The following is a 52,259-nucleotide window of genomic DNA, read 5'->3' as shown; positions in this document are numbered from 1 at the left end:
AACTCCGGCGGATAGTTGTTCGGCACAGTGGACTCCTTCTTCCGGGAACCAGGGTTCCCCAGAGGTCAGGTGTCCACCAAACCGGGTCAACTCCACCCAAGCCCGAGCCGCGTGATCAGACAATCCGGTGAACGTTCGTGGTCACCTCACCAAAGAGGGCTATGCGGCCTGTCCGCATCCGGCCGAGCGTGTCCGCGCAGCCCAGGGCGGTGATCACTCATCGTGATCACCCGAAGGGATGGAACGTCCCGGCGAGGTGACCAACACTGTCCTTCGGGCTGCGATCCGGCCGCCCGAACCTACCTTCGAGCCGGAAACCGATCCAGGAGAGGCCAATGGAGACACGGGAAGGGCAGCGGGCCATCTGGGCCGCAGGAGACTACCGGACGGTGGGGGCGCAGTTCCTCCTCGCCAGCGAACTGCTCACCGAGGCGCTTGACCTGCGGGCGAACGAACGGCTGCTCGACGTGGCCACCGGCACCGGCAACCTGGCGCTCGCCGCCGCCCGCCGGGCCGCCGCCGTGACCGCCCTGGACCTCGTCCCGGACCTGCTCGGCCACGCGCGGCGCCGGGCCGACGCGGAAGGGCTCGCCGTCGCCTTCCACGAGGGCGACGCCGAGGACTTGCCTTTCCCTGACTCCTCCTTCGACGTGGTGACCTCCGCGTTCGGTGTGATGTTCGCCCGCAACCAGGAACGGGCCGCCGCCGAACTGATGCGCGTCTGCCGTCCCGGAGGCCGGATCGGCCTGGCGACCTGGACCCCCGACAGCTACATGGGCCGCATGCTGGAGCTGAACACCCGGTACGTCCCCGTCCCGGAGGGCACGCACCCGCCCACCCGGTGGGGCACCCGAGAAGGGCTGACGGAGCTGTTCGGCTCCGGGACCGGGATCCACGCCACCCCCCGCACCCTGCGCTGGCGCTTCCCCTCTCCCGCCGAGCACGCCCAGGTCTGGGCGGAGGTGTACGGTCCGACCGCAACGGCCATGGACGCCCTCGGCGAGGAAGGACGGGCCGCGCTGGTCGGGGACCTACTGGCGCTGGCCGAGGAGCTCAACGCCGACACCACCGGAGCCCTGTTGCTGCCCTTGGACTATCTGGAGGTCGTGGTCTCTCTGTAGTGCGGTGACCACGAACGTTCACCGGGTTTGCCGATCACGCGGCTCGGGTCCGGGGACGGTCCCAGACGCTTCGGCCCCGCGTCGGGCACTCGTCGCCCGGTCAGTCGATGCGGCCATGCCAGCCCGTTCCTCCCGCCTGGGTCAGGTGAATCGTCCCGGCGGGATCGACGCGCGCCTTGGCACCGTACAGCGGGATGCGGCCGGTCAGTAGCCAGTCGCGGCGCACCTCCTCCAACAGGTCCCACAGCCGGCGCGGACCGGCCTGGTGGACGAGCGGCAACTCGCCGCCGCAGGCGCGGGCCCGCGCCCAGGACCCGTCGGCGTGCGCCATCCACGCGGTGCGCATGCCGTCGTCCTCCTCGTAGTGGTGCGCGATGCCGGGCACCGCGACCTCGAGCATCGAGGCGACCTCACCGAAGGGCGCCACCCGCCCGAGCGGGTAGCGGCCTCGGGTGATCTCCTCGCCGTCCTGGTCGCCGATGGCGGCGATCAGCGCCTGCTGGTCCGGTGGCAGCGCATCGCCGGGCAGGGCGGGCATGAACGTGATCCGTTCCCACTCGATCCGGCCCTCGGTGCCGCCGTCACCGCTCGCGGTCGCCGTCAGCAGCAAGCTGGTGCCGGAGATGACGGTGACGAGCCGGCCGCCGGGCCGCAGCGCGGCCAGCCAGGTCGGCGGGATCGGCCGGACCGCGGTCATGGAGACGATCCGGTCGTAGGTGCCCGGCAGCGGGCCGGTGCCATCAGCGCACAGCACCGGCGGGTGCAGGCCGATCGCGGCCAGGCGCGCGGCGGCGGCCGCGGTCAGGTAGGGGCCGACGTCGACGCTGGTGAGGTGGTCGTCGCCGAGCAGCTGGGCGGCCAGGGCGGTGCTGTAGCCGGAGCCGGTGGCGATGAGCAGCAGGTCGTCGCCGGCGTAGACCTGGCCGTGACGCAGCATCCGCATGACCAGACGCGGCATGGCCGACGACGAGGTCGGGGTGCCCGACAGGATCTCACCGGGCCGGGCGTGGTCGGCGTGCTGCCGGTCGATCTCGGTGACCAGCGAGGCGTCGCGGTAGGCCGCAGCCATCCAGGCCGTTTTGTCGTCGGCGCCCGTGCGGGCCTGCCAGGTGCCCCAGGTCGCGCCGTCGGGGACGGCCCACCAGCACGGCAGGAACACATGGCGCGGCACGGTGGCGAGGGGCTGATGCCACCGGGATCCGGCGGGAACGATTGCGGCGGCGAGATGTTCAGCGTGCTGACGCCAGGCCAACGGCTCCTCCCTCAGATGATGGTCACCGCGCCGACCATGAACTCAGCGGGGAGGCTCTGGGGCCCCGCTGAGCTCCACCGCCTCCTCACCACAGAGGATCAGCGTGCGTGGATCGCGGCAAGAGGAGAGGTATCAGTTTTCGCCGTCCAGCAGGTGCCGGTTGGCGGACTTCCCCTGGAGGGCCAGGTCCTCGATCTCGGTGACCGCGATCCCGGCCTGGGCGAGTTCCCCATGATCGTCGCCTGTGCCGTCAGTGACGGCCTCGCCACCGCCGCCGCCATCACCCGGATGTACGGCACCGCGACCGCGGACCTCACGCTCCGTCGGCGGACGCAGTCGTGCGCCCTGTTCGACCAGGAGTGGACCTGGCGGGAGCCCGGACTGGTGCGGTCGGCCAATGGCGGCCCGGCCCGGATGCTCCGCACGAGCCCCGGCAGGTCACCTTCGTCGGCGGAGTGGCGCAGCTGGGCACCACAGCCGGAGCGGCGTCGTGATCCCCATAGGCGGGCCCGCCGCCGACCGGCTCCGGGCGGCGATGTCCCTGCCCCGGACGTGACCGCCATGCGGCGCCTGGAACACCTCCTGCGGGAACTCCTGCTCCACCCGCAGACGGTCTACGACCACGACGTGAACCGCCTCGGCTTTTGCGGAGGTGATGTGCCCTGTCTTCCATGGAATCTGGCGTGGTCCAACCAGTCACCACCAGCCGATCGGCCATCACTGCCGATGAGGCCCTTCATCCCGAGCTCTATCGGCTGGGTTGTCGTTCAACGGATCATGCGGTCGAAAGCGTTCGGGGTGACGATGGGATGCCGTAGGCGCGGGTTTTGCGGGCCTTGCCGGAGAGCGTGTCGGGGTCGGCGGCGACCAGGAGGCGGACTTTTTGGTGACGCCGGGGTGGGGGACGTAGCCGGCCCGGCGCGCGCGGTTCTCCCAGGTTTCCCGGCCGTCGTCCATCTCGCCGGTGAAGACCACCAGGTCGCCTGGGTTCAGCTGGAAGCGGGAGAGCGCGGGGGAGGGCTTCTGGGAGGCGCGGTCGAGTGCCTCGTCGGCGGCGTCACCGGGCAGGCCGAGCAGGGAGGCGACGAGGTCGATCTCCTGTCGCTCGGCGTCGGTGACGACGCCGTCGGCCAGGGCGGCGTGCGCCAGGGCGGTCAGGTAGTCGCGGTGCAGCCGTTCGGCGTCGGCGCGGGTCAGGCCGAGGTCGGCGGTCAGTCGGACGAGGGCGTCGGCTTCGGAGGCGGAGACGTGCCGGTCGAGCAGGGCCTGGTAGAGCAGGGCCTGGTCGAGCAGGGCGAGGTAGGAGTCGGCGGCCGCGGGTTCGGGGACGCGGGGGAGCCGGTCGAGGATGCGGGTCAGGAAGTGGCTGTCGCGTTCGGCGGAGACGCCGCGCCGTACCCAGGGTGTTCCGGTGTCGGGCAGGCCGGGCCAGGAGGCTCGCGCCGCATCTGCGAGCAGGGAGCGCCACGGGGGAGTGGGGCCTGTCAGGGTGAGGTAGTGGCGCAGCAGGCCGGCGGCGGCGTGGGCGTCGACGAGCGCGTCGTGGTGGCCGTCCAGGGGGATGTCGGCCACGGCACAGCAGCCGGCGAGGTTGCGCGGAGCGTCGGGGAGGAAACGCGTGGCCTCGGTCATGGTGCACACGCCGAGATCGTGGTGGAGTGGCGTGCTCACGCCGAGGCGCTGGAACTCGTGGGACAGGAAGCCGAGGTCGAAGGGGAGGTTGTGGGCGACGGGGACGCGCCCGCGCAGCAGGGTGGTCAGGGTGGCAGCCGGATCCGTCCTGGCCCGCGCCGCCGCCTGGCTGGCAGTTCTGGGTGCCGGCGCACGCTCCGGCACCTTCCGCCGTGGTCCGCCGCAGCCTGTCCCTGCACCTGTGCCGGCTCCTGCACCGCCGTCTTCGCCGTGGAGCGGTCCGGCCAGGGCGCTGCGGCGGTGGGCGGTGGTCAGCGGGAGCCAGCCGAGGAGGTGGCCGTATCCGCCGCACAGGGACTCTCCGCCGCCGCACACGACGTGCTCGTCCGCGGTCGGTTCCACCTGGTAGGAGTCGTAGGCGACGTGCAGGCCGTACAGGTTGGGCGGTCGGGCTCCGGCGCGGGCGAGTTCGGCACCGATCTCACCGGGCGCCAGGTCGGTGAAGGCCATGTGGTCGATCGCGGCAAGCAGGGCCGGCAGGTGGACGGTCCGGCGGGGGCTGGTGGCCTCGGCGAGAAGATCACGGATGTCGGGCGGGAAACCGGAGTCGCGGAGGCTGCAGGCGTAGTCGCGTTCCTACTCGGCAGTGGGGGTGAAGCGGGCGGGGGCGAAGCCGACCTGGGCCTCGCCGCCGGGGACCAGGGTGCAGGTGGTGTCGTCGCGGTGGAACAGAGCGCGGCGGAAGCGCCGTCCGGCGTAGTCGGCCTGCTCCAGGCGGAGCAGGTCGGACGAGAGCTCCTGCGCTGGGCGTTCGACGTGGTGGAGGGCCTGGTGGTCGTCGAGGCCGTTCCAGTGGGTGGTGGTCAGGTCTGCCGGGGACATGCCGGACAGTCTGTCGAATCGCCTGTCGGCGCAGGTCGCGTGTTGAGCCGGGGGTGTGGCCCTGCGACGGCCATCGGGCGCACTGGATCTTCGGCAGTGACTTTTCGGACAGCGGTTCAGGAAGTGTCTGCAGGGTCGATGTCCGTGGAAGTTCCGGGTGGTTCTGCCTGCGACCCACGACGGCATCGACCACAATATGCACACAGACAGTGACTCTGTGTATGAGAAACGTGCGGTTTGCGTAGGTCACGTGAGAGTCGCGTGCCCCGTACTCCCGCGCGCCCCCCGGCAATGAAGGATGTTGAGGTTCGTGGCCCATCCCTGGATTGTTTACCTGCAGGCCTGCTTGGCCGTTCGCATTCATCGTGCGCGTACGGCTCCGACGCGCGGTGCCTCGGCCGTCGAGTGGGTGATCATCACCGCCATCATCGCGGGAGTTGCGCTGGGCCTGGCCACTCTGATCAAAACCGTGGTGGAGCAGAAGCAGGGCGAGATCCAGAGCAATCTCGGCGGTGGCGGCCGGCCCTGAAGCGAGCATGCCGGCGGCCCGGGCCGTTCGCCACGGGGGCCGCCGGCGTGTTCCCCGTCCCGCCTGCCGGGACGGCGTGCGGTCGGTCAGCGGTCGCCCGGCCGGCCGGACGCTTTGCAGCCGTCCCAGGTGACGCGGTTGTTCGCACCGGTCCGCCCGTGGCAGAGCTTGAAGACCTTGACCGAACCGAGGAAGGAACTGCCGGTGGCGCAGCTGCCCTACGGCGCCTGGACGACGAAGGAGTCCCTGGCGTCGACGGGGTTGTCGTTGTGCCACACCGCCTTGTAGGCGAGGTCGTCCACCTTGGCGTCGCAGACCTCGATCGTCGAACGGTCGGCGGGTTCCGGAGATTCACCGCCGCTCGAACGCCGTGGCGGCCGGCTGATCACGCAGGTAGTCGTAGTCGCTGAGCACGGGCCGACGCTCACCGTCCAGGATCACGACGGCCGGGCGGTCACGGGCGACGATGCTCTTCTCCAGTCGGCCGACCACGTCGGAGAGGAGGGCTGTCGTCTCGCCGTTCATGCCGCTCCCTCCGCTCCTGAACATCCGCTGCCGACATCGAACCATCATCCGGCGGGATACGTGACGAGAGCATGAGATCCGGATTATCCGCTGCTCGCCTGTTCACGGATGCCGTTCGAATGCGGCGGCCCCGTGCTTTCCCCGCCCGTGTTCCAGGAGCCGCCGTGCGCGCAGTGATCTGGCCTCTTTTGCTGGTGCTGCTGCTGGCCGGCTGCGGCGGCGGCCGCATGTCGGAGGGAGAGTTCGAGGACCGGGCCCGCGAGGTGGCCGAGCGCTGGCACGGCTCGGCGGCCGGCCGCACGTGGCGCGAGGGCTTCGTGCCGCTGGAGCACCTGGAGGCGGCGTCGGGCTGGAAACGGCTGCCCGCCTGGGCGAACCGGAGCGACCACAACGGCGCCTGGACCCTCGATACCGACCTGCCTGCGGAGACCCCGCCCGCCCGGCGGCTGGAATGGCCGGACGGTTCCACCCTGACGGTTCCGCTGGTCACGGCGGCGCAAGCGTACGAGGAGATCAGCAAGCCGGCCGGCCTCATCGAGGACGAGTGCCCGCCCGCCGGGTGCCGGAAACTGCACGTGACCGGCGTGAAGCTCGGCGACGTGCCGATGCGCACCAACCGGGGGACGATCCAGGTACCCGCCTGGCACTTCACGCTGAAGGGCCTCAGCGCGAGGTTCGTCCGCGTCGCCGTCCACCCGTCGGCGATCACTTCGCGTCCGGCGGCTCAGGGCGGCGGCGAGCACGCGGAGGTGATGGCGTTCGACCCCGTCCCGGGTAAGGAGCGGGACCTGCTACTGCGCTACCTGCACGGCGCCTGCGACCAGGCTCGCGGTGTCCGTGCCTACGAGACCCGTGACCTGGTGGTGGTCGACGTGGACGTCGAATCCACCGGCGACGGGGTATGCCCTGCGATAGGCAAGATCGACCGGATCACCGTCACGCTCGACGCGCCCCTGGGGGGTCGGCTCCTGCTCGACGCCGGGGACGGACTGCCGGTGCTGCCCAGCGCGTTGGCATCACGCTGAGAGCCTCGCCGTACCGGCCTGCTCGGGAGCGGGGGTGAAGCGGGCGGGGCCGAAGCCGGCCCGGACCTCGCCGCCGGGGACCGGGGCGTAGGTGGTGCCATCGCGGTGGAACAGGGCGCGGCGGACGCCTCTCTGCTGGTGCTCGGGGTTTCCCACCGGCGCAGAAGCGGTACGGGCCCAGGTATCTCAGGTCTCCGGCCGCCGCGACAGGCGCTCGTAGGGGCTGGTGAGGACCTGATCGTCTGGTGGGGGACACGACGTGGGCCGCATGATCGAACTGATGCGTTCGGCGATGACGCTGGCGGTGCTGGCCGCGCTCGGGGTGGCCGTGGCCGGGGCCGGGGCGACGGCCGTGGTCGCCGATGCCCTGCGCGAGAGCCAGTTGCGCCTGGCCGATGAGACGGTGCAGCGGCGCGTCTCGTTGATACGCGAGGTGATCGAGACCGAGACCGGCCGCTACGCCGATGCGTTGCGCCTGGTGGCCGCTGCCGCCGGTGCCGCCGACCCGCTGACCGGTACGGCGTTCGCCCGCATGGTGGAACCGCTGCGCCAGCGGCGCCTGCCCGGCGCCACCTCGATCACCTTCCTGGTGCCCGCCACCGACGCGCAGCTGCCCGCCGTGCAGGCACGCTGGCGGACGCGCGGGCAACCGGCGTTGCGGCTGAGGCCCGAAGGACACGTCGATGAGCACATCTTCTTCGTGCTGGCGCAGGAGATGGCGCCGGGCGCGGTCCCCGTGCTCGGTACCGATCTGACCGCGAGTGCCGCACCGGCCCGGGCGGCGGCCGAGGCCCGCCGCAGCGGCCAGGTCGCCGTCTCCGACGCCTTCCATCTGCTCGGTGATCGTGATCTGCCCGATGATCGGCGGCAGCTGTCGTTCGTGCTGACCGCCCCGGTCTACGGGTCCGCCGCCGGTGGCGGCCGCGGACGGCCGCTGGCGGGCTGGGTGATGCTGGGCCTGCGCGGTCAGGACTTTCTGGGCGCTGTGCTCTCGCGCATCGCCCAGGGGGCTGACGTGCACCTGCGCGCCCGCCAGAGCGACGCCACCTCGGCCACCGTCGCCTCGCTGGTCACCGCCGGTGGAAAGGAGTTGCACCGCAGCGTGCGCATCCCTGTCGCCCAGCAGTCCTGGCAGCTGGATGTGTCCATCGCGCGGACGCAGGTGCCGGGGGCCCGCGGCCTGGCCGGCACCGCCGTGATGATCGTCGGCGGCACGCTCAGCCTGCTGCTGACGATCTTGGTTTTCACCCTGGGCGGCGGCCGGGCCCGGGCCCGCGCACGGATCAAAGCGGCCACCGCCGACCTGCGTGCGGCCGAGACGGCCGCACGCGGCCAGGCGGAGCTCATGAGTGCGATCCTGGACAGCATCAGCGACGGGGTCGGCGTGATCGACGAGCACGGGACGTTCCTGCTGCACAACCCGGCCGCCACGACCATGCTCGGCACCGGAGCCGATACCGGTGAGATCGCCGCCTGGCAGCGCCACTACGGCCTCTTCACCCCTGACGGCACGGCTCCGTTCCCGACCGAGCAGCTGCCGCTGGTGCGGGCGCTGGCCGGTGAGCACGTCGAGCAGGTGCCGATGATGATCCGCAACGATGCCCGCCCCGGCGGGGCCGTCATCTCGGTGTCGGCCCGGCCGCTGGAAGCCGCTGGGCGAGCCGGTGCGGTGGCGGTCTTCCACGACATCACCGATCGCGCCCGCGCCGAGGAGGAACTGGCCCGCACGGCCGCCAGGTTGCGGGCCGCCCACGACGAGCTGACCGCCCAGAAGGCGTATTTGACCCAGGTCCTGGACGCCATCAACGTCACCGTGATCACCTGCGACGCCGACGGAGTGATCGTGCACGCCAACCGGGTCGCCCGCAGCGCCCTGCCCAGGGACGGCCGGACGCTGGTCATCGCCGATGCCACCCCGCTGCTGGCCGTGGCCTACCCCGACGGCCGCCCCGTCCCGCCTGAGGAGAACCCGCTGACGCGGGCCCTGGCGGGTGAGGACATCGACGGTATGGAGCTGATCATGACCCTGCCCGGCGGCGATCGGCACATCCTCATGGCCCACGCCCGGCCCCTGCGCGACGCCGACGGCCGCATCATCGGCGCGGTCGCCTCCTCCTTCACCATCACCGCCCTGCGCGAGCGTGAAGCCGAACTGGCCGCCTTCGCCGGCATCGTCGCCCACGACCTCAAGCGCCCCCTGGCCACGGTGCGCGGATTCGCCGAACTCCTGCACGAGGAGCTGACCGACCCCGCCGGACCGGCCGGTTCGCGTGCACCGGCGGCCGGCGCGGACGGCTCCAGCGGCATCGTGGCCGGTGACCATGCCCGGCACCTGGAGCGGATCCTGGCCGCGGTCACCGGCATGAGCCGCCTGATCGATGACCTGCTCGCCTACGCCACCGCTCGCGACGCCACACTGACCCTCACCAGCGTCGACCTGAAGACGCTGGTGCAGGAGGCCGTCGCCGAGCACCTGGCCGCCGCGGCCGCCGACCCGAACCTCCCGCCGCCGCGGGTGTATGTCGGGCCGCTGCCGGTGGTGTGCGCCGACGCCCCGCTGACCCGCCAGCTGATCAACAACCTGATCGGCAACGCGATCAAGTACACCCCGCCCGGCCAGGCCGCCCACGTCGACGTCACCGCCGTCCCGGCCGAGCCGGGCTGGGCCCGCATCGAGGTCGCCGACCGCGGCATCGGCATCCCTCCCGGCGAGCACGCCGCGATCTTCACCGGGTTCCACCGCGCGGCCACCGGCTACACCGGCACCGGCCTGGGCCTGGCCATCTGCAAACGCGTGGTCGAACGCCACGGCGGCACCATCACCGCACACGACAACCCCGGCGGCGGTGCCCGCTTCGTCTTCACCCTGCCCGCTCCGGACGGCCCCCAGCCCGGGGAGTGACGCCCACCGGTCGCCTGGGCTCCGGCCTCGGGGGCGCGGTAGAAGCCGCCGAAGACCCGCGCCGGATCGCCGGAACCGACATCCGTCCTCAGATCGTCAAAATCCGCGAGCAGATGACGTTGTCCGCGCAGGGTCCTGATCCGCCGGGGTGACCAGGACCCAGGGGAACCTCTCAAAGGGATCTCAGGGGTCGGCGGGCTTCCAGTCGTCGACGTTCTCCCGCAGCCAGTCGTGGGTGGCGTCGTCGATGTCGGCGTAGGTGATCCCCATCTCCTCGATGGGCCGTCCGACGGCATCCTCCCCGGCGCTGCCCTTCACCACGCTCAAGGTGGGCGGAGATCGCGGCGATCACCAGTTTCTCGTCATCGCCGCTGGCCGGGCGTGCCCATGCGTTGCTGGTGGCCGGAGGCCCGGACCTGGGCTTCCAGATGGCCGCCTCCAGCAGCCGGCTCGCCCACCTGGCCGTCGTCGACATCCTGCATGCCGCCATCGGCCTGTCGGCCCCGGCCCGCTCGCACGTCGCGATGCGGGCGGCCGCCGACCTCACCGGCGCCAACAGCATCCACGGCTGATTCCGTCCCTGGTCGCAGGTCGACCCGCCGTTGCGGCCCTTGGCGCAGAAGCGGCGCTGATGGCGCGGGGATCCGGGCCCGCCCCGGGAGGTCCGGCGGCGCTCCGATCCCCCGTTGACTGTCTTGTCCACCGTACAATACGATCTTCTTGGTCACTGTACAGGAAGTTCGCGGGGGATGCGGGGACCAGCGGATGCCGAATCCGGGACAGGTACCGAACCGTGCCCCTGCAGGGCGCGTGAGGGACGCGCGCCGAGGACGGCGGTCGCCAGGCCGCCGGCAACCGAAGGAGAGCAGGATGTCCGTACTGAACCGGGCCGGGAAGGCCGCGTCGGCAGCACCTACCGGGCGGCGAACGGCGTCGGCCGCCGTGCTGGCGGCGGCACTCGTGCTGGGGGCTGCGGCGGCTCCGGCCGGCGCGGCGGCACTGTCGCACTCGGCCACGGCGGCGGCCGCCCCCTCGGCCTCGGCCGGAAAATTCGGGCCGTTCGGATTCGGAGGTGTGCGACTCGGGATGAGCGTCAAGAAGGCCAGGGCCACCAAGAAGATCGTGTCCACCTTCGGCTCCGGCCCGTGCACGGCATGGGACCTGAAGGCATACCCGAGCGGCGGCGACGGTGTGGGCCTGTACATCTCCAAGAGGCACGGCGTGGCCGTGATCGCCGCGCCCAAGGGAGTGAAGACCCCCCGGGGAATCACGATCGGCTCCACCGGCAGGCAACTGAAGAAGGCCTACCCCGGGATACGGAAGGCGGTCAACGGATACGCCGTCATCACCGTTCCGGGCAATGCGAAGGCCGACTACCTCTTCCAGCTGTCGCGCGGCAGGGTCAGCGAAATGATCCTGGCCCTGAAGAGCCAGGACTGCACCAACTGACAGCGTTCTGAACCAACCGGCAGCGTTCTGACCACTCCGGGCGGCCCGGCGGGAATTCCCGCCGGGCCGGTCGGCTCCTGCTCACCCGGCCGCTCGTGCGCTCAAGCCGTCCAGGATCGCCTCGATCCCGGCCTCGAAACTCGCCTCCAGATCCAGGTCGCGGATCTGCCCGGCCAGCCGGTGGGTGCTGGGGAACTCGGCGGCGGGCAGCGCCGACAACTGGTCGAACTCGCTCTCGTCCGGCGGGCCGATGGTGGCGTTGACCTCGGCGAGCGTGAAGCCGGTGGCGTAGGAGAAGATCAGGGTGCCCGCCTGCACGATGCGCACCGGAGCAAGGCCGGCCTCCTCCAGTGCGCGGTACAGCTCCTCGTAGATCCTGTACTCCTGCACGGTGCTCTCCGGATAGGAGACCAGGTAGGGGAACAGCCGCGGATGGGCGTGCGCGACCTGCCGCAGGGCCAGGCACAGCGCCCGCACCCGGTCCCGCCAGGTGCCGGTGCGGGCCCGGGTGAAGTCCATCTCCTCCAGGACGGTCTCCACCACGCCGCGCAGCACCGCGTTGCGGGTCGGCAGGTAGTAGTACAGCGCGGTGGGGAACACGCCGAGGTCGGCGGCCAGCCGCCGGATGCTCAGTGCCTCCACGCCGGCTTCGTCGATCATTTCCAGGGCCCGTCGCAGGATCAGTTCCCGGGACAGCGGCTCTCGCTCCGGATCGGCCGCTTGGCGGGCGTGCGCTCCGGCTATCTCCTTGACCATGTTGTCCACCGTACAATAAATTCCCTATTGTTCACCGTACAGTGAGATCTACCAGGGATGATGTGAAACAGCATGCGCCTGAGCAGGAGAGGACTGCTGGCGGGGATAGCCGGGCTGTCCGCTGCCGCCGCCGGGACCGCCGCCGCCTACCAGGCCGGTGCCTCGTCGGCCCGGTACCGGACCGGGAACCGATGGGAGGTCGGCCGCGACGGCGGCCCCCCGCCGGGCGGCGTCGCGGGCGACGTCACCCGCGTCATCGTGATCGGGGCGGGGTTCGCCGGTCTCGCCGCGGCCAACGCTCTGACCTCGGCGGGGGTGGAGGTGCTGGTCCTGGAGGCGAGAGATCGCCTGGGCGGGCGGATCCGCACCGCCGAGATCGGTGGGACCGACATCGACCTGGGCGCCGCGTGGATCCACACCCCCCAGGGCAACCCACTGGCACAGCTGTGCGAGCGGACGGGCATCCGGCGGCTGCCGTACGCCCTGGACGACCTGACCGCCGGAGTCGCACTGGTGGACGGAGGAGGCGCGCAGGTGCGCGGATCCGGCCGATCGAGCCTGATCCGCAGCGCGGCCGGCTTCGAGGGCGCCGCGGCGAAACTCGCCGCCCGGTCCACGCCCTCCGGCGCTCCCACCGGCCCGGGGCGGGCCGCGGGGGGAGGGCGGGAGACGACTCTCGGCGGCCTCATCGACGCCTACTGCGCCGCAGAGCCCGACACCGGCCGCCGCGAGTGGATGCGGTTCATCCTCCAGACGGTCGTCGAGACGGAACTCGCCGCTCCGGCCGCCGAGCTGTCGGCTGCGGTGCTGGAGGTTCCCGAGCCGTACGGCGGCGGCGATGACGTCCCGGAAGGCGGATACCGCCGTCTGATCGCGGCGCTCACCCCCGATGCGGCCGTCCGGACGGGTGCGGCCGTGCGGACGGTCCGTGCCGACGGCGCCGGCGTGACCGTCGAGACGACCGACGGCCGCACCGAGCGCGGCTCGCACGTGCTGGTCACCGTTCCCCTCGGCGTCCTCAAAGCGGGGACGATCGGATTCCAGCCGGCCCTGCCCGCGTCGAAGGCGCGGGCCGTTGCGGCGCTCGGCTTCGGCGACTTCGAGAAGGTGGTTCTGCGCTACGGCTCCCGGCACTGGGACGAGGCCGCCACCGGGTTCCTGGTCCGGCACGGGGGCACCCCGCTGCGCGCCTGGATCGACGCCACCGGCCCGGCCGGCGCGCCCACCCTGGTCGCGCTGGCCGGCGGCCCGGCAGGGCGCGCGCTGTCCGCCCTGGCGGCGGAGGAGGTGCTGCGGCGCGCCCAGGACGTGCTCGTCACCGCGACCGGCGCGCGGCTCCCGGCTCCGGCGGCCTGGGCCGTCACCGGCTGGCGCAACGACCCGTTCGCCCGCGGCGCCTACACCCACCTCACCCCCGGCGCCGGCGTCGCCGCGATCGAGGAACTGGCGGTCCCCCTGGCCGGTCGCGTGCTGTTCGCCGGTGAGGCGACCTGCCCGGTGCGGTTCGGCCACGCCGACGGCGCCTTCGTCTCCGGCATCCGCGAAGCCAAGCGCCTGCTGGGGGCCCCGTCGGTGGAGCTGAGGCTCCAGGCCTGAGCTTCCCGCCGCCCGCAGCCCCGACCCGCGGGCCACGCCGGGAGTCGGCCGCGGCCCCGGGTCACCACCATCGCAGGTCTGCGCCGGTGGACGATGACGGAACGGGAAGGACGGGCACCATGCTGGACTCCGAGGGCATGATCGGCTGGTTGCCGGTGGAGATGGACCGGCCGCAGCCGCTGGGCGCGGTGGTATGGCAGGTCGCCGCCACGGTGGTGGCCGGTCGTCCGGTCGCCCTGGCCCTGCGGGAGGACCTGCTGGGCAGGTGGGACCTGGCCACGGGGGCGGACGGGCTGATCGGGAGGAGCGACGAGCCGCGCACGGCATGCGTGAGCGAGGACTCCTACGGCACCGGCGGCACCGTCACGACCTCGATCCATCCGTCGTCGATGCCCGTCACGTAACCGGGAACCTGCCCTGCCTCGCCCATCCCGATCGCCGGCTCCGCCTCCGCGGCGACGGCCCGCAGGAACACCGTCGTCTGTTCGGAGGCGACGGCCCGCCAGCGGCCGTAGGTGCGGAAGTTGTCCACCGTCGAATCCTCGATGAACCCGACCAGCCGCTTGCGGTAGTGCACGGGAACGTCCATGCCGTCCTTTCGAAGGTGACAGCGGGCTCGCCGTGGCGAGTCCTCACTGTCTCGAACCACGTTCTTCGGCCGGCCCCGGGGCGCCATGCCTTTCAGCAGGGATCCAGCACCGCGACGTCGGACCCGAAGCCGACCACCAGGCGATCCTGCGACGGTGCGGCCAACGCGGTGATGCGAGCCGGAAACACCAGCGCCGGGCCCGCCTGACGGCCGGTGGCCAGATCCCACGCTCGGAGTCGTCCGTACCCGTCGTGCCATTCGCCGCTGACGGCAAGCGGCCTGCCGGCCGCGGTCACCGTTGCCAACGCATGGGCTCTGACGTCATCGGCCACGGGTGCACCGACCTGCCGACCGGCTGCCGGATCCCAGAGCCGCACCGTGTGATCCCAGCCCTTGGTGACGACCACCGGCCGCCCGCCGACCGACGCCACCGCCGCCAGGGACACCTCGTACTCCTCCCCGAACGGCACCCCGATCCGACGGCAGGTGCTCAGATCCCACACCTGCACCGTCCCGCAGCCGTTGTCACCGTCGGCATCGGTCACGGTGACGGCGACCGGCCGGTCGTGGAGCGAGGCCGTGGCCACCGACACCAGGCGGCCCTCCTCGGCGAGCGGCGCCCCGACCTCGTGGCCGGTGGCCGGATCCCACAGCCGCACCGTGTCGTCCAGGCATCCGGCGATCAGCACCGGCCGTCCGTCCAGCACCGCGACGGCCATCGCCGGGGCGTAACCCGCGTCGGTGAGGATCTCCCCGACCTGCTCGCCGGTGGCCGGGTCCCAGACGCGCACCGTCCCCTCCGGGCCGCTGCCGGTGATCACCCGTGGACGATCACCGATCACGGTCACGGCCACCTGTCCGGCTCCGCCCTCGTCACGAACGGGCCTGCCGATCTGCTGCCCGGCGGCAGGCTCGCGCAGCCGTACCTCGCCGGCCTCGTCGGCGGTGACCATGAAACGGCCGTCCGCCGTCACCGACACCGCGCGTATCGCGGCATCGTGGCCTGGCCGGGCCTGCGGCGCCGCACCGGCCGTCCGGGACCCGGCAACCCAGGTCGGGCTCCATCGTGGCGGAGGATGGCCGTCCAGCCGGGTCGCGGTGATCCTGGACGCCAGCTCATCTCCGCCCAGCCGGGCCGCATCCAGTGCCAGGATCTGCCGACGGGCGGCCTCGGACATGCCGCGGTGCAGATGCGCCGAAGCGCGATACACCGCCGCGATCAGGCTGTCGTGCGCATCGGCAGTCTGCTCCAGCAGCGCGTCGACCTGTCCGGGAGCCGCAGTGATGAGGAACCGCATATCATCCAGCAGCCCGTTTCGCGCCTGCGGTCCGGGATGAGAACACTGGTCGGACATGACCGGCAGCATACCCGGATCGATCAAGGACGCCGCGGTGCTGGGGCCGGGCACCCAGGCGGCCAAGCGCGAAGGCGTGCGCTCCGAGCTCAAGCGGCTGACCGCGCGCTGAAGGCCCAGGTCGTCGCGTTCGCGGCGCGTCACATCGCGGCCGGCCAGGGTTCCCGTTGCCCCGCCAGGACGTTGCCGTAGTGCAGGTCCCAGTGCAGCAGGCGGTCGCCGGGCTCGACGACCAGCTCAGCCACGGCGGACGCGCGGGTGCGCAGCTTCGATCATTGATCGCCCCGGCCACTGCTGGTGGCCACGCGGGCCCACACGCCGGCGAACGTCGATCTTCCCAGGTCAACCGGTCTCCGAGGAGGAACCGCACCCGAACGGTTCACCCGTCCGGCTCCCGACCGGCCGATTCCTCTACCCGGCCACCGCGGTGGACTTGCGCTCGCGCCGGCCGGCGGCGCCACCGCCTCCCGGGCGGGTGTGAGACGATGCCCGGAAAGGCGACGGCGGAACGAGGAAACCGGTGCGACTCCGGTGCGGTCCCGCCACTGTGATCGGTGAGCGACTCCCGAGCGAGCCACTGCCCTGCGGGGTGGGAAGGCCGGGACGAGCGTCGACCCGAGAGCCAGGAGACTCACGCGGTCGCCTCCTCACCAGCCGGGGCGGATCTCCCCGAGAGAGGACGGGCGCCTGTGCCTGCGTGCGCGCACGTGCGTGACCTGGCCGCGATGGGAGACTACTTCGCCGTCGAGGCAGGACCTGCGGGGGAGGGATGGCGACCCGTCGGCGAGCTGATCCAGGACGCCGATCTGCTCGCCGCCCGCGTCGCCGGCGCCGCCGGGCGCCTCGGCACCGGTGAGCGCCGGGTGGCGGCGTCCATCCTGTTCCAGGGACTGGCGGCACGGTTCCTGTCCCCGCCGGTCGGGCTGCTGGTGCTGTACGGCGCGGCCGGCGGCTTCGATCCACAGAGGGTGCACTGGCGCCCGGTGCCGCACGGGCCCCTGCCGCTGCGGCTGGAGGAATGGCCCTTCCTGCCGGTAGCGCAGGGCGACGGCGCCGCCCTGCTCTACCGGGCGATCGTGGCGGGCTTTCTGGAGCCGCTGGCGGACACGGTCGGCCGCATCGTCCCGGTCGCGCCGGCGATCCTGTGGGGCAATGCCGCCTCGGCACTGGCCGGGAGCGTGCAAACACTGGCCCGGCATCGGCCGCAGCACGCCTCGGCCGCCCTGTCACTGGGGCGCGAGCTGCTGGCCATGGGACGTCTGCGCGGCCAGGGGACGTTCGCCACGCGGCCGTTCTTCACCCGGCGCACCTGCTGTCTCTACTACCGGGTGCCCGGCGGTGGCACGTGCGGCGACTGCGTGCTGCGCCACCGGCCCGTCCGGGGAAGGAATACGTGAAAAGGATCACCGTGTGCCGGGACTGCTGCTGCGGGAGTGCCCGGAAAGTGCCCGCCCTCGACCACGACGAGCAGATCCGCCGGTTGGCCGGGGTCGCCGAGGTCCGGGTGACCGGCTGTCTCGACGTGTGCGACCAGGCCAACGTCCTGATCGTGCAGCCGACGCCGGAAGGGCGGGCGGCCGGTGGCCGTCCGGTCTGGCTGGCCTTCGTCAACGACGAGAACGCCACCGCCGACGTCGCCGAATGGGTCCGCGCCGGTGGTCCCGGTCTGGTTCCGCTGCCGCCGGTCCTCGAACTGCACCGTTTCACCTCGCCCCGCCGCCGCCGTACCTCTCGCGACGGTGATCCTCCGGCAGCAGGCACCTCGATCCCGCGCCGGTGACACCGGTCCACCCCTGCCGGAGACGCGGTGCTCAGTTTTCGCGGCGCCGACCGTCATACCGGTGTGAGGTCCGGCGATCGGCGCCGGCGAGCGGTATCGGTGACAGGGAGCAGCTCGCATGACATCAGCAAGTCCGGGCGGTACGGAGGATCTGGTACCCGAGGCGCACGCGCCAGGAGGCGGTCGGCCGTACGGTGCCACCGCCGACCGGTACCGCGGCCTGGCCGCGGCCTTCACCGCGAAACTGGAAGGCGTCGGCGCGGACGAGTGGGACGGTCCGACGCCGTGTACCGACTGGTCGGTGAGCGACCTCGTGGGTCACGTGGTGGCGATGCACGAAGTCCACCTGTTCCAGGTGAACCGCCGGCCGCCTGCCCGCCCGGGCGTCGACCGGGATCCGCTCGGCGCCTTCGCGGTGATCCGGGATCAGGTGCAGGCCGACCTCGACGACCAGGAGCGGGCGGAGGAGAGGTACACCGGCCGGTTCGGCCGGTGGACCTTCGCCGAGGGAATCGATCGATCGATATGCACCGAGCTCGTCGTCCATGGATGGGATCTGGCCCGAGCCACCGGCCAAGACGACCGGATCGACCCGGTGGAGATCCAGCAGGTCCGGGCCTCGCTCATGATCGTCGGGCATGACGTCGTGCGGGGCATGATGGCGGGCCCCGAGATGGAGGTCGGCCCGGACGCCGACGAGCAGGCACGCCTGCTGGCCTACCTCGGGCGGCGGCAGTGACCGCCTTCGACGCGCCGGCCGCCGCGCCGGCGGTACCGGATCGCCCGCACCGGGCCACCGTGCGGGAGTGGCTCGGCCTGGCCGTGCTGTGCCTGCCGACCATGTTCGCGGCGGTCGACGTCAACATCACCTTCCTGGCGCTGCCGCACCTGAGCGCGGACCTCGGCGCGAACGGCACCGAGCAGCTCTGGATATCGGACATCTACGGCTTTCTCATCGCCGGCCTGCTGATCACGGCGGGAAACCTCGGCGACCGGATCGGACGGCGGACGGTGCTGCTCGGCGGTGCGGCGCTGTTCCTCGTCGCGTCGATCATGGCGGCGTACGCCGTCTCACCGGGCATGCTGGTGGGCGCGCGGGCGGTGCTCGGTATCGCGGGTGCCACCCTGATCCCGTCGGTCCTGGCGCTGCTGCGCGAGATGTTCAAGGACCCGAAGCAGATGGGCGCGGCCATGGGCGCGTGGGGCACCTCGCTGATGGCCGGCATGGTCCTCGGCCCGGTGCTCGGCGGCCTGCTGCTCAGGTCGTTCTGGTGGGGGTCGATCTTCCTCATGGCGGTGCCGGTCATGGCGCTGCTGCTGCTGGCGGCGCCGTTCCTGGTACCGGATTCCCGCGACCCGGACGCGCGGAGGCTGGATCTCGTCAGCGTGGTGCTGTCGGTGGCGGCGGTGCTGCCGTTCATCTACGGGCTCAAGACCCTGGCGCGCGGCGGTTGGGAGGCGGCGCCGGTGGCGGCGTTGGCCGCCGGTCTTCTGTTCGGGGTGGTGTTCGTCCTGCGGCAGCGCCGCGTCACCAACCCGCTGCTGGACCTCGGCCTGTTTGGCGATCGGGCGCTGTCCGCCACGCTGGTGCTCGCGCTGCTCATCGCGTTCGTGATGGGCGGGGTCGGCCTGATGGGGACGCTGTACCTGCAACTGGTCGCCGGCCTCTCGCCGTTCGAGACAGGGTTGTGGCTGCTGCTGCCGTCGGCGGTCATGATCATCGTCGGGAACGCGGCACCCGCGCTCGCGCGCAAGGTGCGCCCCGCGTACATTCTCATGGCCGGGTCGATCACCGCCGCGGCCGGCATGGTCGTGCTCACCCGGGTGCCCGACGCTTCCGGCCTCGCGGTCCTGCTCTCCGGGATCACGGTCGTGTACGTCGGCGGCGCGTCGGTCGGTCCGATGGCGCCGTTCCTGGTGATGTCGTCGGCGCCACCGCAGAAGGCGGGCGCCGCCGGCTCGCTGGCGTCGACCGCCGGCGAACTGGGTGTCGCGCTCGGCGTGGCGATCCTCGGCATCATCGGCACCGCCACCTACCGGACCCGGATCGACGTCCCCGACGGCGTGCCGCGAGACGTCGCGGCCGCGGCCCAGGACAGCATCGCCGGCGCGGTCGCGGCCGTGCCGGCGCTGCCGGCCGATGCCGGTACCGCCCTGCTGACCTCGGCACGTGCGGCGTTCACCGATGGACTGCATATCATCGCGATCGTGTCGGTCGTCATCTTCCTGGCGCTCGCGGCGGTCGCGCGGATCGGTCTCGGGCACCTGCCGTCCCTCGGCGACATGCCGATGCCGGGCACGCCGGCGGAGTCCGGCCAGACGGCGGAGGACCGCCGGTGAGCCCGGGGCAGGTGCTCGACGAGTCCGCGTTCAGCGGTCTGGTGCAGGCGCACCGGCACGAGTTGCGGGTGCACTGCTACCGGATGGTCGGGTCGTTCTCGGACTCCGAGGACCTGGTGCAGGAGGCCCTGCTGCGGGCATGGCGTAAGCGGGACACCTTCCAGGGGCGGTCGACCGCGCGGGCCTGGCTCTACCGCATCGCGACCAACGTGTGCCTCGATTTCCTCGACGGTGCCCGGCGCCGGCCGCGCGCCGAAGGAGGGGCCGGCGCGCCGGAAGCCGGATCGGTGGCGCGGTCACCGGATCTGATCCCCTGGCTCGAGCCGTATCCGGACCTGCTGCTCGACCGGGCCGCGCCGCACGACGCCGAGCCCGACGCCGCGGTCATCGAGAAGGAGACGATCGAGCTGGCGTTCCTGATCGCCGTCCAGCACCTGCCGCCGAGGCAGCGGGCCGTGCTCATCGTGCGCGACATCCTGGGCTGGCCGGCCGCGGACACCGCGGACATGCTCGGCCTCAGCGTCGCGTCGGTGAACAGCGCGCTACCCCGGGCCCGCGCCGCCCTGCGCTCCCACCTCCCGCCACGGCGGCTGGAGTGGGCGCCCGCCACGGATCCGACGGAGGCCGAACGCACGCTGGTGCAGCGCTACCTGGTGCTGCTGGAGCGGGCGGACACCGGTGCCATGGCGGAACTGCTCCACGAGGACATCCGCGTGACCATGCCGATGCCGCAGCCGTGCGAGTCCGGCACGAGGGAGACGCTGTGGGTCGGGCGTGAGGCGTTCGCCGCGGCACTCGCCGAGATCCTGGACCCGGCCGCACCGGGCTACCTGGGGCACTGGCGCCGGTTGCCGACCCGGGCCAACCGGCAGCCGGCGGTCGCGCACTACCTCCGCCGGCCGGGCGACACGCTGTACCGGGCACAGGTGCTGGAGGTGCTGCGGGTGGCCGAGGGCCGGATCGTGGAGATCACCTCGTTCGCTCCCGGCCTGCTCCCCGCGTTCGGCCTCCCCACCACCTGCTGAACCCCGCTCAGGGCCCGGCGGACTCCTGCGGCTACGGGGTCGGCCAGAGGATGAAGAGAGGGTGGGCGCGCCGGTCGGGCCGGTCGCCGATCTCCTTGATCGCCGCGCGGATCTCGTGCAGGTGCCCGGTGGTCATCTGCAGCGGGGGCTCGTCGGGCTGGTAGGTGGTGCGGATCGGGTAGTCCACGCCCGGTCGCCCGGTCATCTCGATGTGGCAGCCGAGAACGTGGGTGACCGGGCGGCGGTCGGAGAAGTCGATCAGGCGGTCGATGGTCCGGGCGAAGGCCGCCCAGTCCTGGATGTAGAGACGGCCCGGGTAGACCGTGTCGCCGGTGAGCAGGAACCCGGTCCACCGGTCGTAGAACGCAACCGCCGCCTCGTGGTGGCCCGGGGCGGCCAGGCACTCCAGCACACGGCCTCCCAGGTCGACCTGGGCCACGGCGTCGGGATCCTCACCGAACCCGAAGTACTCCCAGGCGGTGGCCAGGTCCGCGCCGACCACCGTGGTATCGGGGCGGTCGGCGAACTGGCCGTCGCCCGCGACGTGGTCGCCATGCGGGTGGGTGTGCAGCACCAGCAGGTGGTACTCCTCCCGGGGGTGGCGGGCGAGCCAGCCGGCGACGAGCCCGTCGACCACCCGGCGCAAGGGGAAGAACTCGGCGGACGCCGTGGCGCCGGTGTCGATCAGCACCGCCCGTGCGTTTCCGAACAGCAGGAACAGGAACGGCGCCTCGTAGTCGATCGCCATGTTCTGCCGCAGGATGAACGTGTGCTCGTCGTACGTGTGGACCTGGATGTCCGGATCGGTGTTGTGCTTGGCCGACGGTGAACCGTGAATCCACCGGACGTCCAGCGCACCAGGCCGTGGAGTCACCCCGGTGAAATCGATCAGGGGCATGCCCGCATCCATGACGTCTCCTCCGAGTGCGTCGTCTTTGCAGGCCGGGTACGGCGCACATCTCGTCCGGGGCAAGCACGTGCGGGCTTCCACGGCGACGGTACCACGACGGCGATCAAGCTGCGCTCCGCCGCCGCGGACCGCCCCGGGGCGCCCGGCGCCGCGGCGGAGCCACGTCGGAGGGGCACGGTCACCGACCGGCTGGAGCAGCGGCCCGGGCGCGGAGCCTGCGCAGCGTCCGGGCGTCTTCGAATCCCACCTCGCGCGCGGCGACCTCGGCCGTGGCGCCCGTCCCGAGAAGGTGCTCGGCACGCTCCAGCCGCAGGGCGGTCTGATAGGCCAGGGGAGTGAGGCCGGTCGCCCGGCTGAACAGCCGGGTCACGGTCCGTTCGCTGCAACTGGTGGCCTCGGCCAGCAGGCTCAGCGGCAGCCGCTCGGTGAAGCGGGTCTCGATCAGGTCCTGGAGGCGATGAACCGTCTCGTCCGCGTGCGAACGCCACCGGAACAGAGGACTGATCTGCTCCGCCGTACCGCCGCGGTGGAGGTGGACGAGCATGGCACGGGCCACCTGCCCCGCGGCGCGGGGGCCGTGGCGTGTGGTCACCAGGTGCAGCGCGACGTCGATTCCGCTGGCCACGCCCGCTGAGGTGACGATCCGGTCGTCCTCGATGTACAACGCGTCTCTGACGACCTCCGCTCGCGGGTGGAGGCGGGCGAGCTCGTCCTGGACGGTGTGGTGGGTCGTGCAGCGGCGGCCGTCGAGCAGTCCGGCGCGGCCCAGCGCGTCGGCGCCCGCGCACACGCCGGCGACCGTGCCACCTGATGCGTGGTGGTCGCGCAGGTGCCGCAACGTCGCGGTGCTCGCCGGGCGGGTCGGGCCGCGCCAGCCGGGCACGATGATCAGATCGTCGGGTGCCAGCGGCGGCCAGGCGGTCTCCGCCCGCAGGACGAGCCCCTGGACGGCGGCGGCCTCGCCGTCCTCGGCGACGTAGGTGAGGGTGTAGGGGTGGCCGAGGTCGTCGGCGGTGGAGAAGACCTGGGCGGGTCCGGCCACGTCGAGGAGGTGCACCCGCGGGATGAGCAGGAAGACGACTCGGGACATGGCCGGTACCTCCTAGTTTCCGGTGAGCTCGTCCACGGTCTTGACGGTGGCGAAACGGCCCGACAGAGCGTATGCGGTGCGGTCGATGATCTCTTCCACGCCGAGCGTTCGCGGGTCCTGGACGAGTTCGTCGAAGGGCACGTCGTCCGGGGCGTCGCGGTGCGGGATGGGCGTGGTCGCGGTGGCGTCGATGGCGAAGTCGACCTCGAAGCCCAGGTCGGAGGCGAGGCGCGTGGTGGTTTCGCAGCACTGCTCGGTTCGGATGCCGCAGACGGTCAGCTTCCTGATGCCGCGCTGGGTGAGGAACCGGTGGAGGCCGGTGGTGGTGAAGGCGTTGTGCGCGGACTTGGTGAGGACCGGCTCGCCGTCGAGAGGCCGGATGCCGTCCATCAGGCGGACGAACCCGCGGGCGGGGTCGAAGACGGAGCCCGACCCGGGGCGCGAGCCGAGCACCCACACGACCGCGTCTCCCGCGGTCCTGGCGGCGGCGGCCAGGCGGTTGACCTGGGGGACGATGTCCGGCCGCGAGGTGTGCCGCCAGTCGGGGAGCTGGAGGAAGGAGTTCTGGACGTCGATGACGACGAGGGCGCTGGTCATGCCTTTCAGCCTGGCCAGAGGGGGCCGCGAGCTGAAGGCGTCACCCGGTCAGACTCCGGACCGATCCGGACAGCCCGCTGCGCCGCGGCCGAAGTCGTCCGGATCGAGGGCGACCCGGACTGCGACACCCCGGAATTCCGCGCCCAGGTGATCGCCGAACTGCGGGCGGGAGCCGTACGGGGTGGCCTACCGGCCCGTCCAGGCGGGGGAGTCGTCCTCGTCCCACCGGATCTCGTCGACGACGTCGACCACGCCGTTGACCCGCAGCGCCATCCGTGCGGCGATCAGCGCCTCGCTGCGCCGCTCCATCCGGCCGGTCAGGGTCACCACGCCCCGGTGCACCGAGACCTCCACCTGGGAGGTGTCGGTCCACAGGGAGTGGTCCAGGATGTCCTTCCGGATCTCCTCGGTGATCGCCGCGTCCGGGCGGAGGAAGACCTTGAGCAGGTCCTGGCGGCTGACGATGCCCTGCAGGACCCCGTGTTCGTCGACGACCGGCAGGCGCTTGACGCCGCGCTCGTCCATCAGCCGCATCGCGTAGACGATCGCGGACTGGGGGCGGACGGTGACGGCGGGGGAGGTCATCAGCCCGGCGGCGGTGTCGCCGCGGGCCTTGCCGCGCCCGGAGGCGCCTTCCTGGGCGAGCCGGTGGCGCAGCCGGGTGCGCAGCGGGGGCCGGTAGCCCTCGCGGTGGTACTGCTCCTTGAACTCCTCCTTGTGCAGGAGATCCGCCTCGGAGACGACACCGATGACATGGTTGCCGGCGTCGAGGACGGGGACCGCGCTCACACCGTGGGAGACGAGCACCTCGGCGATGTCCTTGAACGGAGTGGCGCCGTCGACGGACACCACCTTGTGGGTCATGACCTCGCTGACCTTGACGCGCATCGTGTCCTCCTTGAGGGGTGGGGGTGCTCTCTCATTCCACCGCGCTCGCGGTCGCGCGGGCAGAGCCGGAAGTCCTCCGTCGCCGGGACATCGCGCCGCACCGGGGGGTCCTTGGTCCCTACGGCTTCCTGCACCGCTTTGCGGCAATGGTGGTGCCGACGATGGAGCCGATCACGCTGATGCCGCCCAGGACGGTTTCGAAGATCGGCAGGTTCATCGCGTTGTCCTTGGGCAGGGAGACCAGGACCAGGCGGCCGCCGCGCCGCAGGCAGGCGTGGGCCTGCTCCAGCACGCGCGGGCTGGCGGCCGGCACGATCGCCACGTCGGCCCCGCCCAGCGCCTGGATCGCGGTGACCGGGTCGTCGGTGGCGGCGTCGACGGTGTGGGTGGCGCCGAGTTCCTCGGCCAGGCGGAGCTTGTCGGCGGTGATGTCGACGGCGACGGTCTCGGCGCCGAAGATCTGTGCGTACTGCTGGGCCAGGTGGCCCAGGCCGCCGATGCCGAAGATCGCGGCGCGTTCGGACGGGAGCAGGCCCGAGACCTTGACGGCTTTGCAGGTGGTCACGTCTGCGAGGTCAGCGGGGCGGCTTCGGCCTCGCAGACGCCGCGGGGCTCCGGTCCGGTCAGGGGTGGGTTTCGACCCGGCGGCCGGAGATCTGCTCCACCGGGAGCACGATGTAGTGGTCCCGGCCGTCCGGCCGTTGCCCGTCCCGGGGCGTCCAGGGCGCCAGCGGCAGGTGGGCCAGGCGGCTGGACTCGCGGCCCTGCGGTACGGCGTGCGCGTGCCCGACCACGGTCACCGACCATCCCGTCCGGCCGGCCGGGTCGAACGCGTCGGCCTCCAGCGCCACGACCGCGTCGCGCACCGCGAGCGCCAGCTTGGACCCGGCCCTGGCGCGGACCACCAGCCGTTCGCCGTCCAGCATGTAGTTGACCGGCTGGACGGCCGGGAGCGCACGGTCGGTGAAGACGATCCGCCCGATCGGCGCCGAGGCGAGCAGTTCCAGGCACTCGGCCCGTGAGAGCACCCGCAGGCCCGTGGAGTCGACTTTCATACCTCCAGCATCGGCCTCGGACACTCCACCTCACCAGGGACGAAGGTCTCCCCGTTCACCGCGTTCGGCCTTCAGCCGGGTGGCCGGGAACATCCGCTCACCGATCTGCCGGTTGGTCAGCCCCTCACCGATCAACTCCAGGATCTGCCGCTCCAGCAGCGCCGCCACCCCGCGCCGCACCACCCCGTGGTCGTCCACCAGGACCACCCGGATCACACCCATACCCCTCAGCGCTCTTCACCGCGGCCGACCGGACCCCGGCCTTTAGACATCATTTTTCGCGAAAAACCATCAAACACGGAGGCGAAGGACCAAAGACCCGCCGGTTCAGGACGATGGCAGCGCAGAGGCGAGTCGTACGGCACTGCGGAAAACCCCACTCCAGCCGATGTACTGGGTGTCATCACGAAGAGGAATCCACAAGGAGCCGATCATGGCCACCATCGCAAGGCGCCCCCGGCCGCTCGACGGCCACACCGCCACCGCTCCCACCGCGACCGCCCCCGCCGGCACCCGCGCCGCCGCAGCCGCCACCCGCGCCCCCGCCGCCTACGCCTGGGCCGCCGCCCGGATCGCGCTGGGCTGGGTGTTCCTGTGGGCCTTCGCCGACAAGACCTTCGGCCTCGGCTTCGCCACCCCCGCCGCCAAGGCGTGGACCAACGGCGGCAGCCCGACCACCGGCTTCCTCAAGGGAACCGGCGAGAACGCCCTCGGCGGCCTCTTCGGCGGCCTGGCCGGACAGGCCTGGGTCGACTGGCTGTTCATGCTCGGCCTGCTCGGCGTCGGCACCGCCCTCCTGCTGGGCGCGGGCATGCGCATCGCGGCCGGCGCGGGCGCGGCCATGATGCTGCTGATGTGGGCGGCCCAGCTACCCCTGGACACCAACCCGTTCATGGACGACCACATCGTCTACGCCATCGTCCTGGCCGGCCTGGCCCTGGCCCACGCCGGTGACACCCTGGGCATCGGCGCCTGGTGGGGCAGGACCGCCCTGGTCAAGCGACTCCCCGTGCTGAAGTGACCGCCCGCACGACGCCCGTCCCCTGACCGAAGGGGACGGGCGTTCGCCATGAAGGGCGAAGTCCGGGAAAACGAAAAGGCCGGGACGATGCACATCCACCAGATCGAGTGCCTTCCGGCGGTCGAGGTGACAGCCGGCAGGTCCGTGGGAACCGTCCGCCGGAAGAACCGCTGAAGCCCCTTCTCCGCCGGCCGGCCGGCATCCGGCAGGAGCCGGTCGCCGGTCTGGCGCGTCGCAGCCCAGGAAAACATTCTTTGTCGGCTATCGGGCTTTCCGGAGTCTTGTCGAGCAGGGACCAAATCCCCTATGTGATCAAGGAAAATGCGGGCACCGTGAGTCCCATGGAGAAACTTCAGAGGATCGACGCCTACTGGCGCGCCGCCAACTACCTGTCGGTGGGGCAGATCTACCTGCTGGACAACCCGCTGCTGAACGAACCCCTGGCCGCCGAGCACGTCAAGCCCCGCCTGCTGGGGCACTGGGGCACCACCCCCGGCCTGAACTTCTGCTTCGCCCACCTCAACCAGGTCATCCTGGAACGCGACCAAGAGATGATCTACATCGCCGGGCCCGGCCACGGCGGCCCCGCCGCGGTCGCCCACGCCTGGCTGGAAGGCTCCTACACCGACCGCTACCCCGACATCCCGCAGAACGCCGACGGCATGCGCCGGCTGTTCCGCCAGTTCTCCTTCCCCGGCGGCGTACCCAGCCACGTCGCCCCCGAGACCCCCGGCTCCATCCACGAAGGCGGCGAACTCGGCTACGCCCTGGCCCACGCCTACGGTGCCGCCTTCGACAACCCGAACCTGGTGGTCGCCTGCATCATCGGCGACGGCGAGGCCGAGACCGGACCGCTGGCCGCCAGCTGGCACTCCAACAAGTTCCTCGACCCCTACCGCGACGGCACCGTCCTGCCCATCCTGCACCTGAACGGCTACAAGATCGCCAATCCGACGGTGCTGGCCCGCATCCCCGAAACCGAGCTGGTCAAACTCATGGAAGGGTACGGCTACCGCCCGCACATCGTGGCCGGCGACGACCCCGCCACCATGCACCAGCTCATGCAAGACACCCTGAACACCGTCTTCGACCAGATCGCCGAGTTCAAGAACGGCCACGCCGACCGCCTCCCCATGATCATTCTGCGGTCTCCCAAGGGCTGGACCGGCCCCCGCGAGGTCGACGGCGTCCGCGTCGAAGGCACCTGGCGCTCCCACCAGGTCCCCCTGGCCGCCGTCCGCGACGACGCCGCCCACCGCGCGACGCTGGAGCAGTGGATGCGCTCCTACCGGCCCGAAGAACTCTTCGACACCGACGGCCGCCCGACACCCGAGATCCTGCAGCTGGTACCGGCCGGACCCCGCCGGATGAGCGCCAGCCCGCACACCAACGGCGGAGAGATCCTGCGCCCGCTGGCCATCCCCGACTTCCGCACCTACGCCGTGGAGGTCAAAGCCCCCGCCGCCCAGCTGACCGAACCGACCCGCGTGCTGGGCACCTTCCTGCGCGACATCATGGCCGCCAACCCTCAGACCTTCCGCCTGATGGGGCCCGACGAGACCGCCTCCAACCGGCTCGGCGCGGTCTTCGAGGCCACCGGCCGCGCCTGGAACGCCGAACTCCTGCCCGGCGACACCGACCTGGCCCCCGGCGGACGCGTCATGGAAGTGCTCTCCGAGCACCTGTGCCAGGGCTGGCTGGAAGGCTACCTGCTCACCGGCCGCCACGGCCTGTTCAACTGCTACGAGGCCTTCATCCACATCGTCGACGCCATGTTCAACCAGCACGCCAAATGGCTCGACGCCTGCCGCGACATCCCCTGGCGCCGTCCGGTCGCCTCACTCAACTACCTGCTGTCCTCCCACGTCTGGCGCCAGGACCACAACGGCTTCAGCCACCAGGACCCCGGCTTCCTGGACGTCGTGGTCAACAAGAAAGCCGACGTGGTGCGCGTCTACCTGCCACCGGACGCCAACACCCTGCTGTCGGTCGGCGACCACTGCCTGCGCTCCCGCGACTACGTCAACGTCGTGGTCGCCGGCAAGCAACCCGTCCTGGACCTGTTCACCATGGACGAGGCCGTCGTGCACTGCACCCGCGGCCTGGGCATCATCGACTGGGCCTCCAACGACGCCGGAGCCGAACCCGACGTCGTGCTGGCCTGCGCCGGCGACGTGCCCACCCTGGAGACCCTCGCCGCCGCCGCGCTGCTGCGCGAGCACCTGCCCGAGCTGAAGGTCCGCGTCATCAACGTCGTGGACCTGATGCGCCTGCAGCCGCCGTCGGAGCACCCGCACGGCATGCCCGACGCCGAGTTCAACGCCCTGTTCACCCCCGACAAGCCGGTCATCTTCAACTTCCACGGCTACCCGTGGCTGATCCACCGCCTCACCTACCGCCGCGCCGGCCACCACAACATCCATGTCCGCGGCTACAAGGAGGAGGGCACCACCACCACGCCCTTCGACATGGCCATGCTCAACGACATCGACCGCTACCACCTGGTCATCGACGTCATCGACCGGGTCCCCGGCCTGGGCACCACCGCCGCGCACCTGCGCCAGCAGATGTCCGACACCCGCCTGCACGCCCGTGCCCACACCCGCGAGTACGGCGAGGACCCCGCCGAGATCCGCAACTGGACCTGGACGCAGTAGCCGGCAGGCCGGCACCGGCGTGAACCTTCGCCCCGGAGGGCTTCGGTCCCGTGCGTCCGACCGGGGCCGAAGGTCCTTCGAGGAGGTGCCGTTCGGTCCGGGCCCCGCGGCACCTCCGGTGATCTACTGAATCCATGGAAGACGTCGAGGTGAAGGTTTCGCACGGGCTCTCGCAGGAGGCCGCGACACGGCTGCTGACCGAGCATGGGCCCAACGCGCTGCCGCAGCCCGAGCCGCCGACGATGGCCGCCCGCGCGGCCCGCCAGCTCGCCGACCCGCTCTCGGTCCTGCTGCTCATTGCCGGCCTGATTACTCTGCTCGTGCTGCGCGAGATCCCCGAGGGCGTGGCCATCGTCGCCATCCTGGTGGTCAACGTCGTCATCGGAGTCACCCAGGAGAGCAAGGCCGACCAGGCGGTCCGCGCGCTGCGCACGCTCACCGCGCCGATGGCCAAGGTCCGGCGCGACGGGGTGCTGCGGCGTATCCCCGCCGCCGAGGTCGTGCCCGGAGACGTCGTCGAGGTCGCCGCCGGGGACCGCGTGCCCGCCGACGCCCGCGTCCTGGCCGCCGGCGCGCTGGCCGCCGACGAGTCCATGCTCACCGGGGAGTCCCTGTCGGCGAACAAGCACCCCTCCGGGCCCGCCGCGGACGGCACGCCGCTCGGCGACCGCAAGGGGGAGCTGTTCTCCGGAACGCTCATCGTGCGCGGCTCGGCGACCGCGCTGGTGATGCGGACCGGCGCGGACACCGAGATGGGCCGCATCGCCGCCGCGCTGGAGGGCGGCGGAAAGGGTCCTCTGGAGCGGGACCTGGCCCAGGCCTCCCGGCGCATCGGTGTCCTGGCCCTGGCCGCGGGCACCGTGATGGTGCTGATCGGCCTGACCCGGGTCAGCCAGGGCCAGGCCGCGCTGCTGGACATCATCCTGGCCGGGGTCGCCCTGGCCATCGCCGCCGTCCCCGAGAGCCTGGCCGCGGCGGTGACCACCGCCATGGCCCTCGGCTCGCAGCGCATGGCCAAGCTCGGCGTGATCGTCCGCAGGCTCTCGGCGATCGAGGCGCTCGGCGCGACCACCGTCATCGCCACCGACAAGACCGGCACGCTGACCACCGGACGCCTCACCGTCACCGATCAGGTGACCGTTTCCACTGCCGCCGATCAGGTGACCGCTCCCACCGCCGACGGCACCGGTCTGTGGCGGGCCGCGCTGCGCTGCAACGACGCCCGCGACGGTCTCGGCGACGCCGTCGACGTCGCCCTGCAGGCCGCCGCGACCGCCCGCGGGGTACGGTTGCCGCCCGGTGAGAAGCGCCTGGCCGAGCGCCCCTTCGACGCCGAGACCCGCTCCATGACCGTGATCACCGCCACCGGCGGCGGACCGCTGTTGACCGTCAAGGGCGCACCCGAGGTGGTCCTGGACCGCTGCGCGCCCGGCCCGGAGATAGACCGGCTGGCGGTCGCCGTATCCGGACTGGCCGGCCGCGGCCTGCGGGTCCTCGCCCTGGCCACCGCCGAGACCGACGACCTCGACGCCACCGGGCTGGCCCCGGCCGGGCTGGTCGCCCTCAGCGACGAGATCCGCCCCTCGGCCCGCCAGGCCGTGGCCGACTGCCGCGCCGCGGGCATCCGCGTCGTGATGGTCACCGGCGACCACGCCGACACCGCCCGCGCCGTCGCCGCCGACGTCGGCATCGAGCCCGACCCGGTCGTCACCGGCGCGTCCCTGGACGGCGCGGGCACGGATGGCGCGGGCACGGATGGCGCGGACGGCGCCGCCCGCCGTGCGCTGCTGCGCGAGGCCGGGGTGCTGGCCCGCGTCGACCCGGCCACCAAACTCGACCTGGTGCGCGCCCTGCGCGAGCACGGCGAGATCGTCACCATGACCGGCGACGGCGTCAACGACGCCCCCGCGCTGCGCCATGCCGACGTCGGCGTCGCCATGGCCGGCGACGAAGGCACCGACGTGGCCCGCGAGGCCGCCGCCGTCGTCGTCACCAACGGCGAGCTGGGCACCATCGTCACCGGGATCCGCGAAGGCCGCCGACTCCACCACAACGTCGCCTCGATGATCGGCTACCTGCTCACCGGGAACCTCGCCGAAATCTTCCTCGTCCTGGCCGGCCTGCTGCTCTGGCCCGAGCTCGTCATCCCGCTGCTCCCGGTCCACCTGCTCTGGATCAACCTGGTCCTGGACGGCATCCCCGCCATCGCCCTGGGCGTCGACCGGCCCGCCGGCGACCCGCTCGCCCTGCGCCCCCGCCGGGGCGGCCTGCTCTCCCGGCAGACCGTCACCCGCATCGCGGCGCGGGCGCTGCTCATCGGCGCACTCGTCTTCGCCGCCGTCGAGGTCGCGCGCGGCCTGGGCTGGAGCGACGAGCAGGTCCGCGCCCAGGCCGTCCTGGCCCTCGTCTTCGCCCGGCTCACCCTGGCCTACGTCACCCGCGCCCGCCGCTGGACGTTCGAGCACGGCTGGTGGCGCGGGCGCGCCGTACTGACCGCGGTCGCCGCCACCCTGGTGCTGCAGGTGCTGGTGACGCTGGTGCCCGCGCTCGGCGCGCTGCTCGCGCTGACGGCGCTGCCGCCGCTCGGCTGGGCCATGGCGCTGGCTGCGGGCCTGGCCACCCCGTTCCTGTGCGACCTGCTGCGCCTGGGCCGTCCCCGCGAGGAGCAGGCCCGTGCATGACGGCCCCGGCCGGCACCGCAGATCATCGGCTCCGCCCGCCGTACTCGGCCGGCGGGCCTTTGGTCCCCCCAGCGGGGACCGTCGGCCCCTTCACGCGCGGAGCGGTGGGCGAAACGCTGGAGGTGAACGGCAGGAGGCCGGACCGGCCCTCGGGATCCACCCTCTGGAAGGGTGCAGGCAAAGGAGATGAACTCCCATGCGCGCGCTCGTCGTATTCGAGTCGATGTTCGGTAACACTCAGACGATCGCCGAGGCGATCGCCGAGGGCCTGTCCACCCGCATGGACGTGGACCTCGTCGAGGTCGGTGAGGCCCCGAAGGCCGTCCCCGAAGGCGTGGATCTGCTCGTCGTCGGCGGGCCCACCCACGCTTTCGGCATGAGCCGGCCCGCCACCCGGCAGTCAGCCGCCCAGCAGGCTCCCCGCGGCCTGGTGTCCAGAGGGGGCGGACTGCGCGAGTGGCTCACCACTCTGACCGGCGGGGCTCAGGACGTGGCCGCCGCGGCGTTCGACACCCGGATCGACAACCGCTGGATCCCCGGCTCGGCCCGGCGGGGCGCCGAGAAACTCCTGCACAGGCGCGGCTTCGCGATCCTGACCGGATCGCAGAGCTTCTACGTCTCCGACACGCCGGGACCCCTGCTGGACGGGGAGGGTGAGCGGGCCCGCCTCTGGGGCGTGTCGCTGGCCGCGGCATGCCAGGCCGGCGTCCACCGGATCGCGTAGCGACCGGCCCGGTGCCGCTCCGGTCGGCAGAGAGTCCGGGCAGCGATCCTGCCGAGCGCCGACGCGGTGACCTCACCGGTCGTCCATCCGCCTGGGCGGGCGGCTACGGCCGATGGGCCCGCGGTCGTGGGCCCATCGGCCCTGGCCGGTGCGACGCCGCAGAGCTGGGATGAGAAAGAGCTCACGGAAGAGTAAAGGAGAAAAGCCATGTCCGACCCTGTCGTCGTGGGTACCGACGGTTCGGCCGCCGGCTCGGCCGCCGTGGAGTGGGCCGCCGATGACGCGGCGCGCATGCACACCTCGCTGCGTGTCGTCTTCGCCCTGGACCGCTCGCCGTACGACATCCCGAAGTTCTCCACCCGCCAGTGGGGCGACGCCCTGACCCGCAACGCGGAACAGGTCCTGGCGGAGGCCGGAGCCCTCGCCCGCAAGCGGCAGCCGGAGATCGAGGTCACCACCCGGATGGCCGAGGGGGCGCCTGCCGTTGTCCTGCGCGATCAGGCCGCCGACGCCGCCGAGATCGTGATCGGCAGCAGGGGCCTGGGCGGATTCGCCGGTGCCGTGCTCGGCTCGGTGAGCATGCACGTGGCCGGGCACGCCCGCGGGCCCGTGGTCGTCGTCCACCCCGGCCCGCGGACCGTCCGCGGGGAGGTCGTCGTCGGCGTCGACGACTCGCCCGAGTGCGATCCGGCCCTCGCCTACGCCTTCGAGCAGGCCGCGCTCCGCGGTGCCACGCTGCGGGCGGTCCATGCCTGGCAGGCGCCGGTGCACGCCTACGCTCCGGAGATCGTCTACGACATGGACGAGGTCCGGCAGGCCCAGCACCAGGTCGCGACCGGCAAACTCGCATCGTGGCGGGAGACGTATCCGCAGGTGAAGGTGGTCGAGGACGTCCGGTCCGCGCACCCGGTCGAAGCGCTGAGCGCGGCCTCGGAGGGGGCGGACCTGCTCGTTGTGGGCTCCCACGGCCGGGGAGCCCTCGGGTCGCTGGCCCTCGGCTCGGTCAGCCGGGGCGTCCTGCACCACGCCCGCAGCGCCGTGGCCGTGGTCCGCTCACCGCGCGCCTGACGTCCTCGGCCGCCGTGCCGGCCGAGGACGTCGAGAACCCGGAGAAGACCATCCCGCGCGCCATGGCCATCGGCACGGCCGTCACCGCCGTCGTCCGCATCGTGCACCGTCGACGGCTGCGGGTATGAGGTCGTCTACGGGGTTCGCCGCTGCTGATGGCCGGGATCCCCGGCTACGTCCGGCTCAGGGGCCGCGAGCGCACCCGTGGCGAGGCCGCCGGGGCGGTCGGGAAGACGGGCAGGCCCCGCTCGCGGCACCGTGAACGACTGGAAGAGGACATCATGATCGTTGTGGGGGTCGACGGCTCGCACGCCGCTCTGGAGGCGGTGGGCTGGGCGGTGCGGGAGGCCGGACTGCGCGGTGCGCGGCTTCGCGTCGTGCACGTCATGCCGGCCTGGGCGTTCGAGATGCCCGAGGACGTGCCGCACGCCGATGTGGGGCGGTGGATGCGCGACGGCGCCGCCGGCATGCTGGCCGAAGGGGTGGAGCGGGCCCGAGCCGAGGGACTGCCGGTGGAGGTGGAGTCGCTGCTGCTGCCGGGCGATCCGAGGCGGGGCCTGATCGAGGTCACCGGAGAGGCGGAGCTGCTGGTGGTCGGCAGCCACGGGCTGGGCGGCTTCCTGGGCATGCTGGCGGGTTCGGTGGCGCTGGGCGTGTGCGGGCACACCGCCTGCCCGGTGGCCGTGGTCCGTGCCGCGCCCGCCGGGCAGGAGCGGTCTGTGCCGGAGGGCCCGGTGGTGGTCGGGGTCGACGGCTCGCCGGTGGGAGCCGACGCGCTCGCCCTCGCCTTCGCCGAGGCCTCGGCGCGCGGGGTCGGGCTGCGGGCGGTGCACGCCTGGAGCGGGCCCGTGATCGAGGGGGCGCCGCACCTGCTGGAGAGCGCCGCACGGCAGGAAGGCGACGAGCAGCGGGTGCTGGCCGAGGCGCTGGCCGGTTGGGGTGAGCGCTATCCGGACGTCAAGGTCACCGCGCAGGCGGTCAACGGCCACCCGGTGGACGTGCTCAAGGACGCCGCTGCCCGGGCGGGCCTGCTGGTCGTGGGCTCGCGCGGGCGCGGCGACCTGACCGGTCTGCTGCTCGGGTCGGTCAGCCACTCGCTGCTGCACCACGCGGTCTGCCCGCTGGTCGTCGTCCCGCCACGATGACCTCCGGGCCGGGAACCGGCCCCTGATCGTCGGCTGGTCTTTCCGCCACCGGAGGTCGGCTGACGGTCGGCGGTACCACACGGCCACCACCGAAGGACGGCACGCCGTCCCCTCCTGAAGGAGCGCCACGGCCCGGCAGCCGGTTCCCACCCCGCAGGAGCAGGGTGGGAACCGGCACGGGTTCGGTGCGAAACTTCCTGCATGACGGAGAACGAGTCGCGGACGCTGCTGCCGGGGATGCGGCTGGATGAGCTGCTGGCGGAGTTGCAGGGCAGGCTGGCGGCGGTGCTGGCCACCCGCGACCGGGTGCACGCGCTGATGGACGCGGTCGTGTCGGTCGGCAGTGATCTGGATCTGGAGACGGTGCTGCGGCGGATCGTGGCGACGGCGACCACACTGGTGGACGCCTCCTACGGCGCGCTGGGCGTGGTGGGGGAGGAGAGCACGTTGGTGCAGTTCGTCCCCGTCGGGCTGAGCGAGGAGGAGATCGCGGCGATCGAGCACTGGCCGCACGGGCTGGGCCTGCTCGGTCTGCTGATCAAGGAGCCGCAGACGCTGCGGCTGGCGCGCATCTCCGACCATCCGGAGTCGTACGGGTTCCCGCCCGGCCACCCTCCGATGGGGTCGTTCCTGGGGGTGCCGGTGCGGGTGCGTGAGGAGGTGTTCGGCAACCTGTACCTGACCGAGAAACGCGGTGGTGGGGAGTTCGACGAAGAGGACGAGGCGATCGTGGTGGCGCTGGCCACCGCGGCCGGTGTGGCGATCGAGAACGCCCGGCTGTACGAGGAGACCCGGCGCAGGGAGACCTGGCTGCAGGCCTCGTCGGAGGTCACGACCAGCCTGCTGTCGGGGGCCGGGCCCGAGGAGGTGCTCACGCTGATCGCCCGCCAGGCGCGGCAGATGACCGACGCCGACCTGACCCAGGTCCTGCTGCCCGATGCCGGCGGACAGACGCTGCGTGTGGAGATCTCCGAAGGTTCCGCGGCCGATGCGGTGCGCGAGACGGTGTTCCCGGTCGACGGATCGGCGGCGGGCGCGGTCTTCACCGGTGGTGAGCCGGCGAACTACGCCAACCTGCAGGACGTCCCCTATCGGATCTCTCCGCTGCGCGAGTCGGGGTTCGGTCCCGGGCTGCTGGTGCCGCTGGGGGCGGCCCGGGCAGTGCGCGGGGTGCTGGCCCTGGTCAAGAAGCCGGGACGCAGTCCGTTCAGCCAGGCTGATCTGCGCATGCTGGCGGCGTTCGCCGGGCAGGCCGCGATCGCGCTGGAGCTGGCCGAGACGCGTAAGGACGCCGAGCGGCTGGGGCTGCTGGAGGACCGCGACCGGATCGCCAAGGACCTGCACGACGTGGTCATCCAGCGGTTGTTCGCGGTGGCGATGACGTTGATGAGCACGGTGCGGCTGGTGGAGCGCCCCGAGGCATCCGGGCGCCTGCAGAACGCGATCAACGAGCTGGACGAGACGATCCGGCAGATCCGCTCGACCATCTTCGCCCTGCAGACGACGGGCGATGAGGCCGCGCCCAGCCTGCGGGCGCAGATCGTGGAGCTGGTCGAGGGGGCCCGCGGGCACCTGGGCTTCATGCCGGGCCTGCGGATGGAGGGTCCGCTGGACAACCAGGTGCCCGAGCCGGTCACCGAGCACCTGCTGGCGGTGCTGCGCGAGGCGCTGTCCAACCTGGTGCGCCACGCCAAGGCGAGCAAGGCCGACGTGTCGGTGGAGGTCGCCGGCGGGCGGCTGACGCTGGTCGTGCGGGACGACGGGGTCGGCCTGCCGCCCGACGGCAGGCGCAGCGGCCTGCGCAACCTCGAGGAGCGGGCCGTTCAGGCGGGCGGCTCCTTCGAGGCCGCGGCGAGGGAGGAGGGCGGCACCCGCCTGTGCTGGAGCGTCCCGCTGTGACCGGAACGCCGTCCGGGGTCGAGCCACCGCCGGGGCGGGCCGACCGCCTTGCGTTCACTGCGGCTCCGGTGGCGGACAGGGTAAGGTCAGCCGCACCCGAGTGCCTTCTCCCGGCCGGCTGTCGATCGCCACGCTCCCTCCGTGCATCCGGACGATCTTGGAGACGATGGGCAGTCCCAGACCGGTACCGCCGATCGCCTGCTCTTCGGCTTCGGGAGCGCGGTAGAAATCCTCGAAGACGCGCCCCACGGCATCCGGCGAGATGCCGATACCGGTGTCCTGGACCTCCAGGGTGGGGAGGGGGTCGGCGCGAACGGTCACCGTGATCGTGCCGCCACCGGAGGTGAACTTGACCGCGTTGTCCAGCAGTTGAGCGATCACCTGTTGCATTCGCTGCTCGTCCGCCCAGACCGTCACCTCGGCCGGGGCGTCCAGGACAAGATCGTGACCCTTGTTCCGCGCTTTGGTGGCGGCCGCGTCGATGGCAGAGCGGGCCAGCCGGGACAGGTCGCATCGCTGCGGCCGGAAAGCCGCGGTGCGGGCGTTGAGGCTGGCCACCAGCAGCAGTTCATCGATCAGATGCAGGATGCGCTCACTGTTGCTGTCGATCACGGCCAGGAAGTTCCGCTCGGTGGGTCCGTCCAGGTCCCCTTCCTGGATCAGCTGAAGATAGCTGCGGATCGAGGTGAGCGGAGTGCGCAGCTCGTGGTTGACCGTTCGAAGGAACTGGTTCTTCAGCTCGGCCACCTCGCGCAGCCGAGTTATGAGCTCGTCGGCCTGACGGCCGTGGTGATGCAGTTCCAGCAACGCGGTGGCGCACACGGCGAGGATGTTCAGCGCCCGGTGCTGGGCGGTCGCCAGCCGGCGGGGCCGGTGATCGAAGACGCACACCACGCCCAGGGCGTGGCCCCGGCTGCTGATCATGGGGGCACCCGCGTAGAAGCGCACGTACGGCTCTCCGGAGACCACGGGGTCGTCGCGGAAGCGCGCGTCGGCCAGAGCGTCGGGCACCTCCAGCAGCCGGCGGATCTCGATGGTGTAGGGGCAGAACCGCACTCGCCGGTCCATATCGGTGGAGCTGGTGCCGACGTGGCCCTTGAAGTACTGCCGATCGCGGCCCGACAGGTTGACCAGAGCGATCGGCGCCTGGCAGACGTACGCGGTCAACTCGGCGATCGCCTGGAAAACCGGTTCCGCCAGGACGTCGAGAGCACCGAGCTCGTCGAGCTCCCGCAGGCGCTCCTCTTCGTCATGTGGAACCCGTCCCTCGCTCATGCGCATTCCCGTCCGCCGCCTGCACCCGGTTGGAGTCACCTGTATCCCGCCGAGATCATGCGGAGGGTGTGCCACGCCCCGAGCGGTGTGTAAAAAAGCAGATCAGAGTGGTGCCCGGCGAGCGCCGGACGCGCTGTCACCGGCGTACTCGCCGGGCCGGCACGGTGATCCGCCACGTTGCGGCCGGAGTTCCGGCGCCCGCGGGATGAATGACCGCTCCGGCGCTGATGCCGGCCCGGCGGCTCTTCCGAGCCTCAGTTGAGCTGCCATACGGCCAGGTTCAGCGCGCCGGCGTAGGTGACCCAGACCAGGTAGGGGGCCATCAGCAGCGCGGCCGGACGCTTGATCGGCCACATCAGCGCCATGGTGGCCACGATGGCGATCCACAGCAGGCAGATCTCGGCGAAGGCCAGGCCGTACTGCCCGGCGGCGAAGAACAGCGGGGTCCACGCAGTGTTGAGCACCAGTTGCACCGCATAGGCGGTCAGGGCACTCGACCAGCCCCGCGCCGTCCAGGCCAGCCAGCCCGCTACGGCGATCAGAACGTACAGCGCCGTCCAGACGGGCCCGAACAGCCACTGCGGCGGCGCCCACGCGGGACGCTCCAGCGCCAGGTACTCGGCGCCGGAACCGGAGGCGGCCAGCGACCCGGTGACGGCGACCAGCGCCACGGCGACCAGGAAGACCGGCAGCACGGCCCAGCGGCGGAGAGCGGAAGTGGTGACCATGCGCTCCCCGTGCCCCCGGGGCCGGACGATATGCCGCCGGAGCGGGATCGCCTGGCCGGCGCGTGCGGGGCGAGAACGCCGGCCAGGCCGATCAGGCGGGAGGCGCGGTCAGAAGTCGTCCGGAGTGCGGATGCGGTCCCGGCTCGGTGCAAGGCTCCGGACCTCAGCGGCCCGCCGCGGCGGCCGGGCCGCCGTCGCGGGTGGCCTGCCCGAACACCTCGTCCCTGACCCGGGCGAGTGCCAGGTCCATCGCGCCCACCAGCACCGGGTTGCCCCGGACGGCGGACAGCCGCACCCGCAGCCGCTCGACGCCGAGCACCCGCAGCTCGCGCTCGACGAGGTCGCGCAGCCGCTCGCCTCCGACGGACATCAGGTTCCCCGCCAGCACGACGAGACCCGGATCGACGACCGAGGCGATGGTCGCCAGACCGAGGGCGACCCGGGCGGCCACCGTCCGCAGGCCGGCGGCCGCCTCCTCGGCGGCCCTCCCGGTGCCCTCGGCCAGGCGCACAGCGGCCGCCACCGACTCCCGGAAGTCGGTCCCGTGCACGCCGTACGAGCGCAGCAGGTCCTGCACCGCCGGCCCGCCGACCAGCGCCTGGTAGCCGTGGTGCGCGAACCGGCCGCCGTCGCGGGCCGTGGCCGCGCCGGGGACGGGCATGTACCCCACCTCGCCGGCGCCGCCGAAGAATCCGCGGTGCAGCCGACCGCCGATCACGAGGGCGGCGCCGAGCCCCTCGTCGGCCCAGAGCAGCACGAAGTCCGGGCAGCCGGTCGCCGCGCCGTGCGCCTGCTCGGCGAGGGCGACGAGGTTGACGTCGTTCTCCACGTCGACGGTGACGCCGAGCCCGTCGCCGAGCGTGGGCACCAGGTCGGGGATCTGCCAGCCGGGCATGTCCTCGGCGGTGGCGTAGTCGAGCCTGCCGGTCGTGGGGTCGACGGCGCCCTGCACGCCGATGACGACGCGGCGCAGCGGACCGGGCGGCCGTGCCGCCCCGATCGCCGCCCGCAGCCGCTCGGCCAGGCCGCCGCCCTCCGGAGAGGGGGCGGGCGGGCCGGCCTCGCCGACGACGGCGCCGGTGATGTCGGCCACCTGTACGCCGATCCGCTCGGGTGTGACGTCCAGTGCGGCCACGTACGCGGCGGCGGCGTTGACCCGGTACACCTCGGCCGTACGTCCGGGCTGGCCCGCCCGGACGCCGTCGTTGACCACCAGGCCCGCCTCCTGCAGGCGGGCCAGGAGCTGGAACGCCGTCGGCTTGGACAGGCCGGTCAGCTCGCTCAGCTCGGGGCGGGTCAGCGGGCCTTTCTCCAGCAGGATGCGCAGCGCGGCGCGTTCGTTGATCGCGCGCATCAGCCTCGGCGTCCCGTGGACAGGGGGTTTCACGTCACCTCCGCGTGAGGGGCGTCACGTCGACGCCAACGTGAGAGCGTACAGGGCGATCGCCGCGAAATCGTCGGCCGGCTCGGAGGCCTGCCAGGAGCGCACGTCGTCGACGAAGCGGCTGCCGTGCCCGGTGAACCCCTCGTAGCGGTCCGCGCCGTCCGGCGGGCAGGGCGGCATCTCCTCGAAGTGCCCGCCCAGGCCGCCCTCGAACAGGCTCGCGCCGTTGGGTCCGTTGACGACCGCGCCCGTGGCGGGTTCGCCGGTGAGGTTGGCGATCTGGTGGTGCGGGCAGCGGATCGCGTTCTCGCCCGACCCGGCGATGAAGGACACCCCCCACGGGTTCGCGCCGAGTGCCCAGTTGCGCTGCTGGGTGCCGAAGGCGTCGTAGGCGCGGTCGCCGGTCACCGACCGGTACAGGTGCGCGGTGGCGGCCAGGCCGAACGCGTGCGGGACCGAGTCGAACGTGTCGTACCGCGCTCCGGCGCGGAACGGGTCCGTGGCGGAGCGGCGGGCGCCGATGTCGAGCTGGGCCTGGAGCCCGGCGACCAGGTCGGCCTCGGTGACGGCGAGCCCGCCGGTCCCGGCGGCCCGCATGGCCTTGACGAGGTCGGCGTGGGCCAGGGCGCTCACGTCGTACAGGTTGAGCGTGTCGCCCTGCTCCTTGTCGAGGTAGCCGCGCGCCCAGCGGGCCGACTCCGCCAGCCACCGCCCGGCGCGCGGGTCGCGCAGGCGCTGCGCGGCCAGGGCCAGCTCGGCGGCGCCGAGCTGCATGTCGTCGCGCCAGACGCTCTCGGGATAGAAGGCGTGCGGCAGGGAGGTGACCAGCCGGTCCACGCCGGTGGTCCTGGCCATCGCGTAGACGGAGGCGGCCTGGTCGAGCAGGTGGGCGGCGTGCCGGCGGGACGGTTCGAGCTGGGCGGCCAGGGCGAAGGCGGCGGCGGTGCGTCCGGCCAGGTTCGGGCTGATCGGCTCGCCGGGGGCGGCGGCGCGGAAGACCGGGCGGTGGCGGATGAACCGGTGCCCTTCGGCGTCGTCACCGTCGTCGGCCTCGGGCAGGCGCCAGATGTCGTGGTCGCCGACGAACGTGCCCTCGGCGTTGCCTGCGCCGATGCCGACCTGGATGTAGAGGGTCTTCGACTTCTCATCCCACATCTTGTCCAGATATTTCAGACCATGGACTGCTTCGTCCCGCAGGGCGCGGCCGGGCGCCCTCCCATCCCGCTGCGCGGCCCACAGCAGCGTGTCCACGTACGCCAGGATGTGGGTGAACTTGAGGTAGTCGCCCGCGTCGAACCAGCCGCCCTCGACGTCGACCGGGCCGCCGATCCTCGTCAGCTCGCCCTTGATCTGGTCGGTGTCGGGGCCGGTGAACTCGGGCCAGCCGTAGACGGAGGCGGCCCGGTCGTTGAGGTGGCTCGGTCTGCGCAGCGCGTCGGCGCCGTCGCGCTGCAGGCCGAAGAAGCCCAGCACCCCGGCCGCGGGATTCCGCGACGGCGCGATCTCGAATTCGGCCGATGTCGCCCCACCGGCCTTGATCCGGTAGCGGCCGGGGACGCGCAGCCGGGTCAGGTCGAGGTCGTAGACGTGCGGGTAGCGGTCGTTCCAGGCGCCCCGGTCGGGGCCCGCCTGCCCGCTGAGCGCCACCCGCCCGCGGCGGTCGACCACGGCGAACCGCCCCGCCCGGCCGCGGGTCATCAGGTAGGCGTGCTTGCTCTCGCCCGGCCGGTAACCGACCTGGTCCACCCGGATGAGCCCGGGCGGGTCCGCCTGGGCGGGGGCGACGTTCGCGGACGCCAGCAGCGCCAGCGCGAGTGCGGCAGGGACCAGTCTTCTCATCTGTTCCTCCTGAAGTGTTCACGAACCCGGGTCCGCGCGGTCTCGGCCGCACCGAGCAGGTCGAGTCCCGCCAGGGCGGCGCCCGCGACAGGCGGGAGGGAGCCGACCACGACCCGCGCGAGCGGCGCGGCCGCGCCGACCGCGGCCTCGATCAGGCCGTGCATGTACGGGTCCCGGGCGGTCAGCACGCTCCCGCCGAGCACCACCTCGGCAGGCGTGTCCAGCAGGTCGAGCCGCTCCAGGCACACCTCGGCCATCACGGCCACCTCCTCGGCCTGCCGCGCGACCACGCCCCTGGCCACGGAGTCGCCGTCGGCCGCGACGGCGAACAGGCCCGGCACCAGTTCGTGCAGCCGGACCGGGTCCAGTTCGCCGAAGTGCAGGGCGAGCACCACCTCCGCGACGCCGGTGGTGCCGAAGTGCGTGACGACCAGCTCCGCCAGAGCCGTCGCCGGGCCGCGCCCGTCCTCCATCCGGGCGGCGTGCCAGAGCACCAGGTCGGCCAGGTCCTCGCCGCCGCCCCAGTCGCCGCTCCGCCTGCCGAGCGCGGGGAAGCGCGCCACCTCGCCCGACGGGGAGACCCCGGCGGCGTTCATGCCGGCTCCGCACACCACGACGACGCCCCACGGCTGCGAGGCGCCCGCGCGCAGCACCGCGAAGGCGTCGTTGGCCACCGACACCTCGCCCGCGCAGCCGCGCGCCCGGAACTCCGCGCGCAGCGCCTCCTCCTCGGGAGGGAAGTCGGCTCCGGCCAGGAAGGCCGCCATCACGTCGGCGTACGGCGCGGCCATGCCGTCGCGCAGCGCGCCGGCTCCCCGCTCCACCACGTCGGCGGCGGCGCTCACGCCGGCGCTCTGCGGCACGAACGGGCCGGTCCGGCCCGTGGCGAGCACCGTTCCGTCCCCGGCCACCAGCGCGAGGTCGGTCTTGCTGTTGCCGCCGTCCACCGCCAGGACCGTCCTCACCGCGATCCCGCCCGGGGCGGGTGCGTACGGCCGGGCTCCGGCGGCGGCCCGGTCGGCGGCGGGTCCTCCCCCGACCGCGCGGACCCGCCGACCGGCCCGGGTGTGCACGTCGAGCCGTCCCCGGCCACGGCGGGTTTCACCCCTTCACCCCCGTCAATGTCACGCCCTCGATGAAGACCCGCTGGGCGAAGAGGAAAACGATGATCACCGGGGCGGTCACCAGCAGGGTGGCGGCCATGGTGAGGTTCCACTGCACGCTGTGGAAGGCCTTGAAGGTGGCCAGTCCGAGCGACAGGGTCCAGCCCTCCTGGTCGACACCGGCGTACAGCAGCGGTCCGTAGTAGTCGTTCCAGCAGTAGAAGAACGAGAACAGTGCCACCGCCGCGACTGCGGGGCGGGCCATCGGCAGGATGACCCTGAACAGGATCTGCACGTCCGAGCAGCCGTCCACCGTGGCCGCCTCGGTGTACTCGCGCGGGATCGTGATGAGGAACTGGCGCAGCAGGAAGATCGAGAAGGCGTCGCCGAAGAGCATCGGCAGGATCAGCGGCCACAGCGAGTCCGTCAGGTCCAGCCGCGCCCACACCAGGTAGATCGGCACCGCCACGACCTGCGGAGGCAGCATCATGGTGCTGATCACGACGAGGAACGCCGTCTTGCGCCCCCGGAAGCGGAAGCGCGCCAGCGCGTATGCCGCCGGAATGGACGACACCAGCATGAACAGCGTCGCCAGCGAGGCGTAGACGAACGTGTTGACCGTCCAGGTGAGCAGCTCCGAGTGGGTGAAGACGTCGGCGAAGTTGGACCAGTTCCACCGCTCGGGCCACAACGTGCTGGTGAGCGCCTGCTCGTCTGTCATGAGAGCGGTCAGCGCCACGAGCACGATCGGGCCGAGGAACATCAGCGCGAGCGCGATGGCCAGCGCGTGCCGGGCGATCCACATCAGGCGGCGCCTGAGTCTCACGATGCCACCTCCGCCTTGCCGAACCGGCGCAGCAGGATCAGCGTGAACAGCATCGCGACCGCGAACAGCAGCAGCGCGTGCACGCAGGCCAGCCCCATCGACCAGTCGCGGAAACCGGTGTGGAACAGGTGCTGGGGCAGGGTGAGCAGGGAGCCGTCCGGATAGCCGGGGGTGAACGTGCTGCCGGCCGAGTCGGTTGCGCCGGACGCCACCCGGGAGGCGATCATCGCCTGGGTGAAGTACTGCACGGCGTAGATCACGCCGGTGACGGCCGAGAACATCAGCACGGGGGAGATCATCGGCAGCGTGATGCTGCGGAACTGCCGCCAGGCGCCAGCCCCGTCGATCGCGGCGGCCTCGTACAGGTGCCTGGGCACGTCCAGCAGTGCCGCCAGAAAGATCATGATGGTGTTGCCGGCACCCCACAGGGCGAGCAGCGTGAGGCTGGGCTTGGCCCAGGCGGCGCTGCCGAACCAGTCGGGGCCGGTGATCCCGAACCACGCCAGCACCTGGTTGACCGGGCCGGTCGCCGGGTTGAGCAGGTACACGAAGGCGACCGTGCCCGCCACCACCGGTACCAGCGACGGCAGATAGAAGATCGTCCGTAGGATTCCGCCGCCGCGCTTCAGCTTGGCCAGCAGCTGTGCCACGCCGAGCGCGAACAGGACCTGGGCCGGGACCATGAACACCACGAGCCAGAGGGTGTTCAGGGCCGACTGCAGCACGCGGGCGTCGGAGAAGGCGTAGCGGTAGTTGTCCAGGCCGACGAACTCCAGCGTGAACAGGTCGTACCGGTGGAAGGAGAAGTACACCGTGGACAGCAGCGGATAGACGAAGAAGACGGCGACGCCGATGATCCACGGCGACAGCCACAGGAGGGCGCGCGCCCCCTCGCCGCGCCGCCGGTGCGGCGAGGGGGCAGCGGGGGAGGGCGCGCCGCCGCGCCGGCGGCGCGGCGGCGCGGTGCGGGTGGAGGCCATCATCAGCCCCCGGAGAGCTTCAGCTTGTCGTCGATCCGCTTGTCCACCCCGGCCAGGCCGGCGTCGAGGTCCTTGACCGCGCCCTTCTCCCACTGGGTGAGGAAGGTGGAGAAGGCGTCCTGGTTGAAGACGCTGTTGACGTTGGCCGGCAGCGTCGAGGTCTTGGGATGGGTGAAGATGCCGAGGAACGTGGCGAAGTCGTCGTCCCTGGCCAGGTCCGGGTGCTCCATGGCGGCCCTGGTGGTCGGCACGTTGCGCAGCGCGTTCGACAGCGTCACCAGCGACCCGGTGTCGGTGGTGAGGTGCTTGACCAGCTCCCAGGCGTGCTGCGGGTGCGCGGCGCCTCTCGGCACGCCGATCACGGTGCCGGCGGTGAAGCCGCTGCCGTACAGGTCGGGCTTGTCGTCGGCGACGGGCAGCGGGGCGGTGCCGTAGTCCATGTCCTTGGCGTCGGGGTCGTTGGCGATCATGGCGTTGCGCCACTCGCCGTCGAGGATCATCGCGACCTTGCCCTCGAAGAACGGGTGCTCGGCGCCCCACTCGTCGCCCAGTCCCTTGCGGAACTTCTCCAGCTTGTCGTAGCCGTACCAGTCGACCAGTTCCTTCTGCCAGCGCAGGAGCTGCTTCCACGCCGGGTCGGAGCCGATGGCCGAGGTGCCGTCGTCGTTGTACCACTTCGCGCCGACCATGGGGCCGAGGTGGCTGGGGGAGTTCTCGTAGTACTGGAAGCTCGGGATGAACCCGGCGACCTCGATGTTCCCGTCGGCGTCGCGGACCGTGAGCTTCTTGGTCAGCTCGGTCAGCTCCGACAAGGTCTTCGGCGGCTGCGCGCCCTTCATGAGCGCCTTGTTGTAGTACAGCCCGTACGCGTCCGCGAGCAGCGGCATCATGCACCGCTTGCCCTCGAACTCGGTGTACGCACGGGACGCGGCCGGCAGCACGCCCAGGTCGATGCCGTCCTGCTCGATGACCGGGGTGAGGTTCTGGAACGCGCCGCTCTTGCACCACTGGGCGACGTTGTCGGTGGTGAACGAGGCCGCCACGTCGGGCGCCTTGCCGCCGCGGATCGCCTGGGTGATCCGGTCGTCCTGGACGCCCTTCTTCATCGTGACCTTGATCTGCGGGAACTTCTTCGTGAAGCCCGCGACCGCCTCCTCGAACGCCTTCGTCTCGACGTCGGTGGAGAAGCCGTGCCACAGCTCCAGCGTGGCGGGGGGCAGCGCGTCGGCGGCCGGGCCGGTGCCGTTCGCGGTGGGTCCGGGCTGGGCGCCGAGCGGCGGCGGCGCCTCCTTGCCCGCGGTGCACGCGGTCAGCGACAGGGCCAGCAACCCGGCCGCCGCGAGAGGGACGAAGCGCACGAGGGTCTCCTATGGGCTGGTGTGGGGGGTTCGTCGTCCGCCAGAGTATTAGTAAGGTTTCCTAACTCAAGAAGGACGGTAGGTGGGTCCATCGATGCGGTCAAGTCTCGAAATCAACTCGTGACGTCACCTGTTCACTGCGTCCCGCAACCGCTTGGGCAGGATTCCTAATTAATGGAGGGGTGGTCGCCCTGCCTTACCCGGACGGCGGGCCGGTGCCGGGGCGGGCCTGCCGGCCATGGGCTCGCGCAGGCATCCGCGGGAGACGTCGGTCCTTGCGGCAGGTGACGTTCGGCCGGTGCCCGGGACTCTCCTGCGGGTGTGCGATGGAGGCGAAGGTAAAGGGATCCTCTGGGAGGAGGCCGGTCATGGCCGGACTGATCGTTGCCGGCGTCGACGGATCCGCGCCCGCGCTGGCGGCGGTGGAATGGGCGGCCGAGGACGCCGCGCGCGGCGGCGCGGCACTGAAGACGGTGGTCGGGACGCTGAAGAGCGAATCCGAGCGGGCCGGCACGATCGCGGTCGGCAGCAGGGGCGTCGGCGGCTTCGCCGGACTGGTGCTCGGCTCGGTGGGACTCGGCCTGGCCGGGCTGCGCGGAGTCCGGCTGCGGGCGATCCACGCCTGGCAGATGCCGGTGTTCTCCGCTTGCATCCTGGGCTACGGCCCGGTGCTGGAGGGGCTCTTCGAGGACGAGGCCCGTACGGCTCGGCGGTGCTGGGCTCGGTCGGCCACGGTGTGCTGCACCGCGCGCACTGCCCGGTCGCCGTCGTCCGGCCCCGCCGGGAGGAGCGATGAACATCGAGCCCGTGCCGCTCGTTTGAGACGGGAGGGCTCCCGGAGCCGTCCGGGCCGGGCATCCCACCGGTTAGAGTTCCCCGCCCCGGGGGAGATCCGGATCAGGGTGCGCCGAACCTCTGAAGGAATCCGAATCCGAGCTGGTTTTCCGTATTTCCACTGGGAGAAGTCCATGAGCGAACACACCACGGCCCCGGGCGACCTCGGCAGGCGGGTCGGCGCGCGGCGGGGGGACCTCGGCCTCAGCCGTGAGCAGCTGGCCGAGCGCGCCGGGATCGACACCGGTTACCTCGCCTACCTGGAGGAGACCGCGGCGTCCCCGACCAGTGAGACCGTGCAGAGCCTGGCCGCCGCCCTGGAGACGACCCCCGAGGAACTGCTCGGCGGCACGGTCGAGCTGCCGCCCGGGCGCGGTTCCGCCGCCGACAAGCCCTCGCTGGAGAGGCTCGATCCCAACGAGTGCCTGCATCTGATCTTCCCCGGCGGGGTCGGCCGGGTGGCCTTCGACGACGGCGGCGGGCCGGCGATCCTGCCGGTCAACTACCTGCTGCACGACAACGCCGTGGTCTTCCGCACCGCCGCCGGCGGCCCGTTCGACGAGAACCTGCGCACCGGCGTGGAAGGCGTCGAGTTCAAGGTCGCCTTCGAGGTCGACCGGATCGACGACCCCGGCCGGGAGGGTTGGAGCGTGCTCATCCGGGGCGGCGCGCACCTGGTCACCTCCGCCGAGGAGCAGGCGGTCGTGCAGGCGGCGGGCGTGCAGTCCTGGGTGGGCGGCGAACGCGACCTCTACGTCAAGATCATTCCCGCTGAGGTGTCCGGCCGCCGCATCCGGCACCACCCGTGACCTTCCGCCCGGACCGCGGACCTCTCCGGCAGGACTCTCCGGTGGCGGGATCCCCGCGCCGCCGGAGGGGAGCCCGTGCAGCGGACACGCCCCTTCCGTGCCCCGAGGGGTCCCGAGGGCTTGCCGCCGCGAGGAGGCCGACCGGCGGCGTGCCCGGCTGAGATGTGGGCGCGGCGGCACCGGCTGCACGACCGCGGGCTTGGTCCCGGCCGCCTGCCATCGCCTATGATTTAGATGAATCTCTAAGTAAGGGGCTACGCATGACCGCCGTCACGATTCAGTGCTGCGCGCCGATCGCCCGTGAGCCGCTGGGCGAGGGCGAGGCGGCCGAGCTGGCGGTGCTGCTCAAGGCGGTCGCCGACCCGGTCCGGCTGCGCCTGCTGTCGATGATCGGCTCGCATGCGGGCGGCGAGGCGTGCGTGTGCGACCTGACCGACGCCTTCGAGCTGACCGCTCCCACCATCTCCCACCATCTCAAGGTGCTGCGCACCGCGGGGTTGATCGATGGCGAGCGGCGTGGTACGTGGGTCTACTACCGGATCGTCCCCGCGGCGGTGAACAGGCTCGGCGCCCTGTTCGCGCCGCTGGGCGAACCGGCTCCCGGCCGCCCGGCCGACCTGGAGCTCACCCTCGTACGACCGCACCCGTGACCGGCGCGTCCGCCCCGCGGGCCGCACCGGGTGAGAGGACCGCGGACGGCGGCGTCAGGCGGGCAGCAGGTCGGCGATCAGCTTCTCGACGCGGGTGCGGATCTCATCGCGGATCGGCCGCACCGCCTCGATGCCCTGGCCGGCCGGGTCCGCCAGCTTCCAGTCCTCGTACCGCTTGCCCGGGAAGAACGGGCAGGCGTCCCCGCAGCCCATGGTGATCACCGCGTCGGAGTCCTGGACCGCCTCGGTGGTGAGGATCTTCGGACGCGCGCCGGTGATGTCGACGCCGACCTCGGCCATCGCCCGCACGGCGACGGGGTTGATCGTCTCGGCGGGCGCGGACCCGGCCGAGCGGACCTCGATCGCGTCTCCGGCCAGATGGGCCAGCCAGCCGGCGGCCATCTGGGAACGTCCGGCGTTGTGCACGCACACGAACAGCACGCTGGGCTTGTCGCTCATCTCTCGCAGTCCTTTCCGCAGGCCGCCGGGTGCGGCGGGTGAAGACGGGTCCGGCCGGTCACGACCGCGACGCCGGATGCGGCATGACCGCCTCCTGGTCCCGGCCCGCCGGAGCACGGCCGAACAATCCGGCCACCAGCAGCAGGCCGATCACCCCGCCGGCCAGCTGCGCGGCGACGAAGGCGGGCACCGAGGCCGGGGCGATGCCGGCGAAGGAGTCGGAGAACGCCCGCCCGACCGTGACGGCGGGGTTGGCGAAGGCGGTGGAGGAGGTGAACCAGTAGGCCGCGCCGATGTATCCGGCCACCGCCGCCGGGGCGACCGCGGTGCGGCCGGTCCGCACCAGGCAGAAGACGACCAGGACCAGGCCCGCGGTGGCCACGACCTCGCCCAGCCACAGGTGGGCGGCGGCCCGCTCGGTCGCCGCCCAGCTGACCGCGGGTCTGGCGAACATGGTGTTGGCCAGCACCGCCCCGCCGATCGCACCACCGCTCTGGGCGATCACGTAGGCGGCCAGCTCGCGGGTGCCCAGCCCGGTGCCGGAGCCGCGCGACTGCCACCACTCGGCGGCCGAGACCACCGGGTTGAAGTGCGCGCCGGAGACCGGCCCGAGCACGACGATCAGTACACCCAGGCCGAGCACCGTGGCCAGAGCGTTCTCCAGCAGCTGCAGTCCCGCATCGTCCGGGGACAGGGTCTGTGCCGCGATCCCCGAGCCGACCACCACCGCCACCAGCAGAGCGGTGCCCAGGAACTCGGCCAGGAGCCGGCGCGGCAGCGGAGTCACGCGGCCGCTCCGGCCGTGCCGGCGGGCAGGCTCAGCAGGGCCGACAGCTCGGCCAGCCGCTCGGGCACCACCCGGTAGTACACCCAGGAGGCGCGTCGCTCGGAGGTGAGCAGCCCGACCTCTTTGAGCACCTTGAGGTGGTGGCTGATGGTGGGCTGGGACAACTCGAAGGCCGCGGTCAGGTCGCACACGCACGCCTCGCCGTCGGCGTGGCTGGCCACGATCGACATGATGCGCAGCCGTACCGGATCGCCCAGCGCCTTGAACACCCGCGCCACGGCGGTCGACCGCTCGGCGTCGATCGGTTCGCGCGCCAGCGGCGCACAGCACTCCAGCAGCTCCAGTGGTTCCATCGTTCTCCCTGCCCAGGGCGGCGCTCCGACGGCTTCGTCCAGCATCTATATTGACATATGTCGATGGGTTGCCGGCCATTGTCGGTGCCTTCTGATTGTGTGATCGGCACAGATCGCAGGACAGGTCAGAGAGGCGGCGAAGGTGAAGGACCGGCAGCTCCCGGCGGGGGACGAGCAACGTTTCTGGGACCTGGTGGAGGCGGCGTGGGCACCCCTGGGGGCGGACGTCGGCCAGGCGCGGCGGGCGCTGGCGCATCGCACGCCCGACGCTGACGAGGAGCTTCACGGCGTGCCGCCGTTCTCCTTGGTCGAAGCCGCTCTGGAGGACTTCCTGGGCAACCTCGCCTCCCTCGGCGAGGGGCTGTCGGCGGAGGAGCTGACGGCGCTCGACCGGGTGGCCGAGCGCAAGCTCCATGACATCGACCGCGCGGACGTCCACGCGGTCACCGACGGCTCCGATGACGGCTTCCTCTACGCGCGCGGCTTCATCGTCGCGATGGGCCGCGATTTCCACGCCGCGGTGGCGGCCGATCCGCGGAAGGCGGTGCCGGACGCCGAATGCGAGGAGATGTGCTACTTCTTCGCCCACCTGTACGAGGAGCGTTACGGGGGCTTCCCGGACACCGGATCGGGGATCTCGCGCGAGTCGTGTTCGAACCCGGACGGCTGGCCCCGCTGACCCGCCGTCCGGCCGCACGGGCCGTCTCGGTGGAGCGGCCGCGGTCGGCGCCTGAGGACATGACGCCCGGTGGCGGTTCCGGGCCGGGCCCGCCGGCGTCCGAGCGCAGGTGGGTCAGCGGGGTACGGCACGCACCCATCCGCGGTCGTCGTCGAGGAATCCGGCGATGGTCAGTCCGGCCCGGCCGAGTTCGCGGCCGAGGCGGTCGTCGTCGGCGGTCTCGACGACGAACGACATCAGCAGCACCAGATCGAAGGTCCGGGGCAGAGCCAGGGTCTGGATCGGGGAGCAGACGATCCGGGTCCGGTGCCGTGGTAGAGCCGTAGCGGGGGCGCGGCTCCCATGCTGGGGCGTTCCCGGCTGCCCGCCGCGCTTCGCGCCCGCACCGTGTCCCGGTCACGGCAGCGGGGACCGGGGCCTGCCCGCAGGATCCGGACCGGCGCGGTGGCGGTGGCCGCGATGACGGCCGCGCAGGACCGCCACCTGGAGCAGGCTCATGGACGCCAGCGCCGTCACGCCCATGACGGCGGGAACCGGCCAGGCGACGGCCGCCGCGGTGTCGCCGAGGAGCACGGGTACCGCGCCGGCCGACCAGGCGATCCCCGCGCCGGCCGCGGTCGCCCGTACCCAGGCGCGGGTCGGTACGGCGGGCAGGGCGGCGCGCAGAGCCCAGGCCTGGGCCAGGCCGAGTGCGGCGCCTCCGCCCAGACCGGCGAGGACGATCAGCGCGGCCCGGGGCGGCGGTCCGAGCCGGGAGGAGTCGGCGACCAGGGCGGCGACCACCGCGGGAACGGCGAAGCCCGCGGTTCCCCCGATCGCGGCGGCGCAGAACCAGCGCCGCCACAGGCCGGTGGCGCGGGCGCGGGGGAGCGGGGCGCGCAGGCTGATGCGGATCGCTACCCCGTCCCGGGCCCAGGCCGACCGGGCGGCTCCGGCCGGACGGTCCGCGGCCATCGCCATGAGGGTGTCCAGGATCCGCCCGCTCTCCAGGGACGCGCGTGCGGTGCCGTTCCATTCCCGGCCCCGTAGCAGCACGCGGACCGGCGCCCCGTCGTGCAGGTTGCGCCACCACCGCCGCGTCCGGTGGCTGATCAGCAGCAGTTCTCCGTCTCGCTCCACGTAGCCGGCGGGAACGGTGATCTGCCGCCCGGACCGGCGGCCCCGAACCGTCAGCAGCAGCACCGAGCCGCTCAGCAGGTCGTGCAGCGTGGAGCGGAGCAGCCATCGCACCACCGGGTTGACCACGCGGTTCTGCAGGCCGTCCAGCCGCCGCCAGGCGGACCGCCCGGCGAGCGGACGCTTCAGACCGGCCGGACGCGCCGTATGCGTTGTCACGATGCCGCACCTCCCGGGATCGGCTTTCATCCGACCGCGGGACGGGCGTCCGCGACAGAGGCCGAAGGTCCCGGCGGCCGGAGACCTCCGGCCCTCCTTGCCGCGGTCCAGGGCCACACCGCGGCGGGACGAAGGGCCGCGCCGGACCGTCACCGCCTTCGGGAGAATCGGCGACCGGACCGGCCTCATCCGTTCCTGGTCGACGGTGATCCGCGGGCCTCTTCGGGCGGGGTCCGTGTTTTGATGGTTTTTCGCGAAAGATGATGGCTTAACGGCCGGGGGGTCCGGTCGGCGGCGGTGAGGGGTGCTGAGGGGTATGGGTGTGATCCGGGTGGTTCTGGTGGACGACCACGAGGTGGTGCGGCGC

Annotated in this window: 54 protein-coding genes, 2 pseudogenes and 2 riboswitches; of the genes and pseudogenes, 25 read left to right on the top strand and 31 right to left on the bottom strand. The window is 72.2% G+C overall.

Annotation, left to right across the window (positions count from 1 at the left end):
* Positions 1 to 335: 335 nt before the first annotated feature.
* Entirely contained in the window at positions 336 to 1,121 is a 786-nt protein-coding gene (locus FHS22_RS34730; RefSeq protein WP_184948440.1) for a class I SAM-dependent methyltransferase, read from the top strand.
* Between the two features lie 100 nt (positions 1,122 to 1,221).
* Here FHS22_RS34730 and FHS22_RS34725 read toward each other — a convergent pair whose 3' ends face one another.
* From FHS22_RS34725 to FHS22_RS34715, 3 genes are all read right to left on the bottom strand, one after another.
* A complete protein-coding gene (locus tag FHS22_RS34725; protein ID WP_338048094.1) occupies positions 1,222 to 2,292 on the bottom strand; it encodes a methyltransferase domain-containing protein in 1,071 nt (356 codons plus the stop codon).
* A gap of 798 nt (positions 2,293 to 3,090) precedes the next feature.
* Positions 3,091 to 4,515: a 3'-5' exonuclease gene (locus FHS22_RS34720; RefSeq protein WP_184948438.1), complete on the bottom strand. Its 1,425-nt coding sequence runs from the start codon at positions 4,513 to 4,515 to the stop codon at positions 3,091 to 3,093.
* A gap of 126 nt (positions 4,516 to 4,641) precedes the next feature.
* Entirely contained in the window at positions 4,642 to 4,887 is a 246-nt protein-coding gene (locus FHS22_RS34715) for a hypothetical protein (RefSeq protein ID WP_184948437.1), read from the bottom strand.
* Positions 4,888 to 5,197: 310 nt separating this feature from the next.
* Between FHS22_RS34715 and FHS22_RS34710 the strand changes: the two genes are divergently transcribed.
* The gene (locus FHS22_RS34710; RefSeq protein ID WP_338048093.1) at positions 5,198 to 5,416 is read left to right on the top strand and encodes a Flp family type IVb pilin; all 219 of its coding nucleotides are present in this window, start codon (positions 5,198 to 5,200) and stop codon (positions 5,414 to 5,416) included.
* Between the two features lie 218 nt (positions 5,417 to 5,634).
* Here the strand turns inward: FHS22_RS34710 and FHS22_RS34705 are convergent, their stop codons facing one another.
* Together FHS22_RS34705 and FHS22_RS34700 are read right to left on the bottom strand one after the other, a co-directional pair.
* Complete coding sequence (locus tag FHS22_RS34705) at positions 5,635 to 5,805, bottom strand: hypothetical protein (protein WP_184948435.1); 171 nt, start codon at positions 5,803 to 5,805, stop codon at positions 5,635 to 5,637.
* On the bottom strand, positions 5,768 to 5,941 hold the full coding sequence (locus tag FHS22_RS34700) for a hypothetical protein (RefSeq protein ID WP_184948434.1): 174 nt from the start codon (positions 5,939 to 5,941) through the stop codon (positions 5,768 to 5,770). Before FHS22_RS34700 ends, FHS22_RS34705 begins: the two co-directional genes overlap by 38 nt.
* A gap of 164 nt (positions 5,942 to 6,105) precedes the next feature.
* On the opposite strand from FHS22_RS34700, the gene FHS22_RS34695 reads away from it, so the two are divergent.
* Complete coding sequence (locus tag FHS22_RS34695) at positions 6,106 to 6,966, top strand: hypothetical protein (protein WP_184948433.1); 861 nt, start codon at positions 6,106 to 6,108, stop codon at positions 6,964 to 6,966.
* Here FHS22_RS34695 and FHS22_RS34690 read toward each other — a convergent pair.
* On the bottom strand, positions 6,958 to 7,122 hold the full coding sequence (locus tag FHS22_RS34690; RefSeq protein WP_184948432.1) for a hypothetical protein: 165 nt from the start codon (positions 7,120 to 7,122) through the stop codon (positions 6,958 to 6,960). The two genes, FHS22_RS34695 and FHS22_RS34690, sit on opposite strands and share 9 nt — an antisense overlap.
* Positions 7,123 to 7,246: 124 nt before the next feature.
* Between FHS22_RS34690 and FHS22_RS34685 the strand changes: the two genes are divergently transcribed.
* Entirely contained in the window at positions 7,247 to 9,868 is a 2,622-nt protein-coding gene (locus tag FHS22_RS34685) for an ATP-binding protein (protein WP_184948431.1), read from the top strand.
* Positions 9,869 to 10,051: 183 nt separating this feature from the next.
* Here the strand turns inward: FHS22_RS34685 and FHS22_RS38710 are convergent, their stop codons facing one another.
* Positions 10,052 to 10,186, bottom strand: coding sequence for a hypothetical protein (locus tag FHS22_RS38710; RefSeq protein WP_260408588.1), 135 nt, complete (start codon positions 10,184 to 10,186; stop codon positions 10,052 to 10,054).
* Positions 10,187 to 10,266: 80 nt separating this feature from the next.
* On the opposite strand from FHS22_RS38710, the gene FHS22_RS34680 reads away from it, so the two are divergent.
* Both FHS22_RS34680 and FHS22_RS34675 read left to right on the top strand, forming a co-directional pair.
* The gene (locus FHS22_RS34680) at positions 10,267 to 10,440 is read left to right on the top strand and encodes a hypothetical protein (RefSeq protein ID WP_184948430.1); all 174 of its coding nucleotides are present in this window, start codon (positions 10,267 to 10,269) and stop codon (positions 10,438 to 10,440) included.
* Between the two features lie 298 nt (positions 10,441 to 10,738).
* Positions 10,739 to 11,317 carry a hypothetical protein gene (locus FHS22_RS34675; RefSeq protein ID WP_184948429.1) on the top strand — a complete coding sequence of 193 codons (579 nt, stop codon included), beginning with the start codon at positions 10,739 to 10,741 and terminating at the stop codon, positions 11,315 to 11,317.
* Positions 11,318 to 11,398: 81 nt separating this feature from the next.
* On the opposite strand, the gene FHS22_RS34670 is transcribed toward FHS22_RS34675, so the two are convergent.
* Positions 11,399 to 12,073, bottom strand: coding sequence for a TetR/AcrR family transcriptional regulator (locus FHS22_RS34670; protein WP_184948428.1), 675 nt, complete (start codon positions 12,071 to 12,073; stop codon positions 11,399 to 11,401).
* A gap of 72 nt (positions 12,074 to 12,145) precedes the next feature.
* Between FHS22_RS34670 and FHS22_RS34665 the strand changes: the two genes are divergently transcribed.
* Positions 12,146 to 13,669, top strand: coding sequence for a flavin monoamine oxidase family protein (locus tag FHS22_RS34665; RefSeq protein ID WP_184948427.1), 1,524 nt, complete (start codon positions 12,146 to 12,148; stop codon positions 13,667 to 13,669).
* Positions 13,670 to 13,788: 119 nt separating this feature from the next.
* Entirely contained in the window at positions 13,789 to 14,073 is a 285-nt protein-coding gene (locus FHS22_RS34660; protein WP_184948426.1) for a hypothetical protein, read from the top strand.
* On the opposite strand, the gene FHS22_RS34655 is transcribed toward FHS22_RS34660, so the two are convergent.
* The 3 genes and pseudogenes from FHS22_RS34655 to FHS22_RS34645 form a co-directional block, all read right to left on the bottom strand.
* Positions 14,013 to 14,258 (bottom strand): hypothetical protein, encoded by a 246-nt coding sequence (locus tag FHS22_RS34655; RefSeq protein ID WP_184948425.1) that lies wholly within the window; start codon positions 14,256 to 14,258, stop codon positions 14,013 to 14,015. The genes FHS22_RS34660 and FHS22_RS34655 overlap by 61 nt on opposite strands.
* Before the next feature lie 92 nt (positions 14,259 to 14,350).
* The gene (locus tag FHS22_RS34650; RefSeq protein ID WP_184948424.1) at positions 14,351 to 15,613 is read right to left on the bottom strand and encodes a WD40 repeat domain-containing protein; all 1,263 of its coding nucleotides are present in this window, start codon (positions 15,611 to 15,613) and stop codon (positions 14,351 to 14,353) included.
* 149 nt (positions 15,614 to 15,762) lie between these two features.
* Positions 15,763 to 15,867: pseudogene (locus FHS22_RS34645) on the bottom strand (hydroxyurea phosphotransferase); the annotation flags it as partial.
* 256 nt (positions 15,868 to 16,123) lie between these two features.
* A riboswitch (cobalamin riboswitch) is annotated at positions 16,124 to 16,246 on the top strand.
* 56 nt (positions 16,247 to 16,302) lie between these two features.
* Here FHS22_RS34645 and FHS22_RS34640 point away from each other — a divergent pair.
* From FHS22_RS34640 to FHS22_RS34620, 5 genes are all read left to right on the top strand, one after another.
* Complete coding sequence (locus tag FHS22_RS34640; RefSeq protein ID WP_338048092.1) at positions 16,303 to 17,010, top strand: (2Fe-2S)-binding protein; 708 nt, start codon at positions 16,303 to 16,305, stop codon at positions 17,008 to 17,010.
* Positions 17,011 to 17,057: 47 nt separating this feature from the next.
* Positions 17,058 to 17,393: a hypothetical protein gene (locus tag FHS22_RS34635; RefSeq protein WP_221474502.1), complete on the top strand. Its 336-nt coding sequence runs from the start codon at positions 17,058 to 17,060 to the stop codon at positions 17,391 to 17,393.
* Between the two features lie 118 nt (positions 17,394 to 17,511).
* Entirely contained in the window at positions 17,512 to 18,132 is a 621-nt protein-coding gene (locus tag FHS22_RS34630) for a TIGR03086 family metal-binding protein (RefSeq protein WP_184948423.1), read from the top strand.
* A complete protein-coding gene (locus FHS22_RS34625; protein WP_338048091.1) occupies positions 18,129 to 19,733 on the top strand; it encodes an MFS transporter in 1,605 nt (534 codons plus the stop codon). The genes FHS22_RS34630 and FHS22_RS34625 overlap by 4 nt, the downstream gene beginning before the upstream one ends.
* Complete coding sequence (locus FHS22_RS34620; RefSeq protein ID WP_184948422.1) at positions 19,730 to 20,758, top strand: RNA polymerase subunit sigma-70; 1,029 nt, start codon at positions 19,730 to 19,732, stop codon at positions 20,756 to 20,758. Before FHS22_RS34625 ends, FHS22_RS34620 begins: the two co-directional genes overlap by 4 nt.
* Before the next feature lie 31 nt (positions 20,759 to 20,789).
* Here the strand turns inward: FHS22_RS34620 and FHS22_RS34615 are convergent, their stop codons facing one another.
* The 7 genes and pseudogenes from FHS22_RS34615 to FHS22_RS39735 form a co-directional block, all read right to left on the bottom strand.
* Complete coding sequence (locus FHS22_RS34615; protein WP_184948421.1) at positions 20,790 to 21,656, bottom strand: MBL fold metallo-hydrolase; 867 nt, start codon at positions 21,654 to 21,656, stop codon at positions 20,790 to 20,792.
* A 25-nt stretch (positions 21,657 to 21,681) separates the two neighbouring features.
* Positions 21,682 to 21,749: riboswitch (guanidine-III (ykkC-III) riboswitch) on the bottom strand.
* A 97-nt stretch (positions 21,750 to 21,846) separates the two neighbouring features.
* On the bottom strand, positions 21,847 to 22,758 hold the full coding sequence (locus FHS22_RS34610; RefSeq protein ID WP_184948420.1) for a GlxA family transcriptional regulator: 912 nt from the start codon (positions 22,756 to 22,758) through the stop codon (positions 21,847 to 21,849).
* Positions 22,759 to 22,770: 12 nt separating this feature from the next.
* The gene (locus tag FHS22_RS34605; protein WP_184948419.1) at positions 22,771 to 23,355 is read right to left on the bottom strand and encodes a cysteine hydrolase family protein; all 585 of its coding nucleotides are present in this window, start codon (positions 23,353 to 23,355) and stop codon (positions 22,771 to 22,773) included.
* Positions 23,356 to 23,541: 186 nt separating this feature from the next.
* Complete coding sequence (locus FHS22_RS34600; protein ID WP_184948418.1) at positions 23,542 to 24,243, bottom strand: CBS domain-containing protein; 702 nt, start codon at positions 24,241 to 24,243, stop codon at positions 23,542 to 23,544.
* A 118-nt stretch (positions 24,244 to 24,361) separates the two neighbouring features.
* A complete protein-coding gene (locus FHS22_RS34595; protein WP_184948417.1) occupies positions 24,362 to 24,808 on the bottom strand; it encodes a zinc-binding dehydrogenase in 447 nt (148 codons plus the stop codon).
* Between the two features lie 58 nt (positions 24,809 to 24,866).
* The gene (locus tag FHS22_RS34590) at positions 24,867 to 25,298 is read right to left on the bottom strand and encodes a pyridoxamine 5'-phosphate oxidase family protein (protein WP_184948416.1); all 432 of its coding nucleotides are present in this window, start codon (positions 25,296 to 25,298) and stop codon (positions 24,867 to 24,869) included.
* A 75-nt stretch (positions 25,299 to 25,373) separates the two neighbouring features.
* Positions 25,374 to 25,451, bottom strand: a pseudogene (locus tag FHS22_RS39735) (DNA-binding response regulator); the annotation flags it as partial.
* A 280-nt stretch (positions 25,452 to 25,731) separates the two neighbouring features.
* Here FHS22_RS39735 and FHS22_RS34580 point away from each other — a divergent pair.
* From FHS22_RS34580 to FHS22_RS34545, 8 genes are all read left to right on the top strand, one after another.
* Entirely contained in the window at positions 25,732 to 26,319 is a 588-nt protein-coding gene (locus tag FHS22_RS34580; RefSeq protein WP_184948415.1) for a hypothetical protein, read from the top strand.
* Between the two features lie 341 nt (positions 26,320 to 26,660).
* Positions 26,661 to 28,976 carry a phosphoketolase family protein gene (locus FHS22_RS34575; RefSeq protein WP_184948414.1) on the top strand — a complete coding sequence of 772 codons (2,316 nt, stop codon included), beginning with the start codon at positions 26,661 to 26,663 and terminating at the stop codon, positions 28,974 to 28,976.
* 134 nt (positions 28,977 to 29,110) lie between these two features.
* Positions 29,111 to 31,657, top strand: a complete 2,547-nt coding sequence (locus FHS22_RS34570; protein WP_184948413.1) for a cation-translocating P-type ATPase — start codon at positions 29,111 to 29,113, stop codon at positions 31,655 to 31,657.
* Between the two features lie 196 nt (positions 31,658 to 31,853).
* On the top strand, positions 31,854 to 32,381 hold the full coding sequence (locus FHS22_RS34565) for a flavodoxin family protein (protein ID WP_184948412.1): 528 nt from the start codon (positions 31,854 to 31,856) through the stop codon (positions 32,379 to 32,381).
* 207 nt (positions 32,382 to 32,588) lie between these two features.
* A complete protein-coding gene (locus FHS22_RS34560) occupies positions 32,589 to 33,449 on the top strand; it encodes a universal stress protein (RefSeq protein ID WP_184948411.1) in 861 nt (286 codons plus the stop codon).
* Positions 33,450 to 33,463: 14 nt separating this feature from the next.
* Positions 33,464 to 33,577: an APC family permease gene (locus tag FHS22_RS38700; protein WP_184948410.1), complete on the top strand. Its 114-nt coding sequence runs from the start codon at positions 33,464 to 33,466 to the stop codon at positions 33,575 to 33,577.
* 153 nt (positions 33,578 to 33,730) lie between these two features.
* Positions 33,731 to 34,594: a universal stress protein gene (locus FHS22_RS34550; protein ID WP_184948409.1), complete on the top strand. Its 864-nt coding sequence runs from the start codon at positions 33,731 to 33,733 to the stop codon at positions 34,592 to 34,594.
* Positions 34,595 to 34,795: 201 nt separating this feature from the next.
* Complete coding sequence (locus tag FHS22_RS34545; RefSeq protein ID WP_184948408.1) at positions 34,796 to 36,493, top strand: sensor histidine kinase; 1,698 nt, start codon at positions 34,796 to 34,798, stop codon at positions 36,491 to 36,493.
* Between the two features lie 54 nt (positions 36,494 to 36,547).
* On the opposite strand, the gene FHS22_RS34540 is transcribed toward FHS22_RS34545, so the two are convergent.
* The 8 genes from FHS22_RS34540 to FHS22_RS34505 all read right to left on the bottom strand — a co-directional run bounded on the left by FHS22_RS34540 (position 36,548) and on the right by FHS22_RS34505 (position 45,986).
* Positions 36,548 to 37,768 (bottom strand): GAF domain-containing sensor histidine kinase, encoded by a 1,221-nt coding sequence (locus FHS22_RS34540; protein ID WP_184948407.1) that lies wholly within the window; start codon positions 37,766 to 37,768, stop codon positions 36,548 to 36,550.
* A gap of 254 nt (positions 37,769 to 38,022) precedes the next feature.
* The gene (locus tag FHS22_RS34535; protein WP_184948406.1) at positions 38,023 to 38,496 is read right to left on the bottom strand and encodes a TspO/MBR family protein; all 474 of its coding nucleotides are present in this window, start codon (positions 38,494 to 38,496) and stop codon (positions 38,023 to 38,025) included.
* Between the two features lie 163 nt (positions 38,497 to 38,659).
* The gene (locus FHS22_RS34530) at positions 38,660 to 39,883 is read right to left on the bottom strand and encodes an ROK family transcriptional regulator (protein ID WP_338048090.1); all 1,224 of its coding nucleotides are present in this window, start codon (positions 39,881 to 39,883) and stop codon (positions 38,660 to 38,662) included.
* A 21-nt stretch (positions 39,884 to 39,904) separates the two neighbouring features.
* Positions 39,905 to 41,719 (bottom strand): glycoside hydrolase family 9 protein, encoded by a 1,815-nt coding sequence (locus FHS22_RS34525; protein WP_184948405.1) that lies wholly within the window; start codon positions 41,717 to 41,719, stop codon positions 39,905 to 39,907.
* Positions 41,716 to 42,792 (bottom strand): N-acetylglucosamine kinase, encoded by a 1,077-nt coding sequence (locus FHS22_RS34520; RefSeq protein ID WP_338048089.1) that lies wholly within the window; start codon positions 42,790 to 42,792, stop codon positions 41,716 to 41,718. The genes FHS22_RS34525 and FHS22_RS34520 overlap by 4 nt, the downstream gene beginning before the upstream one ends.
* A gap of 28 nt (positions 42,793 to 42,820) precedes the next feature.
* Positions 42,821 to 43,648: a carbohydrate ABC transporter permease gene (locus FHS22_RS34515; protein ID WP_338048088.1), complete on the bottom strand. Its 828-nt coding sequence runs from the start codon at positions 43,646 to 43,648 to the stop codon at positions 42,821 to 42,823.
* Positions 43,645 to 44,631 carry a carbohydrate ABC transporter permease gene (locus FHS22_RS34510; RefSeq protein ID WP_260408586.1) on the bottom strand — a complete coding sequence of 329 codons (987 nt, stop codon included), beginning with the start codon at positions 44,629 to 44,631 and terminating at the stop codon, positions 43,645 to 43,647. Before FHS22_RS34510 ends, FHS22_RS34515 begins: the two co-directional genes overlap by 4 nt.
* Entirely contained in the window at positions 44,631 to 45,986 is a 1,356-nt protein-coding gene (locus FHS22_RS34505; RefSeq protein ID WP_184948404.1) for an extracellular solute-binding protein, read from the bottom strand. Before FHS22_RS34505 ends, FHS22_RS34510 begins: the two co-directional genes overlap by 1 nt.
* 238 nt (positions 45,987 to 46,224) lie before the next feature.
* On the opposite strand from FHS22_RS34505, the gene FHS22_RS39475 reads away from it, so the two are divergent.
* The 3 genes from FHS22_RS39475 (at position 46,225) to FHS22_RS34490 (ending at position 48,279) form a co-directional block, all read left to right on the top strand.
* Positions 46,225 to 46,782, top strand: a complete 558-nt coding sequence (locus tag FHS22_RS39475; protein WP_338048087.1) for a universal stress protein — start codon at positions 46,225 to 46,227, stop codon at positions 46,780 to 46,782.
* A gap of 172 nt (positions 46,783 to 46,954) precedes the next feature.
* Positions 46,955 to 47,629: a helix-turn-helix domain-containing protein gene (locus FHS22_RS34495; protein ID WP_184948403.1), complete on the top strand. Its 675-nt coding sequence runs from the start codon at positions 46,955 to 46,957 to the stop codon at positions 47,627 to 47,629.
* 260 nt (positions 47,630 to 47,889) lie between these two features.
* Positions 47,890 to 48,279: an ArsR/SmtB family transcription factor gene (locus FHS22_RS34490; RefSeq protein WP_184948402.1), complete on the top strand. Its 390-nt coding sequence runs from the start codon at positions 47,890 to 47,892 to the stop codon at positions 48,277 to 48,279.
* 54 nt (positions 48,280 to 48,333) lie between these two features.
* On the opposite strand, the gene FHS22_RS34485 is transcribed toward FHS22_RS34490, so the two are convergent.
* Genes FHS22_RS34485 through FHS22_RS34475 form a run of 3 tightly spaced genes read right to left on the bottom strand, consistent with a single transcriptional unit; the run spans position 48,334 to position 49,878 of the window.
* Complete coding sequence (locus tag FHS22_RS34485) at positions 48,334 to 48,738, bottom strand: arsenate reductase ArsC (RefSeq protein ID WP_184948401.1); 405 nt, start codon at positions 48,736 to 48,738, stop codon at positions 48,334 to 48,336.
* Positions 48,739 to 48,796: 58 nt separating this feature from the next.
* The gene (locus tag FHS22_RS34480; protein ID WP_221474500.1) at positions 48,797 to 49,525 is read right to left on the bottom strand and encodes an aquaporin; all 729 of its coding nucleotides are present in this window, start codon (positions 49,523 to 49,525) and stop codon (positions 48,797 to 48,799) included.
* Positions 49,522 to 49,878, bottom strand: coding sequence for an ArsR/SmtB family transcription factor (locus FHS22_RS34475; protein WP_184948400.1), 357 nt, complete (start codon positions 49,876 to 49,878; stop codon positions 49,522 to 49,524). The genes FHS22_RS34480 and FHS22_RS34475 overlap by 4 nt, the downstream gene beginning before the upstream one ends.
* Before the next feature lie 142 nt (positions 49,879 to 50,020).
* Between FHS22_RS34475 and FHS22_RS34470 the strand changes: the two genes are divergently transcribed.
* A complete protein-coding gene (locus FHS22_RS34470; RefSeq protein WP_184948399.1) occupies positions 50,021 to 50,557 on the top strand; it encodes a DUF4240 domain-containing protein in 537 nt (178 codons plus the stop codon).
* A gap of 114 nt (positions 50,558 to 50,671) precedes the next feature.
* Here FHS22_RS34470 and FHS22_RS38695 read toward each other — a convergent pair whose 3' ends face one another.
* Positions 50,672 to 50,803, bottom strand: a complete 132-nt coding sequence (locus tag FHS22_RS38695) for a hypothetical protein (RefSeq protein ID WP_260408585.1) — start codon at positions 50,801 to 50,803, stop codon at positions 50,672 to 50,674.
* A gap of 150 nt (positions 50,804 to 50,953) precedes the next feature.
* Positions 50,954 to 51,892, bottom strand: coding sequence for a nitroreductase/quinone reductase family protein (locus tag FHS22_RS34465; protein ID WP_221474499.1), 939 nt, complete (start codon positions 51,890 to 51,892; stop codon positions 50,954 to 50,956).
* Positions 51,893 to 52,259 lie beyond the last annotated feature (367 nt).

It is taken from the genome of Thiemannella venezuelensis, from assembly GCF_014203605.1.
GTDB classification, from domain to species: Bacteria; Actinomycetota; Actinomycetes; order Streptosporangiales; family Streptosporangiaceae; genus Planomonospora_A; species Planomonospora_A venezuelensis.
This window is presented reverse-complemented; position numbering and strand designations above follow the sequence as displayed.

What these genes read in the sequence shown, in the direction of transcription:
- FHS22_RS34600 (WP_184948418.1), bottom strand. Translation starts at nt 24,243, where the DNA reads ATGCGCGTCAAGGTCAGCGAGGTCATGACCCACAAGGTGGTGTCCGTC.
- FHS22_RS34730 (WP_184948440.1), top strand. Translation starts at nt 336, where the DNA reads ATGGAGACACGGGAAGGGCAGCGGGCCATCTGGGCCGCAGGAGACTAC.
- FHS22_RS34560 (WP_184948411.1), top strand. Translation starts at nt 32,589, where the DNA reads ATGTCCGACCCTGTCGTCGTGGGTACCGACGGTTCGGCCGCCGGCTCG.
- FHS22_RS34495 (WP_184948403.1), top strand. Translation starts at nt 46,955, where the DNA reads ATGAGCGAACACACCACGGCCCCGGGCGACCTCGGCAGGCGGGTCGGC.
- FHS22_RS34575 (WP_184948414.1), top strand. Translation starts at nt 26,661, where the DNA reads ATGGAGAAACTTCAGAGGATCGACGCCTACTGGCGCGCCGCCAACTAC.
- FHS22_RS34660 (WP_184948426.1), top strand. Translation starts at nt 13,789, where the DNA reads ATGCTGGACTCCGAGGGCATGATCGGCTGGTTGCCGGTGGAGATGGAC.
- FHS22_RS34605 (WP_184948419.1), bottom strand. Translation starts at nt 23,355, where the DNA reads ATGACCAGCGCCCTCGTCGTCATCGACGTCCAGAACTCCTTCCTCCAG.
- FHS22_RS34475 (WP_184948400.1), bottom strand. Translation starts at nt 49,878, where the DNA reads ATGGAACCACTGGAGCTGCTGGAGTGCTGTGCGCCGCTGGCGCGCGAA.
- FHS22_RS34615 (WP_184948421.1), bottom strand. Translation starts at nt 21,656, where the DNA reads ATGCCCCTGATCGATTTCACCGGGGTGACTCCACGGCCTGGTGCGCTG.
- FHS22_RS34685 (WP_184948431.1), top strand. Translation starts at nt 7,247, where the DNA reads ATGCGTTCGGCGATGACGCTGGCGGTGCTGGCCGCGCTCGGGGTGGCC.
- FHS22_RS34675 (WP_184948429.1), top strand. Translation starts at nt 10,739, where the DNA reads ATGTCCGTACTGAACCGGGCCGGGAAGGCCGCGTCGGCAGCACCTACC.
- FHS22_RS34715 (WP_184948437.1), bottom strand. Translation starts at nt 4,887, where the DNA reads ATGTCCCCGGCAGACCTGACCACCACCCACTGGAACGGCCTCGACGAC.
- FHS22_RS34655 (WP_184948425.1), bottom strand. Translation starts at nt 14,258, where the DNA reads ATGGACGTTCCCGTGCACTACCGCAAGCGGCTGGTCGGGTTCATCGAG.
- FHS22_RS34720 (WP_184948438.1), bottom strand. Translation starts at nt 4,515, where the DNA reads ATGGCCTTCACCGACCTGGCGCCCGGTGAGATCGGTGCCGAACTCGCC.
- FHS22_RS34565 (WP_184948412.1), top strand. Translation starts at nt 31,854, where the DNA reads ATGCGCGCGCTCGTCGTATTCGAGTCGATGTTCGGTAACACTCAGACG.
- FHS22_RS34540 (WP_184948407.1), bottom strand. Translation starts at nt 37,768, where the DNA reads ATGAGCGAGGGACGGGTTCCACATGACGAAGAGGAGCGCCTGCGGGAG.
- FHS22_RS39475 (WP_338048087.1), top strand. Translation starts at nt 46,225, where the DNA reads ATGGGCTCGCGCAGGCATCCGCGGGAGACGTCGGTCCTTGCGGCAGGT.
- FHS22_RS34610 (WP_184948420.1), bottom strand. Translation starts at nt 22,758, where the DNA reads ATGTCCCGAGTCGTCTTCCTGCTCATCCCGCGGGTGCACCTCCTCGAC.
- FHS22_RS34545 (WP_184948408.1), top strand. Translation starts at nt 34,796, where the DNA reads ATGACGGAGAACGAGTCGCGGACGCTGCTGCCGGGGATGCGGCTGGAT.
- FHS22_RS34630 (WP_184948423.1), top strand. Translation starts at nt 17,512, where the DNA reads ATGACATCAGCAAGTCCGGGCGGTACGGAGGATCTGGTACCCGAGGCG.
- FHS22_RS34535 (WP_184948406.1), bottom strand. Translation starts at nt 38,496, where the DNA reads ATGGTCACCACTTCCGCTCTCCGCCGCTGGGCCGTGCTGCCGGTCTTC.
- FHS22_RS34490 (WP_184948402.1), top strand. Translation starts at nt 47,890, where the DNA reads ATGACCGCCGTCACGATTCAGTGCTGCGCGCCGATCGCCCGTGAGCCG.
- FHS22_RS34485 (WP_184948401.1), bottom strand. Translation starts at nt 48,738, where the DNA reads ATGAGCGACAAGCCCAGCGTGCTGTTCGTGTGCGTGCACAACGCCGGA.
- FHS22_RS34525 (WP_184948405.1), bottom strand. Translation starts at nt 41,719, where the DNA reads ATGAGAAGACTGGTCCCTGCCGCACTCGCGCTGGCGCTGCTGGCGTCC.
- FHS22_RS34510 (WP_260408586.1), bottom strand. Translation starts at nt 44,631, where the DNA reads ATGATGGCCTCCACCCGCACCGCGCCGCCGCGCCGCCGGCGCGGCGGC.
- FHS22_RS34550 (WP_184948409.1), top strand. Translation starts at nt 33,731, where the DNA reads ATGATCGTTGTGGGGGTCGACGGCTCGCACGCCGCTCTGGAGGCGGTG.
- FHS22_RS34580 (WP_184948415.1), top strand. Translation starts at nt 25,732, where the DNA reads ATGGCCACCATCGCAAGGCGCCCCCGGCCGCTCGACGGCCACACCGCC.
- FHS22_RS34665 (WP_184948427.1), top strand. Translation starts at nt 12,146, where the DNA reads ATGCGCCTGAGCAGGAGAGGACTGCTGGCGGGGATAGCCGGGCTGTCC.
- FHS22_RS34670 (WP_184948428.1), bottom strand. Translation starts at nt 12,073, where the DNA reads ATGGTCAAGGAGATAGCCGGAGCGCACGCCCGCCAAGCGGCCGATCCG.
- FHS22_RS34650 (WP_184948424.1), bottom strand. Translation starts at nt 15,613, where the DNA reads ATGTCCGACCAGTGTTCTCATCCCGGACCGCAGGCGCGAAACGGGCTG.
- FHS22_RS34590 (WP_184948416.1), bottom strand. Translation starts at nt 25,298, where the DNA reads ATGAAAGTCGACTCCACGGGCCTGCGGGTGCTCTCACGGGCCGAGTGC.
- FHS22_RS34570 (WP_184948413.1), top strand. Translation starts at nt 29,111, where the DNA reads ATGGAAGACGTCGAGGTGAAGGTTTCGCACGGGCTCTCGCAGGAGGCC.
- FHS22_RS34700 (WP_184948434.1), bottom strand. Translation starts at nt 5,941, where the DNA reads ATGAACGGCGAGACGACAGCCCTCCTCTCCGACGTGGTCGGCCGACTG.